Origin of the sequence: Micromonospora lacuserhaii, assembly GCF_036902735.1 — a bacterium.
In the GTDB taxonomy this organism is placed as follows: domain Bacteria; phylum Actinomycetota; class Actinomycetes; order Mycobacteriales; family Micromonosporaceae; genus Micromonospora.
On the sequence record NZ_JBAKHO010000047.1, the window covers coordinates 1 to 42,053 of the forward strand.

The following is a 42,053-nucleotide window of genomic DNA, read 5'->3' on the forward strand; positions in this document are numbered from 1 at the left end:
GCCTGCGCGCTCGGCGGCGCGTCCGCCGGGGCGGGCGCCTCGCCGGCCGACCAGCCGACCGCGGCCGGTGCCGCGGCGGGCGCCGGCTCGGCGGCGTCCTGCCTGGTCAGTGCGACTGTGGCCGCGCCCGCCGTGGTGACCACCAGTGCCGCCGCGATGACGACCCGCCGTCGAATCCGCACGCCGCAACCTCCCCCTGTTGTCCGGCTGTGCCCGACCGGCGCACCGCCCCCGCCGGCCGGTCGACACCGGCCGCCGGCCGGAGCCGATCGACGAGCGGCAGTCTAGCGGGATCGGCGCCGCGCGTCGGTCCCCTGGCGACGGGTCAGCGCCCCGCCCCGGCGGCCGCTCCGCCGGACGATCGCCGACGGGTTCGCCGCCGGACCGGTGTCGCACCCGGTGAGCGCCCGTGCGGTGACCGGCTAGACCAGGGAGTCGCGCCACTGCCGGTGCAGGGCGGCGTACCGGCCGCCGGACCCGGCGAGCCGGGCCGGCGGGCCGTCCTCCACGATCCGGCCACCGTCGAGGACGAGCACCCGGTCGGCCGTCTCGACGGTGGAGAGCCGGTGCGCGATCACCAGCGCGGTGCGGTCCCGCAGCACGGTGGCCAGCGCCCGCTGCACCAGGCGCTCGGTCGGCACGTCCAGCGACGAGGTCGCCTCGTCCAGGATCAGCACCCGGGGGTCGGCCAGGAACGCCCGGGCGAACGCCACCAGCTGCCGCTGTCCGGCGGAGAGCCGGCCGCCACGCCGGTGCACCTCGGTGGCGTACCCGTCGGGGAGGGCGGCGATGAAGTCGTGCGCGCCGATCGCCCGGGCGGCCGCCTCCACCGCCGCGTCGTCGGCGTCCGGCCGGCCGAACCGGACGTTCTCCGCCACGGTGCCGCTGAACAGGTGGTTCTCCTGGGTCACCAGCACCACCGCCCGGCGCAGTTCGGCGTCGGCGAGGTCGCGCAGGTCCACCCCGTCCAGCTCGACCACGCCGGCGTCCGGGTCGTGGAAGCGGGCCAGCAGCTTCGCCACGGTCGACTTGCCCGCGCCGGTCGGACCGAGCAGCGCCACCGTCTGCCCGGCCGGTACGACCAGGTCCAGCGCGGCGAGGATCGGCGTCTGCGGCCGGTAGGAGAAGGTGACCGCCCGGAACGTCACCGCCCCCCGCCCCGGGCCGGCCGGCAGCGGCGCCGGGCAGGCCGGCTCGGGCACCCCCGGCCGCTCGTCGAGCACCCCGGCCAGCTTCTCCAGCGCTGCGGTCGCCGACTGGAGCGAGTTGTAGAACTGGCTGAGCTCCTGCATCGGCTCGAAGAATCGGCGCAGGTAGAGCAGGAAGGCGGCGAGCACACCCACCTCCATGCCGCCGCCGACCACCCGCCAGCCGCCGTACCCGAGCACCACCGCGACGGTGACGTTGCCGATCACCTTGATGCCGGGGGAGAACGTCGCGATCAGCCGGAACGCCCGGACGTTGGCCCGCCGGTGCTCGTCGTTGACGGCCGCGAAGATCTGCTGGTTGCGCGGCTCCCGCCGGTACGCCTGCACGGCGCGGATGCCCCGCAGCGACTCGACGAAGTGGACGATGACCAGCGCCACCGCCTCCCGGCTGCGCCGGTACGCGTCGGCCGAGGCGTGGGTGAACCAGCGGGACAGCCAGTACAGGAACGGGAACGCCAGCAGCGTCACCGCGGCCAGGGGCAGGTCGAGCCAGAGCAGGATGCCGGCGACCGAGAGCACCGACAGCGCGGCGAGCACCAGGCTGTCGATGCCGCCGTCGACCAGCTCGGCGATCGAGTCGAGGTCGCTGGTGAGCCGGGAGACCACCCGGCCGGAGGTGTAGCGCTCGTGGAAGCCGACCGACAGGGTCAGGAAGTGGCCGTACACCCGCCGGCGCAGCTCCAGCAGCACGGCCTGGCCGATCCGCGCGGAGCGGGTGAGGAAGCCGCGGCGGGCCGCGTACTCGGTGCCGGCGGCGACGGTGAAGGCGGCGGCCACGGCGGCCAGCGGCGCCGGGTCGCCGGCCCGCAGCGGCGCGATCCCCCGGTCGATGCCGAGCATGACCAGGTACGGCCCGGACATCGCGGCGGCGTTCTGGGCGAGCAGCAGGGCGACCGCCAGCGCGAGCCCGCGCCGGTGTGGGCGGAGCAGTTGGCGCAGCAGGTCCCGGCTCCGGCCGCGCAGCCGGGCCACCGCCTCCGGCGAGGTGTCCTCGGCGCGGCTGCGGTCGGCGTCCGGGTCGGTGGCCACCCCGCGCCACCGGGACAGGTCCTCCGGGCCGTCGCCCGGCCCGCCCCCGTCGGGCACGCGGGGGCGCGGCACGCGCGGGCTCACGAGCGCACCAGGCCGTGGTCGGACGGCTCGGCGGAGAGCAACTCCCGGTACGCGGGCACGGTGGCGAGCAGTTCGGAGTGCCGGCCGACGGCGGTGATCCGGCCCCCGTCCAGCAGCGCCACCCGGTCGGCGAGCGCGACCGTCGACGGCCGGTGCACCACCAGCAGCGCGGTGCTGTCCCGCAGCACCCGCTTCAGCGCCGCCTCGACCAGCGCCTCGGTGTGCACGTCGAGGGCGGAGAGCGGATCGTCGAGCACCAGCAGCGCGGGCCGGCCCAGCACCGCCCGGGCCAGCGCGAGGCGCTGCCGCTGCCCGCCGGAGAGGGAGAGCCCCTGTTCGCCGACCCGGGTGGCCAACCCCCACGGCAGGTCGTACGCGAAGTCGGCCTGGGCCAGCGCCAGCGCGGCCCGTACCTCGTCCTCGTCGGCGTCCGGCCGGCCCAGGGTGAGGTTCTCCCAGACCGACATGGAGAAGAGCGTCGGTTCCTCGAAGGCCACCCCGACCAGCCGGCGCAGCGAGGCCAGCCGCAGGTCCCGGATGTCGTGCCCGTCCAGGGTGATCCGCCCGCCGGTGACGTCGTGCAGCCGGGGCACCAGGGAGAGCAGGGTGCTCTTGCCGGCGCCGGTGGCGCCGACCAGGGCCAGCGTCTCGCCCGGCTCGACGGTCAGCGCGATCTCCCGCAGCACCGGTTCCGGGCTGGTCGGGTAGCGGAACGAGACGTCCTCGAAGCGCAGCCGCCCGCGGACCGCCTCCCGGGCCAGCGGGACGGCGTGCGGAGCGTCCACGATCGACGGTGGAGTGTCCAGGACCTCCTGGATCCGGTCGGCGGCGGTCGCCGCCTCCTGCCCGTTGGCGATGATCCAGCCGAGCGACTGCACCGGCCAGGTCAGCATGAGCTGGAGGCTGACGAAGGCGACCAGCTCGCCGATGGTGAGGGTGGCCCGGGCGACCAGCGCCGCCCCGCAGACCAGCACCGCGCCGAGGGTCAGGTTGGGCACCAGGTCGAACAGGGCCGAGGTGCGGGCCAGCAACCGGGCCTTGCCGATCCCGGTGTCGTGCAGCGCGCGGGCCCGCCCGGCGAACCGCTCGGCCAGCTCCGGGCCCCGCCCGTACGCCTTCATGGTGCGCAGCCCCTGCGCGGTCTCCTCGACCAGCGTGGCCACGTCGCCCTGCTGGTCCTGCATTCGCCGCGACGCCGCGTGGTAGTGCCGGGCGAACCGGCGGCTGATCAGGAACAGCGGGACCGCGCTCGCCGCCACCAGCAGCCCCAGCGGTGGGTGCAGCCGGATCAGCAGCACCACCACGGCGCCGTAGGTGACCAGGTTGAGCACCAGGAAGAACAGCCCGAAGGAGAGGAAGCGGCGGATCACCGAGAGGTCGGTGACGGCGCGGGAGAGGAGCTGGCCGGACTGCCACCGGTCGTGGAAGCTGGCCGGCAGGCGTTGCAGGTGGGCGTAGATGTCGGCGCGGATGGCCGCCTCCATGCCGACGGAGGAGGAGGACTGGGCCCACCGCCGGATGAAGATCAGCACGCCCTCGGCGAGCCCGAGCAGCAGGGCCAGCCCGCCGAGCCGGAGCAGGCCGCCGACGTCGTGCCGGGCGACCGGCCCGTCGACGACCCGCTGCACGACCAGTGGCACCGCCAGGCTCGCCGCGGTGGCCGCCAGCCCGAGGAGCAGCAGCCAGCAGAACTCCGCCGCGTACGGGCGCAGGTAGCGGCGCAGCCGCCAGAGGTTCTCCAGCGGGCGCGCGCTGGCGTGGCCCCGCGTGTCGGGGTCGTCGCGCTGCGCAGGCACTACCCGACGGTAGCGTCAAATAGGAGTCGTGCCGCTGTCAGTTTGCCGTCAACGGCCGTTCATGACCCAGTAGCCACCTCTTCACGTCCAGCCCCCACCGGTAGCCGCCGAGCGTGCCGTCGGTGCGCAGCACCCGGTGGCAGGGGACGAAGAGGGCCGCGCCGTTGCGGGCGCAGGCGGCCGCCGCCGCCCGGACTGCGGCGGGCCGCCCGGCCAGCGCGGCGAACCCGGTGTACGTCACCGGCTCGCCGGGCTTGACGTCGCGCAGCACCCGCCAGGCGTGGCCCATGAACGCGCCGCCGGTGTGCTGGGTGACCGGCACCGCGTCGATCGCGGTGAGGTCGCCGTCGAGGTAGGCGGTGACCGCGGCGGTGACCGGGCCGAGGTCGGCGCGGTGCCGGATCTCCCCGCGCAGGCTCGGGTGCACCAGCGGGAGCAATGTGGCCGGGTCCGGGGTGAAACCGGCGGCGCGGACCGCGCCGTCCGGGCCGGCCAGGACGCTCAGCGGGCCGGCGGGGGTGTCGATGACGGTGCTGTCGATGGTCATGCCGCTCTCCAGAGTCGGATCACCGCGTACGACCGCCAGGGGCGCCAGCGGTCGGCGTACGCGTCGAGGGTCTTGGGGTCGTCGGGCAGGCCGAGGGCGGTGGCACCCCGGCGTACGGCGAGGTCGGTGGGGAGCAGGACGTCGGGGTCGCCGAGGGCGCGCATGGCCACATAGCCGGCCGTCCACGCCCCGATCCCGGGCAGCGCCCGCAACCGCCGCACGGTCTCCTCCCGATCCCCACCGGGCTCCAGGTCCAGCTCCCCGGCGGCCACCGCCCGCGCCACCGCCCGAACCGTCTCCCGCCGCGCCCCCGGCATCGGAAACGCCGAATCCGGCAACCCCACCACCTCCCCCGCACTGGGAAACCCCCGCAACCCCTGCCCCTCTCCTCGTTGATCATGAGGTTGGCGGCACTCTTGGAGATCCACATCGCCGTCAACCTCATGATCAACGGGGGTGGTGGACTGGAGAAGGCGGGTGAGGGTGGTGCGGGCGGAACGGACCGAGACCTGCTGGCCGATGATCGCGCGGAGGGCCATCTCGAAGCCGTCGACGGCGCGGGGGAGGCGGACGCCAGGCTCCGCGGCGACCGCTCCGGCCAGTGCGGGGTCGGCCGCCAGGGTCTGGTCGACGGCCTGGGGGTCGGCGTCCAGGTCGAGCAGGCGGCGGCAGCGCGCCACCGCCGGCGCCAGGTCGCGCATGTCGGCCAGCCGCAGCGTCGCCGAGACGTGGCCGTCCGCCGGGGTCAGCGCCGCCTCACCGGCGCCGTGCGGCAGCCGCAACCCCCGGCGGTACGTCCCGTCGTGCACCTCCTCCACGCCGGGCAGCGCCCGGTGGGCGAGGAAGTCCAGCAGCGCGGCGGCGTGCAGCGGCGGCCGGTACGCCAGCCGCAGCGTGATCGTCCCCGCCCCGCCGGTCGCCGGGGGCCGTCGGGTGGCACGCAGTCCGCTCGGGGCGATCCCGTACACCTCGCGGACCGTGTCGTTGAACTGTCGGACGCTGCCGAAGCCGGCCGCGAACGCGATCTCGGCCATGCCCAGCCCGGTCGTCTCGATCAGCGTCCGGGCGGTCTGCGCGCGTTGCGCCCGCGCCAGCGCCAGCGGGCCGGCACCCAGTTCGGCCCGGAGCATCCGGTGCAGGTGCCGCTCGGTGTAGCCCAGCCGGGTGGCCAGCCCCGGGACGCCGTCCCGGTCGACCACCCCGTCGGCGATCAGCCGGACCGCCCGCCCCACCACGTCGGCGCGGACGTCCCAGTGCGGCGAGCCCGGCGCGGCGTCCGGCCGGCAGCGCCGGCAGGCCCGCAACCCGGCGCCCTGCGCGGCGGCGGCGGACGGGAAGAACCGGACGTTCTGCCGCTTCGGCGTCATCGCCGGGCAGGACGGCCGGCAGTAGATCCCGGTCGACGTGACGCCGGTGTAGAACCAGCCGTCGAACCGCTGGTCCCGGCTGTCCACTGCGCGGTAGCACCGCTCGAAGTCCAACTCCACGCCACCGATGATGCCCGCAGCTCAGGGCCGGTGGCTCGCGGGAATCGGACCTGGCCGTGTCGGGCTTTTCCGCCGGCCCGTCGACGGCGGCCGGTGACCGCCGGTCGACCTCGGCCGGTCCGCGCCCGCCCGGCCTGCCCGTTCCGGTCGTCACCGGCGCGGACGTCGCAGGTCAGCCCGCTTGTCCGTTGCGCCGCAACGGATCCGGCCGGAGAAAGTGTCGGTAGTGGTCGGTAGCGTCCCGCCACCAACTCCAGAAGGGTGCGGGCTATGGCGAGCGTGGCCGGGCGTGGATCCCCCCGGTCGGGGCGGGCGCGACTCGACCGGGCGGTGGAGCAGGGCCTCTACGACCGGATGCGGGTGGTGGCCTCGTCGGCTTTCGGCGCGATCGAGCGGGACCGCGCCGACGACCCGGCCCGGCCGTTCGCCGAGACCGCCTGCGGGCGGCTGGTCGCGTCCCTGGACGCAGCCGGCCTGCGGGCACTCGGCATGTGGGCGCACCACTGGTGCATGCGCCACTACGACGACGACACCCGGGTCGGCCTGCGGCTGGTACGCGAGGTCGCCGGGCGGGCCGGGCTCGGCTGGACGGTCGACGAGGTGCGCTGGATGCTCGCCGAGTCGGAGCTGGCCGGGTCCGGCGCCGCGCAGCGGTTCACCCTGCCGCTCGCCGCCGCGGCCGAGCTGCCCTCCGGCACGCTGCCCGAGCTCGGGCAGCCCGGCGCGGGCTGGCGCCTCGCCGGCTGAGCCGCGCCGGGCGCGACGAGGCTGGCCGACCGAACCGCGTCGGGTGCGACCAGCCTGGCCGGCTGAGCCGCGTCGGGCGCGACCAGGCTTGCCGGCTGAGCCGCCCCGGGTGAGGCCAGGCTGGCCGGGGCGGGACGCGGCGGGAGTTGGCCGACCACCATCGCCGTCACCGCGAGCAAGAAGCCGGCGAGCTGCACCGGGGTCAACGCCTGGTCCACCACGAGCCAGCCGAGCGCGGCGGCGGTCAGCGGGCTCAGCGCGCCCAGCACGGAGACCTGGGTCAGCGGGAGCCGGCCCGCGCCCCGGAACCAGAGCGCGTACGCCAGCGCGGTGCCGACCAGCCCGAGCCAGGCGTACCCGAGCAGGGCCGGGGCGTCCGGTGCCGGCGGCGCACCCTCCGCGACGAGCGCGACCGGCGTGACCAGCAGGCCGCCGGCGGTGAGCTGCCAGCCGGTGGCGGCGAGGGTGCCGACTCCGGGCGGGCGACCCCAGCGGCGGGTGAGCACCAGGCCGGTGGCCATCGCGGCGGTCGCGGTGAGGCCGGCGGCCACGCCGAGCGGGTCGACCCCGGCGTCGGGGCGGAGCACGACCAGGCCCACGCCGAGCGGTGCGGCGAGCGCGGCCAGCAGTGCGGCGCGGTGCGGGCGCTGGCCGAGTGCCAGCACGGAAAGGCCGGCCACCAGCAGTGGCTGGGCGGCGCCCAGCACGGCGGCGGTGCCGCCGGGCAGGCGGTACGCCGCGAGGAAGAGCAGCGGGAAGAACGCGCCGATGTTCAGGGCGCCGAGCAGCGTGGCGCGCCACCACCAGGCGCCGTGCGGCCGTCGCCGGGTGAGGGCGAGCAGGAGCAGGCCGGCGGGGAGGGCTCGGAGGGCCCCGGACCAGAGCGGCCGGTCGGGCGGCAGCAGCTCGGAGGTGACCAGGTAGGTGGTGCCCCAGGTGGCGGGGGCGAGGGCGGTCGTGACGACGTCGGTGCCGCGGCTGCTCATCGGATGCCCTTTCGCTCGATGCTAAGTAGCTTAGCGCTAAGCTAATTGCCGGCGAGGGAAAGGGGAAGGGCGACGTGGGGCACAATCCGGGAGTGACCGAGCGGGACGACGTGGACGTGATCGTCGAGCAGTGGCGGCGGGAGCGGGCCGGGATGCGCCCCGAGCCGATGGCCGTCTTCGGCCGCATCTACCGGCTGGCCCGGATCGTCGGCGACGCCCAGGAGCAGGTGTACGCGAACTGGGGCCTCGGCCGCGGCGAGTTCGACGTGCTGGCCGCGCTGCGGCGCAGCGGCGAGCCGTACGCGCTCGCACCGAAGGCGCTGACCGCCGCCCTGATGCTCACCTCCGGCGGGATGACCGGGCGACTGGACCGGCTGGAGCGGCAGGGGCTGGTCCGGCGTACCCCCGATCCCGCCGACCGGCGTGGGTTGCGGGTGACCCTGACCGAGGCGGGCCGCCGGGTGGTCGAGGAGGCCGCCGAGGCGGGTCTGGAGGTGCAACGCCGTACCCTCGACGCCCTGTCCCCGGCGGACCAGGCGCGCCTTGGTGACCTCCTGCGCGAGCTGCTCGCCGCCGCCGGCTCCGAGCCCTGAGCGGGGCGGCGCCCGGCGCGGCGATGACGCAGGATGGGGACGCCACCGTCACCGAGGGAAGGACGTCCCGTGCCCGCCAGCGAACCCACCATCGTCGCCACCAGCATGGGTTTCTCCCGCCGCGGCCGCGGCCCCTGGGACGCGGACGTCGGCCCGGTGTTCGAGCTGGCGGCCGAGCTGGCGCAGGCCGGTGACGCGCCGCGGATCTGCTACCTCAACCAGGCGGTCGGGGACCAGCCCACCTCGTTCACCGTGTTCTACGGCGCGTTCGCGGGCACCCGGTTCCGCCCGTCGCACCTGACGCTCTTCCCGATGCCGAACGTCGAGGACGTCCGCGCGCACCTGCTCGCCCAGGACATCATCTGGGTCGGCGGGGGCAGCGTGGCCAACCTCTGCGCGGTGTGGCGGGTGCACGGCCTGCCGGAGATCCTGCGCGAGTGCTGGGAGGCCGGCGTGGTGCTCGGCGGGGTCTCCGCCGGCTCGATCTGCTGGCACGTCGGCGGCACCACCGACAGCTTCGGCCCGAAGCTGCGGGTCTTCACCGACGGCCTGGGCTGGCTGCCGTACGGCAACGGGGTGCACTACGACAGCGAGGCGGAGCGCCGCCCGCTGCTGCACCGGCTGGTGGGGGACGGGACCCTGCCGGTGAGCCACTGCACCGACGACGGGGTGGGGCTGGTCTACCGGGGCACCCGGCTGGCCGAGGCGGTCTCCGACACCGACGGCGTCTACGCGTACGAGGTCCGGCCGGACGGCGCCGGGGGCGTCACGGAGACCCGCATCCAGCCTCGGCTGCTGCCCCCGGTCAAGGCCTGAACGGCCCCCCGGCTCCTATTCTGCGGTACCCGGCGGGCCTGCCTGCCCGGTGCCGGTGGCCGGGCGCGTAAGCTGGCCGGTCGTGAGTCTTACCATCGGCATCGTCGGCCTGCCCAACGTCGGCAAGAGCACCCTGTTCAACGCGCTGACCAAGAACGACGTGCTCGCGGCGAACTACCCGTTCGCCACCATCGAGCCCAACGTCGGGGTCGTCGGGCTGCCGGACGAGCGGCTGGGCAAGCTCGCCGAGATCTTCTCCTCGCAGAAGGTGCTGCCCGCGCCGGTGTCGTTCGTCGACATCGCCGGGCTGGTCCGGGGCGCCTCCAAGGGGCAGGGCCGGGGCAACGCGTTCCTGGCGAACATCCGCGACGCCTCGGCGATCTGCCAGGTCGTGCGCGCCTTCTCCGACCCGAACGTGGTGCACGTCGACGGCAAGGTCTCCCCGGCCGACGACATCGAGACGATCAACACCGAGCTGATTCTCGCCGACCTCCAGACCCTGGAGAAGGCGCTGCCGCGGCTGGAGAAGGAGGCCAAGCTCCGCAAGGACCGGGCCGCCGCGGTCGAGGCAGCGAAGCGGGCGGTCGACGTGCTCGACGGCGGCACCACGCTGTACGCCGGGGCCGCCGCCGCGAAGGTCGAGCTGGAGCACCTGCGCGAGCTGCACCTGCTCACCACCAAGCCCTTCCTCTACGTCTTCAACGTCGACGAGGCCGAGCTGGCCAACGCCGAGTTCCTCGACGAGCTGCGGGCGCTGGTCGCCCCCGCCGAGGCGGTCTTCATGGACGCCAAGATCGAGTCGGAGCTGGTGGACCTTCCCGAGGAGGAGGCCCGTGAGCTGCTGGAGTCGATCGGGCAGAACGAGCCCGGCCTCAACCAGCTCGTCCGGGTCGGCTTCCGCACGCTCGGGCTCCAGACGTACCTGACGGCAGGCCCCAAGGAGGCGCGCGCCTGGACCGTGCCGGTCGGCGCGACCGCGCCGGAGGCCGCGGGCGTCATCCACAGCGACTTCCAGCGCGGCTTCATCAAGGCCGAGGTGGTCTCCTACAACGACCTGGTCGCGGCCGGATCGATGGCGGCGGCGAAGGCCGCCGGCAAGGTCCGGATCGAGGGCAAGGAGTACGTCATGCAGGACGGCGACGTGGTGGAGTTTCGCTTCAACGTCTGAAACCGGCCTCTTCTCGCAGGTCAGGCGGTTGGGCTGTTGCCCTGGGGCACAACCCCATGCGTCATCGACGGCGCGGCGGGTGCGTTCCTCCGAGTCCGGCATCAGGTGGCCGTAGGTCGACAGGACCAGCGTCGCGTTCTCGTGCCCCAGCCGCTCGGCGACCACGATGACCGACTCGCCCCACATCAGCAGGACCGAGGCGTAGTGGTGCCGCAGGTCATGGCTGGTGGTGCTCGTCGGCAGTCCGGCCCGCTCGACGGCCGCCGAGAAGATCAGCGAGCCGTAGTAGTCGTGCCGGTACGGGCGCTAGACCTGGCGGATGGGCGCTCCGCCTGAGGTGGCAGGCTGCGGTGGTGTTTGCGGAGCCGGTGGGCGACTATTCCTGGCTGTTCGACCTGGTTGCGGCTGATCACGTTGTGCGCCGACAGGCGCTTGCCCGCCATCAGGCATTACTAGCAGCGGCCCGGGGTGCGTTACGACGGTGGAATGCCCTGTGGGCCGTGGCCGACCCGGCGACGCGGACCCAGCCTCAGCTCGTCGCCGCGCTGGACCAGGTTCACGCGGAGCGGCGCTGGCACGAGGAACAGACACTTCGCGCCCCTGTTGATGCCTTCCTACGCTCTGCACCCGACGATGGCGTTGCACAAGCGCTGTGGGCACCGTTCGCGGTGCTCTACCTGCGATGGGAGGCGGACTATCCCGACGAGTGGAGAGCGCCCGGCTCGTGGGGGTGGTCCCCGTGGACAACCAAGGCGGTACTGCTCCGCCGGCTGGATCGCCGCGGTCTTCCGGAAGAGATCCGGCCTCAGATCGCTGAGCTGGTCCTCTCAGCACTGGAACGACCGTATCGGTGCAAGGACTGGATGTACGCCTGCCTGGTCCGCCACCTCGACGAGCCGTTGTTCCTCAACAGGGTCGAGATGCTGGTTTCCGCCGACGACCCGTTGGTCCGGCTCCGGGCGCAATTCGTCCTAGACGCGGCCGAGCACTGCGAGCAACGGGTTACCCGCACCAGTTGGCGGCGTTGGCTCAGTGCAGACACGTGACTCCCCGCCCTCGGCTTCGCCATGAGCCAGCCCCGCCGGCAGCGCGAAGGCAGACAGCAGGAGGCCCCGGGCCGCCTGAACAACAGGTAGCACCGAGGCTTGCGGAAGGAGACCGTTCGGCACCTGTCCTCGCCGGACGGGCAGACAGCAGGATGCCCCGTCATCCCACCACCTGCCCACAGGGAATCCAGACCGGCCCGGCCTTGCAGAGCACAGGCGGCGGTATGACTCGAAGACGCCGACGCAGGCTCGCTTCACATGACGCAGCGCTATGGGAGCTTGGCGCCGATAACTGCGCAGAGGTCGGCCAGCCGGTTCGAGTATCCCCATTCGTTGTCGTACCAGCCGAACACCTTTACCAGATTTCCGCTTACCAGAGTGAGCGGCGCATCGAACGTGCACGAGGCCTCGGATCCGACGATGTCGGTGGACACAACGGGGCCTTCGGAATAGTTCAATACCGTGCTCAACGGCCCGGACTCCGCCGCGGCCCTGAACGCCTCGTTCACGTCCGCGACAGTTACATCGTGTGAGACGAGTGCGGTCAGGTCGGTGATCGAACCGTCCGGAACCGGAACCCGAAGCGAGGTTCCGTCAAGGCGGCCGGCCATCGCCGTCATGACAAGACTCGTGGCACGCGCGGCTCCGGTCGACGTGGGGACGATGTTGACGGCAGCGGCGCGAGCCCGACGTAGATCCTTATGAGGCCCATCCACAAGGGACTGCTCGCTGGTATAGGCATGAACGGTCGTCATGAGCCCACGATCGACCCCGAACGCATCATCGAGCACCTTGACCATCGGCACGAAGCAGTTCGTGGTACACGAAGCGTTAGAGACAACGCGATGCGCCTGCGGGTCGAAGTCGCTGTCGTTGACGCCCACCACGAATGTGGCGTCGGCACCTTTGGACGGCGCAGAGACAACGACGACCTTCGCCCCAGCGTCGAGGTGAGCGGCAGCCTTCTCACGGTCAGTGAAGAAGCGCGTGGACTCGATCACCACGTCGACGCCGAGGTCGGCCCAGGGCAGCTTGCCAGGCTCACGTTCACTCAGGATCCTGAGTTCGCGATCTCCGACCCGAAGTCCATCAGCGGTAATGGACACCGACTGGTCCAAGCGGCCAGCGACAGAGTCGAACGCCAGCAGGTGCGCCATCTCCTCGCGCGACCCGAGGTCATTGGCGGCAACGACGTCGATATCTGCATCACTACGAAGCACGGCCCGAAAGAACATACGGCCGATTCGGCCGAAACCATTGATCGCGACACGCACTGGCACACTGCCTCCAAGGTTGACCAAAGGGCTGAATCGCACACCAGAACGGGACGCTACCAGACGTCTCGCGCAAACGGAGTCCCGTGAACACGTCGCCCGGGCATCGCCAATTGACAGCCTCCGGTTGGCTCGTCTGCCACGGCCTGGGAGGTCGAGCACTACGACCAGACGGCGATACAGCAGCAAAGCACAGCAACCGCCCGTACCGCGTCGGCCGGCAGGATTCCCGAGGAAGTGCCGCCATTCGGCAAAAGCTCTCCTCGTTCTGCCTCATGGAGACTAGGGAATTAGTGTCAGGGATGAATCCGGGAACCCCGACCTCAAGGAGCTTTCGGAGTTGAAGCATCCTTGAGTCCTTTAATGGTGATTGACCACTGCTCAGCGCGACATTCAATATTGCTTCTTCGGCCTTCGACCGCAGCAGGCGATGAACCCTGCCAGGCCAGCTCTTTAGTGCTGTCGAGCACGAGCCCAAGCAGACGGCGTGACCGGGGACCGCAGGCCGAGCCACTGCTCGGCGTCCCAGGCATGGAACCGCTCTACCTCGGTGAACCCCAGCTTTGCCGCGAGGTGCATCGAGCCGACGTTGGCGGTTTGGGTGGTGAGCACCACCGGCTCGCCGGGAAGTACGCCGTCGAACCAGTCGAGTGCCGCCGCGCACGCCTCGGCGGCGTACCCGAATCCCCACGCCCGCGGCAGGAACAGGTAGCCGAGATCGGCCTTCCCCGCGGCAGCCGGGCGACGGTGCCCCGTTGCTCTCCTGAGCAGGATCTGGCCGATCATCGCCCCGTCGAGATCAACGACGAAACTCCCGGGCCATCGCTCGGGCACCCCGGGCATCTCGCGCTCAAGCTCGTCACGCAGCCGGGGGCCGCCGAGGTAGGTGTGCACCTCTGGCGACGCCAGCAATTCGATGAACGTCGAACGGTCCCGGGCCTCGGACTCACGGAGGACGAGCCTCTCGGTCCGGATCGGCTCAGGCGGCCAGGCGACGGGTCCGAGCTCAATCATGTCGGCCAGCCAATCAGCAGACTCGGCAGCGATCAAGACTCGCGGACCGATCCACCCACCGGCCCGGGCCCCAGCGCCGCTGGCCTGGAGTTGGCAAAGGTCGCGAAGGAGTCCGCCGACCTGGACATGAGCAGCCATGGCAAGGCGGACATGACCCAGGCCGAGGCCCGGATCGCCGACGCTCAGCAGAAGCTGATGACGGCTTGCCGGGAGCTGCTGGGTGAGCCGCCCTGGTCGTGACCCCCGGCGGCACGCCGACTCGATGCGGAGGAGCAAGCCGCCGAACACCAACATTGCACCGACGACCAGATCGGTGGGGCGCGACCGGTGTGAGCTTCGCGGACAAGGGGGCGAGTCAGCTTCTCCGTACCGTGGTCCCGGCTCGAATCGCCCGCGGGATCTCGGCGACATCGTCGACACGATCCAGCAGCACGGCAAGTTCCTCGACGGACGCGGGTGAGCTCAGCTCGACCTGGTAGGTGATGCCGCTCGATACCCACGTCTGCGTGTCGAAACCTCCCTCAGCCGATACACGTACCCCGTCGATGCGGATGCCGAGTTCGCCTGCCTCCCGGTATATGTCGTTCAGGACGCATCCAGCCGCAGCGAGGTGCAACAGGTGGGCCCCGGTGAAGTCCGCCTCGACCGTGACGCCCTCAGGGGTCCACCGGTGTGGGAACCGGATCGCACCATCATCGTCCGATCTGAACGAGCCGGCGCCGACCACGACTGCAAATTGCCCCACCGGTTGCCCCTGTCCGCTTGCCTCACCAGACCGGCTCATTGTTGTCCGTCACCAGCATCCCCACCAGATACCGACGCCGGGCGCGCCTAATACCAGAAAGCTTTGATCACGGCATGGCCCGCTAACGCTGCCCGCCCGTAGAAGGTGCGCAGGTCGGTGTGGTAGCCGAGGAAGGTGTCCTGGTCCTCGTCCTCCCACCCGTTCCCCGCGATCTGCCAGCGTTCGTCGAACGAAACGGTCCGGAGGAAGTCGGCTGCACCCCGCACCTCGGCCGGGTTGAGGATGACGAACGGCGGTTGGTCCTTTGTCGGGCTGTGTACGTGACGACCACCGAAGATCGGCAGACTGCTGGCGGCACTCGTAGCGTCGCCCTGGTCCACGCCCTTGGTGTAAAGCTCCTCGACGCGGCCGAAATCCTTGCAGATGGAATCGGCGATGCCAGCCGCGTACTCCTCCTGGTGCGCCTCCCAGGCACCCCACATGAAGTCACGCAGCGACGAGAAGTCCTCTGGGACCTCGTGGGAGGTCGTGGCGCGCAGGTGCATGTGGAAGCTCATCGGTTGCTACTCCTTGCCTTGGCCACGGGGACGGGCGAGCGGAGCGACTGCGCGGTCCGCTGCCCCTCGCGGGGGATCTGGTTCGCGGGCTCTGAATCTAGTGATGGTCTTGGTGACGGATTGCGCGGCGACCAGCCAAGGCAGACGAGACGCTGTGCGAGCAGGCGTCAGACGCTGTTACCGCTGTAGGTACGCCAGGGCCGCGAATGAATCGGAGAACGTCGGTGCGGTTGCGGCTCGCCTCGACGGGGACGCCGTGGGTGTCGGTACGCGTTATCGTCCTCGGATGCCCGAGCTGATCGCCCCCACCGTCCGCCTGCATGCCGCCTGGCTCGAGGCGCACGCGGAGTGGGGTCCCGGGCCGCACGAGGATGGTTTCGGGCTGGGCCCGTCCGACGAGGTGGACTCGCCGGCCGGTTTCGCGGCCTGGGTGGCGCGGCTGGCAGACCAGTCGGACCCGGCGAAGCCGAACGATGCCGGCAAGCACCGTTGCACGTACCGATGGATCGTCGAGAACGATCGGGTACTCGGTGGGATCGCGCTGCGGCACGGTAGCAGCGACTACGTGCGGTGGGCCGGCCACATCGGTTACGGCATCCGGCCGTCCGAGCGCCGACGCGGGCTGGCCACCTGGGCGTTGGGCCTGATGCTCGACGAGGCGCGGAGGCTCGGCCTGGATCGGGTGCTGATCGTCTGCGCGGTCGGCAATGCCGCCTCGGTGAAGACGATCGAGCGGTGCGGCGGCGTCTTCGAGGGCATCGGGGACACCAGATGCGGCCCCGTCCGGCGTTACTGGATCGAGATTGCCTGACGGGCGTCAGGCGGGCTTCTCCCAGACCGAGACGTGCTGCCGGCTGTCGTGGTGGAACGGCTGCCGGGACCACCCGTCCCACCGGTCGCGCAGGCGCAGCCCGGCCAGCTGAGCCATCAGGTCGAGCTCCGACGGCCACACGTACCGGAAGGGGATCGACCGGTACGACCCGCGGCCGTCGGCGACCCGGACGTAGTTCGAGGTGGTGTTCTGGGTGGCCACGTCGTAGACGTCGTACGCCCAGCCGGTCGGGCTGACCTGGTAGGGCAGCACGGTTTGGCCGTACGGGAGTCGGCGCAGCTCGGGGACCAGCACCTCGATCACGAACCGGCCACCGGGCGCCAGGTGGTCGGCGACGTTGCGGAAGCAGGCCACCTGGGCTTCCTGGCTGGTCAGGTTCATGATCGTGTTGTAGACCAGGTACGCCAGCGAGTACGTCCCGTCGACCCTCGTGGTGGCGAAGTCGCCGATCGTCACGCCGACCGTGTCGCCGCCCGGCTTGGCCCGGAGTCGATCGACCATCGCCCGCGACAGTTCGATGCCGTGCACCGGTACGCCTCGGGCGGCGAGCGGCAGCGCGATGCGCCCGGTGCCAATGCCCAGTTCGAGGGCGCGACCCTCGCCGGCCAGTTCCGCCAGCACGTCGACCGCCACCGCCACGACGTCGGGGTCGAACATCTCCGACGTCGAATCGTCGTAGGTGGCCGCCACGTCCGCGCCGAAGTATCCGTCCGTGTCCCGCATCGCCGGACCGTACCGTGGCATTCCCCGCCGGCACCCCCGATCTACCGCTCGGTGCCCCACCTCGCGCGCCGGTATCTCAGGCGACGCGGTGCGGTGGTGTGGAATACCGTACCGGCGTGGTGACCCTGAGGCTCGAGCCGATGACCGACCAGCAGTACCTCCGGTACCGGGAGCGGGCCGAGGCGGAGTACGCACGGAACATCGCCGACTCGGGCGCGATGCCGCTGCCGGAGGCCGAGGCCAAGGCGCGCAAGGACTACGAGCGGCTGCTCCCCGATGGCCTGGCCACGCCGGGTCAGGAACTGTGGACGGCGTACGACGGCGACGACGAGGTCGGCATGCTCTGGCTCCAGATCGAGCAGAAGTCCGAGGGCCCGCACGCTTTCGGCTACGACTTCGAGGTGCGCGAGGAACTGCGCCGCAAGGGCTACGGCCGGGCGATCGCGCAGGCCGCCGTGGAGCTGTGCCGGGAGCGGGGCGTGCGTTCCATCGGGCTGAACGTCTTCGGCTTCAACCACGGGGCCCGCGCCCTCTACGAGGAGCTGGGCTTCGAGGTCACCACCATCCAGATGACCAAGCGGCTGTAGCCGGGGTTCGGGTGCAGTTCTTGTCGCCGGGGCGGCAACAGATGCACCCGCAAGCCCGCGCGGTGGCTACTGGCCGAAGGTGCGGCGCAGGTTGCCGTTGATCAGTTGGTTGAGGCGCTTGCGCAGGTGGCCGAGGAGCGAGGCGTCGGGCATCGGCTCCGCGACGAAGAGAGTCCAGCGCAGGTCGGTGCCGTAGGTGCCGTCGGAGGGCAGGTCGAACCGGACGAGCGCGTCCGGCCGCTTCGGCCAGAGGGACGACCAGACGACGAGGTGCGGCTGCTCCGCGCGGACCGTCCGCGGGTGTTGCTCGTCGTCCAGGAGCAGCAGCCAGGGGCGGGCCGGATCGCGGTTCGGCTGGGTGAGCGCCTCGAAGAGCACGTGCGGTGGCGCGGGCTGGTTCCGCTTCCGGCTGCCGGCTTCGATCACGCCTCAGGCTAGCGCCGGCCTCGGGAGATCTGAGGTTCGGCGTTTGTGGAGAGTTGTCGTCGCCCGGACAGCAACAACTCTCCACGATCGACATGCTCACCGCTGCGGGCGGGTCAGCTCCACCTCGTCGCCGGGCAGGACCTCGACGTCGCCCTTCGCGTCGCGGACCTCCAGCACCGGTACGCCCTCATCGAGCTGCATCTCCCGGCGCTCCCTGCCGCTCGGCATCCGGGCGACGACCGACGCGCCCGGCCCCAGTTCCACCTGCCGCCGCTGCGGCGTCTGCCGGACATGGCTGCCGTGTCCGCGCACCGTGTTCACGAGCCCCTCAGAGCGCAGGAGCGAGATCGACATTCGGACCGCCTCCCGTCCGACGCCGTGCTCCTGGGTCATTCGCGCCTCGCTGGGGAGGGCTGAGCCCGGTGGGAGCTCTCCTGACTCGATCTGCTGCCGAAGAATGTCGGCGAGCTGCACATAGACCGGGGTGTGCGAGCGCGGATCGATGGTCATGGCGTGCAGCCTTGTTTCCCCGTGACCCCTGACTGGTTGTGCCCCTGAGCCCCTGCACGTATAGTTGCAGTCACGGTCGGTGCGCGGGCGGAAACGCTGATCTGCGTCGGCCGGCCCGAGCTGCCCTGCTGCCGTACCGCTGATCGGAGCTGCGGTGGCAGGGCGGGGTGGTCGGCCCGCACGCGGCGGGCGGGCGTGGCCACCCCTTCCAATCCGTACGCAGAGAGGTGGAGCGTGGCGTGCGTGCCTTCTTCCGTCGGTCGGGCGGCAACCAGCGACCAGCCCGGACTGGCCCGGCCGGAGCCAACTACCGCTCCTCGGCGTACCTCCCGTTGTTGCCCTGGCAGGTGCGGGAGCGCCGGTTCCGGCAGGCCCGGCGCGGCTTGGACCCGGCGGAGGTGCAGGCGTTCCTCGACCGGGTGGCCGGCGACCTCGACGTCGCCTACCGGGCGCTGCGCGAGAGCCGGACGGAGACGGCGCGGATCAAGGACGCGTTGCGGCGCTGGCAGTCCGAGCAGGCGGCCCGGCGGTGAGGGCGGACCGGGAGCGGTACGTCGTCCACCTGCCGGTCCTCGCCACCGACCTCGCCGGCGCGACCCGGCTCGCCCGGGTGGTGGCCCGCTGGGCGAGCCTCCTGGCCGCCACCGACGCCGGGGAGACCACCGTGTCGGCCGAGGACGAGCAAAGCGTACGCCATCGGGTCTTCTGCGACCTTCGGATGCCCGGCGGCCGGCGCTGCCTGCTCCGGGCCGACCACGACGGCCCGTGTGCCCGCCGGTGACCCGGGGGCGTCGCTCAGCCGGCGGCGGGCCGGCGGGCGAGCAGGTACCCGCGTCGGGTCTCCGCCTCCGTCGGGTAGGGGGCCCGTTCCAGCTTCGCCTCCACCGGCAGGCCCGCCGCCCGCAACGCCGCCTCGACGACGTCGATGGAGTGGAAGTGGAAGTCCACGTCGACCGGGTGCCCCCACCACTCGGTCAGGGTGCGCACCTCCGCGCCCAGGTGGAACGCGACCAGCAGCGGGCCACCTGGCCGCAGCACCCGGCGCATCTCGGCGAACGCCGCCGGCAACTCGTCGCCCCGCAGGTGGATGACCGAGTAGAGCGCCACCGCCGCCCCGAACTCGCCGTCCGCCGCCGGCAGCGCCAGCAGGTCGCCCTCCCGGAACTTCAGCCCTGGGTACGCCCGCCGCCCCGCCGCCACCATCGCGGGGGAGAGGTCGATTCCGACCACCTGTGCCCCTCGGTCGGACAACCAGGCGGCGACGTGTCCCGGCCCGCACCCCAGGTCGACGACGGGCGCACCCGGCGCGACCTGCTCGAACAGCGCGGCGAGCAGCGCCCGGTCCAGCGGCTTGTGGTCCAGCTCGTCGCCGATCCGGTCCCGGTACTCGCCGGCGACCGTGTCGTAGCTGCGTCTGACCCGGTCGCGTTCTCCCGCCGCGGACATGGCGCCCAGCCTGCCACCGCCGGGCCGGCCGCGGGTGCCGGGGCCGGCGGACGGCTCAGGAGATGTGGTGGAGGATCACGTTGTGCACGTGGTGGCTCTTCTGCGCGCCCCGGAACTCCACCTCGTAGGTGTGTGTCCCGACGTGAATGGCGATCGCGCCGGTGGAGAAGAACGACCCGCCCGACGACTTGTTGCTGACCACACTCACGCTGGTGATTCTCGCGTACGGGATGCTGGTGATGGCGTGCCGCTTGCCGACGAAGGACCGGTCCTGAATGATCACCCGGCGGTCGGTGAGGCCGATGAAGCCGGTGCCGGTGCCCACGGCGTCGTAGACGGCGATGATCTGCTCGCCGTCGAGCAGTCCGGTCTGGATCTGCTGGAACTGCTCCTTGCGGTCGTACGTCGCATTGGCCATGCGCCTCACGGTAGGAAGCGCCCGCCAGTCCGGACGGTGCCCCAGCGGTCGCTCGGGTGGACTAGTCTCCCGTTGCCCGTCGAAAAGTGGGCAACGGGGGAGGAACGCGGCGTGACCAGGGACCGGGCCGATTCGCAGCCGACCGAGCGGGCGCGGCGGGACGTACCGCCGCCTCCGCCGGGTGTGATGGAGGTCGCCTCGGACGGGTGGGAGCCGTGGGCGGGGTCCGGGTCGCCGCGCGGCCGGATGAGCCGGCTCGCGGTCGCCACGTTCCTGCTCGGCCTGCTCGGTGGCGTGCTGGCGCCCCTCGTCGGTGTCGTCGCGCTGGTCCGGATCCGGCGGACCGGGGGGCGCGGCCGGGGCCTCGTCGTAGCCGGCCTGGTCCTCTTCGGAGTGTGGGTGCTCGCCGCGGTGCTGGTCCTGACCGTCGTGGCGCCCCGGCCCGACCCGGAGGGGGGTCTCCGGGGGCTGCGGGTGGGTGAATGCTTCCGCACCCCCTCGGCCCCTCCGGGTACGCAGACCGCGCCGGAGCGGGTCACCGAGGTGCCCTGCGCCGGGCCGCACGACGGGGAGCTGGTGGACGACTTCCCGGCCTACGAGCGCTACCCGGACGAGCGGTACCCGGGCAGCGCCGCGCTCTCCCGGCGGGCGGAGACGCGGTGCGCCCAGCGGCAGCGCGGGTACGTCCTCGACCCGCTGGCCCTCCCCACCGACGTCCGGCTGCGTTGGTACGTCCCGAGCCGGATCGGGTGGCGGACGGATCCCCGGATCACCTGCTACCTGACCGGTGGGGCCACCCCGCTGACCCGACCGCTGCGGGCGGACGCCACGGTCCTCCGCCCCGAGCAGCTCGCCTACCTGACCGCCGTGCGGGACTACACCGAGGCGCGGGCGGACCTCGTCGGCCAGGCTCAGACGGCCACGCCGGAGGCGCTGCGGGACGCGTTGAAGCGGACGGAGGAGGCGCACACCCGGATGTGGTTCCGGTTGCGCGGCGAGACCTGGCCGGCGTCGGCGCGGCCGGCGATCGACGGGCTGCTCGCGGAGATGGAGCAGGCCGAGCCGTCCTGGCGGGACGCCGACCGGGCGACCGACCGGGCCGCCCTGCTGAAGTTGGTGGCACAGATCGAACGGCACCCGGAGGCACGGACCGAGCTGGCCGTACGCCAGGCCCTCGGCCTGCCCACCGCGCAGGGTGAACCGGTCCGGTGACACGGCGGAGCCCCGCCACCCGGGGCGGGCGGCGGGGCTCGGTGGTGCTGCGGGTCAGCGGCTGGTGCGCGGGTCGTTGTCCCGGCTGCGGCTGCCGGCCTTGGCCAGGCCGCGGCTGATCAGGTAACCGATGGTCAGCAGGGTGATGAACCACCAAGCCTTGTCGGCCGCGAAGTAGTCGCCGCCGTTGTTGGCCGCGCCGTCACCGACGGCGTTCGAGGCGATCAGCACGCCGATGACGGAGAGCAGGTAGACGGCCAGCTCGGTGGTCTTCCACGAGGGCTTGGTCTCGTCGCCGTGGTGGTGCACCGGCCGGACGTCGTGGCCCACGTGGTCGTGGCCCACGTGGTCGACGTGGTCGGTCACGTGGCTGGTGGCGTTGCTGGTCGACGCGGTCATCTTCAGCTCCAAAAAGATACGACTTCGTGTGGTTAGTTCGTGTGCGGGTTGTTTTTCCCTTCCGCGTCGTAACTACTACCCTGGCGCTGATCGCGAAAAACCAAGATTCTCAGAAAACTGGCAGGAAAGCGCACCCCGCGTGGCGGGCTGACCACTCAGTCGGTGCGGGCGAGGATGATCAGGGGAGCGCGCCGCGCGTCGCGCGGTCCTAGGCTGGGGCGACGGAGGCGGTCCACCGAGTGCAACGGGGGTGACGATGGGCCCGCACACGCTCGATGCGACCCCGGCGGGACAAGCCCGGACCGGCTGTGGCCGGGCTCAGACCCCGGTGACCGCGCGGTACGCGTCCTCGATGCGGGCGGCCAGCAGGACCTCGCCCTCGGTGAGTGGCTCACCGTCGTCGTGGCCGAGCCGGATCTGGGTCTCCGAGTCCCGGCGGCTGATCTCCGGGCGGAGCCGCAGCGCGTCGGCGACCACCGCCACCCGCTCGGTCAGTGCCGCGTGCTGGGTGTCGTCAATGACCATGGTGCGACGGATCTGCTCACCCTCCCGGGTCCAGCCCGTGAGAAGAGTGAGCGCATCGCTGAGGTAGTCGTGCTTCGCCCGACTGTTGAACAGCGCGCGCATCACCGCACCTCCCAGGCGCCGTTGCCGGCTTGTGGCCAAATCGTCGCCGTCCCGTGTCCTCGTGGTGTTACCCAGTCTGTCGGCCGAGGGGCGATGTGTCCACGCCCACACTTCCCGGTCTTCCTGACCTAGCGGCCGGGTCAGGTACCCAAACCGACGATTGATCTGGCACGCTGGACGCCCGTGCGGACCGAACGGGTAAGCGGTAACGGGCAGGCCGAACGGCGGGAGCCGAAGGTCGTTGTCGGCGCGGCGATCATCAGCGACGGGCGCGTGCTGGCCTGCGCGCGCGCCGCCCCGCCCGAGGTGGCCGGGATGTTCGAGTTCCCCGGCGGCAAGGTCGAGCCGGGGGAGAGCGAGACCGCCGCGTTGGCCCGCGAGTGCGTCGAGGAACTCGCCGTACGCGTCGAGATCGGCGACCGGGTCGGCCGGGACGTCCGGATGGCGCACGGCCGCTCGGTGCTCAGGGTGTACGCGGCCCGGCTGCTGCACGGCGACCAGCCGCGGGCGCTGGAACACTCCGCGATGCGCTGGCTCGCCGCCGCCGAACTCGACACGGTGACCTGGCTCCCCGCCGACGCTCCCATCGTGGCCGCCCTCCGCCCCCTGCTCCAGACGCCCGTCCGCTGACCCTCGCCGCCACGCCCCGCCGACGCGGTGCGCGGCAATCTCATGAGCAACGAGTGGGACCCGGCCGGGGAAGCGGATGCGGGGGTGGAAAGGGGACGGGGGCCGGCGGCTTGCGCCGCGGCCCCCGTCAACATCGTCGTACCGCTCAGTGCTTCTCGTCCTGGCTCGGGTGAGCGAAGTTGAGGTGCTCCGGCGGCAGCGGGAAGGTGACGTCGTCGCCGAACGGGGACGGGGCCGCCGCCCGGTCGAAGGTGAGCTCCGTGAGCGGGAGCTTGCCGCGGTCGTCGACCGCCGGGGCGGTCGGGTGCGGCACCTCGCGGTGCCAGTTCACGCCCTGCTGCGCCTGGGTCTCCGCGCGCGGGTCGTGCGAACCACCGGCGTGCGAGTGAACCCCAGCCTGACGAGCGCCGCTGTGCACCACGGACTCCTTCCCCGCGCTGCCCGCGGTGCTCTGGGGCGTGTCACCCCGACGGAAGATCTTGCTACCAAGCCACACGAGGGGATCGTACCTGCGGTCGACGACCCGCTCCTTCATGGGGATGATCCCATTGTCAGTGATCTTGATGTGCTCGGGACAGACCTCCGTGCAGCACTTGGTGATGTTGCAGAAGCCGAGCCCCTGCTCCTGCTGCGCGTACTCCTTGCGGTCGGTCTTCGCGTCCAGCGGGTGCATGTCGAGCTCGGCGGCCCGGATGAAGAAGCGTGGCCCGGAGAAGGCCTGCTTGTTCTCCTCGTGATCGCGGATCACGTGGCAGACGTTCTGGCACAGGAAGCACTCGATGCACTTGCGGAACTCCTGCGAGCGCTCCACGTCGACCTGCTGCATCCGGTACTCGCCCGGTGCCACCCCCGGCGGGGGCGCGAACGCCGGCGTCTCCCGGGCCTTCTCGTAGTTGAACGAGACGTCGGTGACCAGGTCCCGGATCACCGGGAAGGTACGCAGCGGGGTGACCGTGACGGTCTCGGCCTCCTCGAAGGTCGACATCCGGGTCATGCAGCTCAGCCGCGGCTTGCCGTTGATCTCCATCGAGCAGGAGCCGCACTTGCCGGCCTTGCAGTTCCATCGGCAGGCCAGGTCCGGCGCGTCGGTGGCCTGGAGCCGGTGGATGACGTCGAGGACCACCTCGCCCTCGTTCACCTCGACGGTGTAGTCCTGCAGGTCGCCGCCGGTCTCGTCGCCCCGCCAGATGCGAAACTCACGCTTGGTTCCCATTACTTGCCCGCCTCCTCAGCGAGGGCGTCGAACTCCGCGAGCTCCTCGTCGGTCAGGTACTTGGCCAGCTCGGTGCGGTCGAAGAGCCCGATCAGCTCCGCCCGCATCCGCGGCAGCGGCTTGTGCTCCAGGCGTACGGTGTCGCCGTCCAGCGCGCAGACCAGGTTCACCCGGCGCCACTTCGGGTCCATCGCCGGGAAGTCCTCCCGGGTGTGCCCGCCGCGCGACTCCTGCCGCTCCAGCGCCGCCTTCGCGGTGCACTCCGAGACCACCAGCATGTTGCGCAGGTCCAGGGCCAGGTGCCAGCCCGGGTTGTAGCGTCGCCCGCCGGCCGCGCTCACCTTCGCCACCCGCTCGCGCAGCTCCGCCAGCCGGCTCAGGGCGCTCACAAGCTCGCCCTCCCGGCGGATGATTCCTACCAGATCTCCCATCACCGCCTGGAGGTCCTGCTGGAGGGTGTACGGGCTCTCGCCGGTGTCGCGCTGCAACGGCGCCAGCGCCATCTCCACCGCGGTCTCCACCGCGCCGACCGGCACCTTCGGGCGCGAGGTCAACTGATCGGCGTACGTCGCCGCGTGGCCGCCGGCCCGCTTGCCGAAGACCAGCAGGTCCGACAGGGAGTTGCCGCCGAGCCGGTTGGAGCCGTGCATGCCGCCGGAGACCTCACCGGCGGCGAAGAGCCCGCGCACGGTGCCGTACGCGGCGCCCGAGTCCGGGTCCACCTCCACGCCACCCATCACGTAGTGGCAGGTCGGCCCGACCTCCATCGGCTCGGCGGTGATGTCGACGTCGGCCAGCTCCTTGAACTGGTGGTACATCGACGGCAGCCGGCGGCGGATCTCCTCGGCCGAACGCCGGGAGGCGATGTCCAGGTAGACGCCGCCCGCGGGCGTACCCCGGCCGGCCTTGACCTCGCTGTTGATCGCGCGGGCGACCTCGTCGCGGGGGAGCAGCTCCGGCGGGCGCCGGTTGTTGTCCGGGTCGGTGTACCAGCGGTCCGCCTCCTCCTCGGTCTCCGCGTACTGCTTGCGGAAGACGTCGGGGACGTAGTCGAACATGAACCGCTTGCCCTCGGAGTTCTTCAGCACGCCGCCGTCACCGCGGACCGACTCGGTGACCAGGATGCCCTTCACCGAGGGCGGCCAGACCATGCCGGTCGGGTGGAACTGGAGGAACTCCATGTTGATCAGCGTCGCCCCGGCGCGCAGCGCGAGGGCGTGACCGTCACCCGTGTACTCCCAGGAGTTCGAGGTGACCTTGTAGGACCGGCCGACCCCGCCGGTGGCCAGCACCACCGCCGGCGCCTCGAAGAGGACGAACTCCCCGGACTCCCGGTAGTAGCCGAACGCGCCGGCGACCCGGTCCCCGTCGAGCAGCAGCTCGGTGACGGTGGTCTCGGCGAAGACCTTGATCCGGGCCTCGTAGTCGCCGTGGTCGCGCTTGTCCTCCTGCTGCAGGGAGACGATCTTCTGCTGGAGGGTGCGGATCAGCTCCAGGCCGGTCCGGTCGCCCACGTGCGCCAGCCGCGGGTACTCGTGGCCGCCGAAGTTGCGCTGGGAGATCTTGCCGTCCTTGGTGCGGTCGAAGAGCGCCCCGTACGTCTCCAGCTCCCAGATCCGGTGCGGCGACTCCTTCGCGTGCAGCTCGGCCATCCGGAAGTTGTTGAGGAACTTGCCGCCGCGCATGGTGTCCCGGAAGTGCACCTGCCAGCTGTCCCGGCTGTTCGCGTTCCCCATGGCGGCCGCCGCGCCGCCCTCGGCCATCACGGTGTGTGCCTTGCCGAAGAGCGACTTGGAGATGATCGCGGTCTTCTTGCCGGCGAGCCGGGCCTCGATCGCCGCGCGCAGGCCGGCGCCGCCGGCCCCGATCACGACGACGTCGTAGTGGTGTCGTTCGATGCGAGTGGTAGTCGTCATGTCCGGGCGCCCTCTAGTTGATGAACCGCAGGTCGTTGAACCAGCCGGCGGCGACGGCCATCACGTAGAAGTCCGTGAGGGCCAGGGTGCCGAGGGTGATCCAGGCGAGCTGCATGTGTCGGACGTTCAACCAGGACACCCCCGTCCACGCCTTGTAGCGCACCGGGTGCTTCGAGAAGTGCTTCAGGCGGCCGCCGATGATGTGCCGGCAGGAGTGGCAGGAGATGGTGTACGCCCAGAGCATCACCACGTTGACGAGCAGGACGATGTTGCCCAGCCCGAACCCGAAGCCCTTGGGCGAGTGGAACGCGTAGATCGCGTCGTACGTGTTGATCAGCGAGATGATGGCGGCGGCGTAGAAGAAGTAGCGGTGCAGGTTCTGCCCGAGCAGCGGGAACCGGGTCTCGCCCGAGTACGCCTGGTGCCCGTCCGGAACGGCGCAGGCCGGCGGCGAGAGCCAGAACGACCGGTAGTACGCCTTGCGGTAGTAATAGCAGGTCAGCCGGAACAGCAGCAGGAACGGCAGGGTCAGCGCCGCGTCCGGGACGATCCACCAGCCGGGCAGGAAGCTGCCGAAGTGCGAGGAGCCCTCGGTGCACCGCTCGGTCACGCAGGGGGAGTAGAACGGGGTCAGGTAGTGGTACGCGTCGACCCAGTACCACTTGTGCATGAAGACCCGGACCGTCGCGTACGCCACCCAGGCGCTGAGTCCGATGACGGTGATCAGCGGGGCGAACCACCACCGGTCCGTACGCAACGTCTTCGCCGCGATCGCGGCGCGCGCCCGCGCCCCCCGCGGCTTCGTTGCCGTTGATGTCATTCCAGTCGTCTCCCTGACGGGGCCCTCGCGGGCGGCGGATCACGTTCCGGTCGGTCAGCGGACCGGTGGGACTGAGGTCCACTGCCACGTCTTTGCGCACACCAACGACCGCGCCGGCGAGACGGCGCAGCTAAGTGACACACGTTACGCCGATCTTCACGGCCAGGCCGCGCAACGCAGTGTCCCGTGTGTCCCGCAGGTTGGAAAGACCCGAACCATGATCAATATTCGGGAGCGATGAGTCGGGCGGCGGACGGCGGACGGCGACGGCGCGGCATGTGGTCGCGCGGCGCTACGAACTTGATGGCGAGAACGAATCACGCTTCCGGTGAGCGTGGCGCGGCGGCCGCTGATGCGGTCGGCGTTATCAAGTTCGTAGCGCCGCTGACCGTTGTGCCGGGCCCGGAGGCGCGGCCGGCCGAAAGAGGCCGGGCCGGCAAGGGGAGGAGTCGGGGCCGGCCGGGGGAGGTGGGGCCGGCCGGGAAAGGCGCGGCCGGCCGGGGGGAGGTGGGGGCCGGCTCAGCCGGACGCACCGCCGGTGAAGTTCCACGCCGCCAGCCGCAGCGCCGGGGCCTCCCACCACACGCCGTCCATCCGGTCCGGCTGGCGGACCGCCCGTCGGCCCAGGCCACGCACCGCGCCCGGTGCCAGCGCCCGGGGGTACGACTCGGTGAAGCGAAAGTCCCGGACCGCCCGGGTCGGCACGCCGTCCTCCACCAGCCACACCCCGTTGCGGGTCAGGCCGGTGATCACCAGGCTCTTCGGATCCAGCACCCGGGTGTACCAGAAGTCGCTGACCAGCAGGCCACGCTCCATCCCGGCGACCAGCGCGGCGGTGTCCGAGTCGGCCACCGCGCCGGCCACCCCGGTGCCGCTGCCGACTACCGCCCCGGCCCCGTCGTCCCTACCGGCGCCGCTCTCGTGGTCGGTCCCGGCGCCGGTCGCGCGGTCGGTCCCGGTGTCGGGCCGACCGTCGGCGGCGAGCAGCCGCAGGTTGTGCGGGATCGGGCCGAACGTGGACGCGCCGAGCATCCCGTGCCCGGTGGACGCAGCCCCCACCTCGGCGCCGCTGCGCCGGTCGTGGGCCACCGCCCGGGTGGTGCCCGCCGCCACCAGGGTCAGCGGCGCCCGGGCGGTGCCCTCCAGGTCGTACGGCAGGGTCGAGCCGTGCCGCGGATCGTCGACCAGGGTCACCGCCGGGTCGAACTGGGCCTCGCCCGGCGCGGCGAAGCTCTGCCGCTCGGCGTACCGCTTGCCGTTGAAGCCGAACCAGGCGAGATTCTGCAACAGGTCGGCCACGGCGGCCGGTTCGAGCACCACCTCGTAGCGACCAGGGGGCAGCTCGACCGGATCGGTCGCGGCTCGCGCCTTCGCCGCCGCCCGGGCGCCGAGAGCGGCGCCGTCGAGGTCGGCGAGCCGGTCGGCGCAGAAGCGGGCCACCCCGTCTGCGCCACCGGTCCGCGCGATGCCGTCCATCGCCGCCTCGACCGCCCGCCCGTGCGCCGAGTGCCCGGCCGAGTTGGCGAACGCCCCCGACCGGTACGACGTGCGGCAGTAGCCGGCCGTCTCCAGGCCGCCGGCCGCGTCCACGAAGGCGCGTACCCGGTCGGCCCGGGCGTCGGGCTCGGCGTACGCGGTGGCCTCGTCGAGGACGCCGTTGGACGGCACCGGCGACGGCGGGGTGAGGCCGGGCCAGGCCGGGTCGGGTGGGCAGAGCCGGGCCGCGGTGAGCGTCCGCTCGACCAGGGCGCGCAGCCCGTCCGGGTCGACCAGGCTGCTGCCGCCGGCGGCCGTCCGCCCGTCGACGTGCAGCCGCAGCCGGACACCCACGCCGGTCTCGGCGACGTTCTGGTGGATGGCCGAGTTGGCGAACCGGGTCAGCGCCAGGTCGTGCCGGGTCACCACCACCTCGGCCTGCGCCCCCGCCCCGGCGAGCCGGTGGACCAGCTCCACCACCCGGCCGGCGATCTCCAGCTCGGTCACGGCCCTTCCCCTCACATCGCTCATGCCGGCACTCCGCTGCGCTCCGTGCCGTCATGAGGCACCACCGCGCCGGGCCTGATGATTCGCTCGCTCCGCTCGCTCATGCCCGCACCCCCACCCGGACGTTGCGGAAGCGGGCCGGCGCGGACGGGTGGCCGGTGTGCCCGACCTGGCCGGGCTGGCCCTTGCCGCAGTTCGGCGTGCCCCAGGGGACGATCTCGGACGAGAGCATGTCCATCGAGCGCCAGAAGAGCGGGCCGATCCCGGTGTAGGTGGGGTTGCGCAGCATCCGGCCGCGCCTGCCGTTCTTCACCTCCCAGCCGATCTCGCAGCCGAACTGGAAGTTGAGCCGCTTGTCGTCGATCGACCAGGAACGGTTGACGTCCATCAGCACCCCGTCGTCCGTCGCGGCGACGATCTCGTCCAGGGTGTGCGGCCCGGGCTCCAGGCCGACGTTGGTCATCCGCACCATCGGCAGGCGCGCCCAGCCGTCGGCCCGTACGCTGCCGCCGTGGTCCAGGCCCGCGACGGCGGCCGAGTCCCGGCCGGCGAGCACGCCCACCCAGCGCCCCTCGCGGACCGCGTCCCGCTTCACCGCGGGGGAGCCCTCGTCGTCGAAGCCGAAGCTGCCGAGCGCGCCGGGGATGGTCGGGTCGATGGTGACGTTCATCAGCTCGGAGCCGTACCGCAGCGACCCGAGCTGGGTCAGGTCCAGCCAGGACGTGCCGGCGAAGGCGGCCTCCCAGCCGAGGATCCGGTCGAGCTCGATGGCGTGCCCGACCGACTCGTGGATCTGGAGGGCGAGTTGCTCGCCGCCGAGGATCAGGTCGGTCTCGCCGGCGGGGCACTCGGGCGCCGTCAGCAGCGCCCGCGACTCCTCGGCGATCCGGGCCGCGTGCGCGGCCAGGTCCAGCGACTCGACCAGCTCCCAGCCGGTGGTGCCGTACTGGCCGCGGTAGCTGGGCCAGGACCGGCGCTGGGTCTCGCCGTCGCCGATCGAGGTGGCCGAGATGCCGCCGCCGCACTCGCGGATCCGCTGGTCGATCCGGTGCCCCTCGCTGGAGACGAACCACTTGCCGGTGTCCCAGATCTGGTAGAGCCCCTCGGCCAGGTCCGCGCCGTGCTCCCGCATCGTGCCGGTGGCCCGGACCAGCAGGTCGCCCTTGTCGGACAGGGCCACGCCGAGCGGGTCGATCTCGCAGCCGGAGGCCCAGCTCGCCACGGCCGGCTCGACCGGCACCAGGTCGATCGGCGGGCCGGGGACCCGCGCGCTCGCGGTGGCGATCGCCGCAGCGCGCCGGCCGGCGTCGCGGGCCGCGGCGTCCGACAGCTCGGGTACGGCGTGGAAGCCCCAGCTCGACCCGACCAGCGCCCGCACACCCAGCCCGATGCTCTCGTTCTGGGCCAGCTCCTCGATCGCGCCGTTGCGCGCCGACATCGACTCGTAGCGGCGGTGCATCACCCGAGCGTCCGCGTACCGGGCGCCCGCGTCGAGCGCGGCCTGTACGGCGGCGGACGCCGCGTCGAACTCCGTCATGCGCCCGACCCTAGGCGAGCCGACCGACATCCGTCAGGGGACGAGATCCTCCGGCCGGATCGTGGCCCGGACGGGCTCGGTCAGCTCCAACGTCTCGCCGCGCTTGGTGGTGGACTGTTCCGCGTAGTTGCGACCCCGCCGGCGGTAGAGGCGCAGGGTGCCGGTCTCCTGCTCCACCAACAGGTACCACTCGATGCCGGCAGCCGCGTAGTAGTGCATCTTGAGCACTTTGTCGGTGGCCGCGTTGCTCGGCGAGATGATCTCGCAGATGAGAAGGACGTCAGCGGCCTCGATCATGAGTTCATCCAGGTCGACCGGTGCGGTGATGACGAGGTCGGGAACAGGGACGCGGCCCGGCCTGAGCCGGACGTTCACCGCCTCCAGGAGCTCCACTCCGGCGGTCTCCGCCGAGGCTTCGAGGATGTTGCCCAACTTGCGCGAGATGCGCTGGTGCCGTGGGGTGAGGGCTGGGGTCACGTGGAGGCTCCCGTCGAAGAGTTCGACGCGTTGCTGCGTCGCGCCGAGGGCGAGGTACTCCTCTTCGGTCCACGGTCCGTCGTGGTCGAACACCGCTGCGGTCATGGTCACCTCCACCTCGTCCGGCGGGAATGCTCCCGTGGTCGCCGGTCACATGGTCGCACCTGACGTGCGACAGGGTGGGAAGGCGGCCGTCAAGTTTTCGCGGTGAACGTCCAGGTGAGGACTGTTCATGGCCGATGCCGACTCGTTACGCTGTGGCCCGCTGACAGCTCCCGCCTTGTAGCTTATTTTCACCCTCGTGGGTTTGTTGTAGGTTCTCTACAACCCGAGGGAGGCGGTCGTGGACAGTCCGGAACCAGCGCCGTCCGGGCCGTCGGACGACCGTCCCGACGTGCCGGAGCAGCGCCCCGCCGACAGCCCGTACCTGCGGGTGCGTGACCTGCGGGTGCGCTTCGACACCGAGGATGGCGTGGTGCGCGCGGTCGACGGGGTCTCCTTCACGGTGGAGCGAGGCCGCACCCTCGGCATCGTCGGCGAGTCCGGCTCAGGCAAGAGCGTCACCTCGCTAGCCATCCTCGGCCTGCACAACGCCCAGCGGACCACCATTACCGGGGAGATCTCCCTCGGCGGCCGCCAGCTGGTCGGCCTCCCCGAGGAGGAGGTACGCCGGCTGCGGGGCCGGGACATGGCGATGATCTTTCAGGACCCGCTGTCTGCGCTGCACCCGTACTACACCGTCGGGAAGCAGATCGCCGAGGCGTACCGGGTGCACCATCCGCGGGCCGGGAGACGGGAGGCCCGTACCCGGGCGGTAAACATGCTGGGTCGGGTCGGCATCCCGCAGCCGGCGAAGCGGTTCGACCAGTACCCGCACGAGTTCTCCGGTGGCATGCGGCAGCGGGCGATGATCGCGATGGCCCTGGTCAACGACCCGGACCTGCTGATCGCCGACGAGCCGACCACCGCGCTGGACGTGACGGTGCAGGCGCAGATCCTGGATCTGCTCGCCGACCTCCAGGCCGAGTTCCACTCGGCGATCATCCTGATTACCCACGACCTGGGCGTGGTCTCCCAGGTGGCCGACGACGTGCTGGTGATGTACGGGGGCCGGGCGGTGGAGCGGGGGAGTGTGCAGGAGGTGCTGCGGCGGCCGCAGCATCCGTACACCTGGGGGTTGCTCTCCAGCGTGCCGTCGTTGCACGGCGACGCGGATGCGGACCTGCTGCCGATCCCCGGCAACCCGCCCTCGCTGATCAACCTGCCGTCGGGCTGCGCGTTCCATCCGCGTTGCCGGTACGCCGACCGCAACGGTGACCGGTCGTCCATCGAGGTTCCGGAGCTGCGGAAGGGGGGCGGCCCCGGTCACCTGGTCGCCTGTCATCTCTCCGCCGACGAGCGGACCCTGCTCTACGCGGAGGACGTCGCACAGGTGGGGGTGGCTCGGTGAGCGTTGAGGTCGAGACCGCGCCGACGGGCGCCGACGAGCCGCTGCTGCGGGTGCGGGGGCTGACCAAGCACTTCCCGGTGCGCAGCGGGTTCCGCGCCAAGGGGCTGGTGCGGGCGGTCGACGGGCTGGACTTCGAGGTGCGGCCGGGGGAGACCCTGGGCCTGGTCGGGGAGTCCGGCTGCGGCAAGACCACCACCGGGCGGATGCTGGTGCGGCTGCTGGAACCCACCGCCGGGTCGATCGAGTTCGCGGGGCGGGACATCACCCACGCGGGGCGGCGGGAGCTGCGCCCGCTGCGGCAGGACCTCCAGATCATCTTCCAGGACCCGTACGCGTCGTTGAACCCGCGCCACACGGTCGGTCGAATCGTGGCGATGCCGTTGCAGGTCAACGGGATCACCCCGCCCGGCGGGGTGAAGAAGCGGGTGCAGGAGCTCCTCGAACTGGTCGGGCTCAACCCGGAGCACTACAACCGGTACCCGCACGAGTTCTCCGGCGGGCAGCGGCAGCGCATCGGCATCGCGCGGGCGCTGGCGCTGCGGCCGAAGCTGATCGTCGCCGACGAGCCGGTCTCGGCGTTGGACGTCTCCATCCAGGCGCAGGTGGTGAACCTGCTGCGGGACCTACAACGCGAGCTCGACCTGGCGTTCGTGTTCATCGCCCACGACCTGGCCGTGGTGCGGCACTTCTGTCAGCGCGTCGCGGTGATGTACCTCGGCAAGATCGTGGAGATCGGCGACCGGGCGGACATCTACGAGCGGCCGCAGCACCCGTACACCCGGGCCCTGCTCTCGGCGATCCCGGACGTGACGGCGTTCGGGCCGGGCGGGCGGATCCGGCTCACCGGGGACGTCCCGACGCCGCTGGACCCGCCCTCGGGCTGCCGGTTCCGGACCCGCTGCTGGAAGGCGCAGGACGTCTGCGCCGCTGAGGAGCCGGCGCTGGTACCCCGCGACGGCGGCAACCCGGCCACGGCGTGCCACTTCCCGGAGTCGGGTCCCGTGGGCGCGAGCCCGGCCGTCGACCCGGTGGTCGAGGTCGTGGCCGTCACGCCGGCCGGTACGGGCGGCGAGGCGGGCTCCACGGACGCGGGCGTCGAGGAGGTGTCGAGATGAGCATGTCCCCGGTGGAGGGCGTGGCGCTGGCCGAGATCGAGTCGGGCGGCGGCGCCGACGCGCCGAAGGAGAAGGGCTTCGTCGGCCGGTCGCCCGGGCAGCTCGCCTGGATCCGGCTGCGCCGCGACCGCACGGCGATGGTCAGCGGCGCGATGCTGGTCTTCTTCGTGCTGGTGGCGCTCGCCGCGCCGGTGGTCGAGATGCTGTACGGGATCGGCCCGCGCGAACAGTTCCAGAACATGCTGGACGGCTTCGGCATGCCGCTCGGCTACGCCGGTGGCGTGTCGGGGAACCACTTCTTCGGGCTGGAGCCCGGCCTCGGCCGGGACATCTTCATCCGGCTCGCCTACGGCCTGCGTACCTCGCTGCTCATCGCCTTCGCGGCGGCGGTCATCTCCGCGGCCCTCGGCATCGCGCTCGGGGCGGTGGCCGGCTACCTCGGTGGCTGGATCGACGCGGTGATCAACTGGGTCACCGACCTGACCCTGGCCATGCCCTTCCTGATCATCGCGCTGGCCCTGACCCCCACCCTGACGTTGCGTTTCTACGGCGAGCGGGAGGCGGTCTCGCCGGCCTTCGGGGTCGCGGTGCTGATCGCCGTCTTCGCGATCTTCGGCTGGACGAGCACGGCCCGACTGGTCCGCGGGCAGGTGATCGCGCTGCGCGAGCGGGAGTTCGTGGAGGCGGCCAGGGCCAGCGGCGCCGGTCTCGGGCACATGCTCTTCCGGCAGCTGCTGCCGAACATCTGGGCACCGATCCTGGTGTCGTTCTCCCTCGCGGTGCCGCAGTTCATCACCAGCGAGGCGGCACTGTCGTTCATCGGTGTCGGCCTGACCGAGGAGACGCCGAGCTTCGGCCGGATGATCTACGAGAGCCTGGACTACCTCCAGACCGATCCCGCGTTCGTCTTCTTCCCCGGCATCACGATCTTCGCGCTCGTGCTCGCGTTCAACCTCTTCGGCGACGCGCTGCGCGACGCGCTCGACCCGAAGTCGTCCCGGTAGGGGGTTCGGATGGCGCGCTTCCTGATCAAGCGGATCTTCTCCGCGTTGCTCACCCTGTTCGCGGTGAGCGTGCTGACCTTCCTGATGTTCTTCGCGCTGCCCCGGGACCCGGTCAGCGGCATGTGCCCGAAGAACTGCAATCCCGAGCGGCTGGAGCGCGTGCGTCAGGAGCTGGGCCTGCGGGACCCGCTGGTCACCCAGTACGCCGGCTACATGAAGGGCATCGTCACCGGCCGGGACCTGGGCAGCGCCCAGGGCGGCCGGTGCGACGCGCCCTGCCTCGGCTGGTCGTACGTCAACAACGAGGCGGTGCTGGACACCATCACCCGGGTGCTGCCGGTGACGCTGAGCATCGTGATCCCGGCGGCGATCCTCTGGCTGCTGCTCGGCGTCGGCCTCGGCATGGTCTCCGCGCTGCGCCGCGGCACCTGGCTGGACCGGGCCGCCATCGGCTTCTCGCTGACCGGGGCCTCCCTCCAGCTCTACTTCGTCGGCGCGGTGCTGCTGCTGCTCTTCGTCTACAACCTGCGCTGGCTGCCGGTGCCCAGCTACACCTCGGTCTTCGACGATCCGGTGCGCTGGGCCAGCGGTCTCGTCCTCGCCTGGCTGGCGCTCGCCTTCCTCTTCTCCGCGATCTACGCCCGACTGTCGAGGGCGCAGATGCTGGAGACGCTCTCGGAGGACTTCGTCCGCACCGCCCGCGCCAAGGGCCTGGCCAAACCGAAGGTGTACGGGCGGCACGCGCTGCGCGCGGCGATCACCCCGGTGGTCACCATCGCGGGCCTGGACGTCGGCGCGGCCCTGGGCGGCACGGTGATCACCGAGACCACCTTCGGTATCCAGGGGCTGGGGCGGACCGCGGTCGAGGCGGTCCGCGCTGGTGACCTGCCCATGATCATGGCGACCGTGCTGATCTCGGCGGTCTTCGTGGTGCTGGCCAACGTCCTGGTGGATCTGCTCTACGCCGCCATCGACCCCCGGGTCCGCCTGGGCTGACGCCGCACTCCGGCCGCCCGGCCGGAGTGCGGCGTCAGTCGGTCGGACGACGGTGAAATTTATCGACAACTGTTACACAACTCGTAGGTTTTCTTCTTTACGATCCTCGGGACGCCGGCGGTTTCCGCCCGGCGGACCGGGTGGAGGAGGTAGGAGATGCGACCACGCGTGGCGGCCGCCGCAGGCGGCGCGATCGCACTGGTTGTGGCACTGGGTGCCTGCTCGAAGAACACGGGCGAGGGCACCACGGTGGACACGAACCGGCAGCAGACCGGGGTCATCGCAACCGACCCGAAGGACTCGATGGGTCCGGCGGCCGAGGTGGACGGCGCCCAGAAGGGTGGCACCTTCACCATCATCCGGGAGACCCCCATCTCCCACCTGGACCCGCAGCGGACGTACTCGTTCGCCGGCCTGATGGCCTCGCCACTCTTCGCCCGCTACCTGACCACGTGGAAGGACGACGGCAAGGGCGGCCTGGTCCTCGTCGGTGACCTGGCGGAGACGCCGGGCACCAACGTGAACAACGACTGCAAGGTCTGGGAATTCAAGATCAAGGACGGGGTCAAGTTCGAGGACGGCAGCCCGATCACCTCCAAGGAGATCGCGTACGGCATCGCCCGCTCGTTCGACCCGGACCTCTCCGGCGGCCCGACCTACATCCAGGAGTGGCTCGCCGACAGTGCGCAGTTCGACACCAAGTGGAACTTCAAGGCCAACAAGACCTCGCTCCCGCCGGGCTTGACCACTCCGGACCCGAAGACCCTGCGCTTCGAGTTCGCCAAGCCCCGCTGTGACCTGCCGTTCGCGGTCTCGCTGCCGACCACCGCGCCGCTGAGGGCCGACAAGGACACCGGCGTCAACCTGGACAACCAGCCGTTCTCATCCGGGCCGTACAAGATCGCCAAGAACCAGGTGGGCGTCCAGATCACCCTGGACCGCAACTCGAACTGGGACCCGAAGACCGACCCGGTACGCCACCAGTACCCGGACCAGTTCGTCTGGAGCTTCGGCCCGACCGCCGATGCCGCGAACAACCGGGTGATCGCCGACAACGGCGCCGACCAGAGCGCCATCGCCTGGAACTATGTGCCCGCCTCGCTGGTCGCCAAGGTCGCCAACGACCCGGCGCTCAAGCAGCGCAGCATCCTCTCCCCGACGCCGAGCGCCAACCAGCTCGTCATCAACACCCAGCGGGTCAAGGACCTGAAGGTCCGCCAGGCGCTCAACTACGCCATCGACCGGGACGGCCTGATCAAGGCGCTCGGTGGACAGACGGTCGCCTCGCCGCTGACCACGCTGATGCCGCCGGCCACCATCGGCTACAAGGCGTACGAGGCGTACCCGGCGGGCGCGAACGGCAACGTCGACAAGGCCAAGGAACTGCTCGGCGGCCAGACCCCGGAGCTGGTTCTCGGCGCCGCCGACAGCTCGACCGAGCAGCAGATGGCCACCCAGCTCAAGGGCAACCTGGAGCGGGCCGGCTTCAAGATCACAATCCGGAACATCCCGGACGATGCCAAGCTCGACGAGGTCAAGAAGAAGAACAACCCCTGGGACCTGTACATCGGAAACTGGGCGGCGGACTGGCCGAGTGGCGCCTCGATCCTGCCGGTGCTCTACGACGGCCGTACCATCAAGGCCGAGGGCAACAGCAACAGCTCGTACCTCAACGACCCCGCGATCAACGCCGAGTTCGACCGGGTCCTGGCACTACCCCCGGCCGAGCAGGGCCCGGAGTGGGCCAAGCTCGATGAGCGGATCATGAAGGACCTGGCGCCCGTCGTGCCGCTCTTCGTCGACGTGGCCTACGCCGTGCACGGCTCCAAGGCCGGTGGGGTCTTCATCTCCAGCGTCTTCGGGTACCCGTCCTTCGTGAACGCGCACGTCAAGCAGTAGACCCGCGCCACGGACAGGCCCCCGGTCGACAGCGTCGTCGGCCGGGGGCCTCCGTGTGTCAGAGGTGCCGGCGGAGAAAGTCCAGCTCCAGCCGGAGCAGCCGCTCCGAGAGCCCGCCGGCGGCCATGTGGCTGGCCCCGGTCAACGGCAGCACCGCGTGCGGGCGCCCGGTGGACAGCAGCGCCGCCGAGAGCCGCAGGGTGTGCGCGGCCACCACGTTGTCGTCCGCCAGCCCGTGCACCAGCAGCAACGGCCGGGCCTGCTCCGGGCCCACCACCGGCTCGGCGGCCAGCTCCACCAGCGAATGGTGGCCGTAGACGTCGATCCCGTCGTCCGGCATGCCCAGGTAGCGCTCGCTGTAGGCGGTGTCGTAGAGGTGCCAGTCGGTGACCGGGGCGCCGGCGATCCCGCACCGGAACAGCTCCGGGTGGCGCAGCACCGCCAGCCCGGCCAGCCAGCCGCCGAACGACCAGCCCCGGATCGCCACCCGGTTCAGGTCCAGGTCCGGGTGCTTGCCGGCCAGGGCGGTCAGCGCGTCCACCTGGTCGGCCAGGATCACGTCCGCCAGCCGCCGGTGGATCGCCTTCTCGAACGACGGGGCGATCCCCGGGGTGCCCCGGTTGTCGATCGTCACCACCGCGAAGCCCGACTCGGCCCACCACTGCCGCTCCAGCCACGCCGACCGGGCCGCCACCACCTCCTGGTGCCCCGGGCCGCCGTAGACGTCGAGCAGCACCGGCAACCGGGTGCCCTTGACGTGGTCGGTCGGGTAGAGCACCGCGGTCGGCAGCCGCCGGTCGGTCACCCGCACCATCATCGGCCGCGGGGCGTACGGCGGCACGGCGGCCAGCGTTCGGAGCTGGCCCACCTCGCGGTCGCCCCGCCACACCGACCAGCGGATGCCCGGATCGTCCAGCGACGCGGTGCCGACCACCAGCACGTCCCCGCCCACGGCGGCCGTGTGCCAGCCGGGGGTGCTGCTCATCCGCCGGGCGTCCACGCCGCCGCCGATCGCCGTCCGCACCCGGTACAGGTGGCGCTGGCTCGGCTCGCCCTCGCTCGCCTCGACCAGCAGGTCGGCCGGCCCGCCGCCGGTGGGCAGCCGGCCCACCACCCGGCGTACGTAGAGCGACGGCGGGGTGAGCAGCGTCCCGTCCGCGAAGAGGCATCGGGCGTCGTACCCGTCGTGGGCCAGCTCCCCGCCGACCAGCACCCGGCCGTCCGGCAGGTGCGCCGGCGTACCCGGGATCGGTTCCACCCAGCGGGGATCGGCCAGCTCGGCGTGCACCTGGGTCTCGCCGGTGCGCGGGTCGATGGCCAGCACCAGGCCGTGCTGCTGCGAGCGGCGCAACACGGTGATCAGCGGGCCGCCGTCGGCCCAGTCCACCGACGCCAGGTACGGGTAGGTCTCGCGGTCCCAGTGCACGTCGACCCAGCCGTCGTCGAGGTCGAGCAGGTGCAGGCTGACCTCCGCGTTCGGGCCACCGGCCCGGGGGTACGCGACGCTGGTCGGCGGGCTCGCCGGGTCGGCCGGGTCGTGCAGGTGCCAGCGCGGGACCCGCGACTCGTCCACCCGCGCCGCCAGCACCGTCCGGCCGTCCGGCGCCCACCAGTAGCCGCGGAAGCGGTCGAACTCCTCGGCCGCGACGTGCTCGGCCAGCCCCCAGGTCACCCCCGCCTCCTCGCCGGCCAGCAGGGTGTCGGTGCCGTCGGCCTCGACCACCCGCAGCTGGCCCCGGCGGACCCCCTCGGCCGCGTCGGTGACGTACGCCAGCCGCTCCCCGGTCGGGTCGGGTCGCGGGTCGACCACCGGCCCGACGGTGGCCACCTCGACCACGTCGCCGTGCACCAGGTCGGCCCGGAACAGCCGCCCGGCCAGCGGGAAGACCGCCACCCGGCCGGCCGCGTCCAACGCGTACGAGCCGATGCCGGCGGCGCTCAGTCGCAGTCGCTCGCGCAGCGCCCGCTCGCCCGGGGCGAGCGCCGCCGAATCGGCGTCCGCGCCGAGCAGCACCGCCGGGTCGGCGATCAACCGCTCCTCGCCGGTGGCGACCTCCAGCGACCAGAGCGCGTCCGCCGGGTCGTCCGGTCCGCCCGAGCGGAGGAAGACCACCCGGGAACCGTCGTCGGCCACGGAAACGGCGCGCGGCGCCCCGTGGCTGAACCGACGGGTACGGGCGGCCAGCTCGGGAAAGTCCACAGCTCGGATCGTAGAGCGGCGTCGGGCGTGATGTGGCCGACCTGGGCGGACGCGTCAGGCTCGGGGAAAGGGACCGCCGGTTAGAGTGACGGTCGTGACGACCCTGCCCGATCGACGCCTTCTGCTGGTCCACGCGCACCCGGACGACGAGTCCATCGGCACCGGTTCGACGATGGCCCACTACGCCGCCGACGGCGCGCACGTCACGCTGGTGACCTGCACCCTCGGCGAGGAGGGCGAGATCCACGTGCCGGAGCTGGCGCAGCTCGCCGCGGCGGAGGCCGACCAGCTCGGCGGCTTCCGGATCGGGGAGCTGGCCACCGCCTGCGCCGCGCTCGGCGTCACCGACCACCGCTTCCTCGGCGGCGCCGGCCGCTACCGCGACTCCGGCATGATGGGGCTGGCCACCAACGAGCACCCCCGCGCCTTCTGGCAGGCCGACCTCGACGAGGCCGCCGGGCACCTGGTGGAGATCATGCGCGAGGTGCGCCCCCAGGTCCTGATCACGTACGACCCGAACGGCTTCTACGGCCACCCGGACCACATCCAGGCCCACCGGGTGGCGATGCGGGCGGTCGAGTTGGCCGACGCCGAGGGGTTCGCCCCGGCCAAGGTCTACTGGACGGCCATGCCGCGCAGCGTCCTCGAGGCCGGCATCAGCCACTTCACCGAGTCGTCGGACAACCCCTTCGACGGCATCGACAGCGTCGACGAGCTCCCCTTCGGCACCCCGGACGACGGGATCGCCGCCCGGATCGACGCCACCGATCAGCACGCCGCCAAGGAGGCGGCGATGCGCGCGCACGCCACCCAGATCCCCGCCACCTCCTGGCTCTACTCGATCGCCGGCAACTTCGGCGCCGAGTTCATGGGCGTGGAGTACTTCACCCTGGCGGTGGGGGAGAAGGGCCCGGGCTTCGGCCCGTACGGCTGGGAGGACGACCTGTTCGCCGGGCTGGCCGCGGCCGGGTCGGAGCGCTCCCCGGTCGCTGCGGCCGGGCTGCGGTGACCCTACCCACCGCGCCGATGCCGCTGATCGATGAGGAGACCGTCACGCCGTCCCCGGGCCGGGGCGAGCGGTTGCTCGACCTCGCCCTGCGGGTGGTCGGAGGGCTGGTCTCCGTTCTCGGCGGGGTGCTCGCCGCGCTGCTCGGCCTGCTGCTCTCCACCGTCCGGGTGGGTGGGCAGCTGATCGGGGTGTCCGTGCTGGTCACCATCGGCGCGGCGATCGCGCTGAGCTGGTTCGCGTACGCGACGGTCGGCCGGAAGTGGGCGGTGGCGCTGCCCGCGCTGCCCTGGTTCGCGCTGATGGCGGTGGCGGCGGTCCGGACCGCCGAGGGTGACCTGCTCGTCTCCGGCGACAACTGGGTCGGGCTCGCCATGATCACCACGGGGGCGATGACCTTCGCGGTGATGGCCTTCCGGCAGATCCTCGGCCCGCCGCAACGTCGTCACGACGGGTGATGACGACACACAGGTAACGGTGGTACATATTCCTGCGAGAAGGCCCGCCGCCGGGGCGGGCGGTACGGCAGGAGACGTGCGATGACGAATCGGTGGCGCGCGGTCGGTGTGCTCGCGGGAGCGCTGTTCGCGGTCAACGTGGTGGCCCGGGTGATCGCCAAGCTCGGCTTCGACGGCGACGACACCGCCACCGACCGGGTGTCGTTCGGCATGTTCCTGGTGGTCGGGCTGATCCTCGCGGTGGTCGTCTTCCGGGAGGGGCGGACCCGCCCGGTCGGGCGCTGGGCCGCCGACGTGGCCGCCGCGGTGGCGGTTGCCCTGGCACTGACCGTGCTGGTCGGTCCGCTGCTGGTCGGCGACAACCCGTTCGGTGGCGGCGCCGGCCTCTTCTTCGCCCAGATCTGGCTCTACCTCGCCGCCGCCCTGGCCGGGGTGGCCGTCGGCTACCTGGTGCTCACCGCGCTCGGCCGCGACCACCGCTCGCAGATGCTCAAGCGGTACGCCGAGATCAAGGCGGCCAAGCCGCGCCGCGTCGTCCGCCGCTGACCCGTCCGACCCGGGGCGCGCTCTGCACACCCGTTCCTCAGTGCGGGGCGACCCGGGTCAGGTACGTGTGGTGGGTGGTGAATCCCAGCCCCCGGTAGAGCGCCACCGCGGCGGTGTTGCGCTGCTCGACCTGGAGGAAGGCGTGCGACGCCCCCTCCGCCACCGCCCAGCCGACCAGCGCCCGGATCACCCGACCGGCCAGCCCTCGGCGACGCGCCTGCGGCACCACCTCGATCAGACTGAGCCCGAGCCACCGTCCCTCGCCCGTGACGGTGCCCCGGCCGATCGCGACCAGCGTGCCGTCGACGTACACGTGGGCGAAGCGGACCCGGTCCACGGCGGTGAGCACGTGACGGGCGGCCTCCGGGAGACCGCCCTTGCGGCCCGCGGCCACCGCGAGCCAGTCCTCGGACGGCGCGGCGGCCAGCCCGACCGGCGGCGCGCCGGCGGGCGTCGGTGGCGCCGCGGTGGCGCTGCTCGCCGGTTTCCTGCCGCTGTCGGCCCTGGCCGACCTGGTCAGCATCGG

General features: G+C 71.9%; 42 protein-coding genes and 5 pseudogenes. 20 read left to right on the forward strand and 27 right to left on the reverse strand.

The features are described from left to right. From V6U81_RS23160 to V6U81_RS23180, 6 genes and pseudogenes are all read right to left on the reverse strand, one after another. Positions 1 to 182: pseudogene (locus tag V6U81_RS23160) on the reverse strand (hypothetical protein); the annotation flags it as partial. A 240-nt stretch (positions 183 to 422) separates the two neighbouring features. Beyond that, positions 423 to 2,309 (reverse strand): ABC transporter ATP-binding protein, encoded by a 1,887-nt coding sequence (locus V6U81_RS23165; RefSeq protein WP_420884066.1) that lies wholly within the window; start codon positions 2,307 to 2,309, stop codon positions 423 to 425. Between the two features lie 8 nt (positions 2,310 to 2,317). Next, on the reverse strand, positions 2,318 to 4,117 hold the full coding sequence (locus V6U81_RS23170) for an ABC transporter ATP-binding protein (RefSeq protein ID WP_334492059.1): 1,800 nt from the start codon (positions 4,115 to 4,117) through the stop codon (positions 2,318 to 2,320). Positions 4,118 to 4,154: 37 nt separating this feature from the next. Continuing rightward, positions 4,155 to 4,664 (reverse strand): methylated-DNA--[protein]-cysteine S-methyltransferase, encoded by a 510-nt coding sequence (locus V6U81_RS23175; protein WP_334492061.1) that lies wholly within the window; start codon positions 4,662 to 4,664, stop codon positions 4,155 to 4,157. After that, a pseudogene (locus V6U81_RS29230) lies at positions 4,661 to 5,041 on the reverse strand (DNA-3-methyladenine glycosylase family protein); the annotation flags it as partial. The pseudogene V6U81_RS29230 and the gene V6U81_RS23175, both read right to left, overlap by 4 nt. Before the next feature lie 89 nt (positions 5,042 to 5,130). Beyond that, positions 5,131 to 6,151, reverse strand: a pseudogene (locus tag V6U81_RS23180) (bifunctional transcriptional activator/DNA repair enzyme AdaA); the annotation flags it as partial. Positions 6,152 to 6,421: 270 nt separating this feature from the next. Here V6U81_RS23180 and V6U81_RS23185 point away from each other — a divergent pair. Continuing rightward, complete coding sequence (locus V6U81_RS23185; RefSeq protein WP_334492064.1) at positions 6,422 to 6,898, forward strand: hypothetical protein; 477 nt, start codon at positions 6,422 to 6,424, stop codon at positions 6,896 to 6,898. Positions 6,899 to 7,065: 167 nt separating this feature from the next. Here V6U81_RS23185 and V6U81_RS23190 read toward each other — a convergent pair. Further along, a pseudogene (locus tag V6U81_RS23190) lies at positions 7,066 to 7,884 on the reverse strand (EamA family transporter); the annotation flags it as partial. Positions 7,885 to 7,976: 92 nt separating this feature from the next. On the opposite strand from V6U81_RS23190, the gene V6U81_RS23195 reads away from it, so the two are divergent. The 3 genes from V6U81_RS23195 to ychF all read left to right on the forward strand — a co-directional run bounded on the left by V6U81_RS23195 (position 7,977) and on the right by ychF (position 10,461). Continuing rightward, positions 7,977 to 8,477: a MarR family winged helix-turn-helix transcriptional regulator gene (locus V6U81_RS23195; protein WP_334492065.1), complete on the forward strand. Its 501-nt coding sequence runs from the start codon at positions 7,977 to 7,979 to the stop codon at positions 8,475 to 8,477. Between the two features lie 69 nt (positions 8,478 to 8,546). Then, complete coding sequence (locus tag V6U81_RS23200; RefSeq protein WP_334492066.1) at positions 8,547 to 9,293, forward strand: Type 1 glutamine amidotransferase-like domain-containing protein; 747 nt, start codon at positions 8,547 to 8,549, stop codon at positions 9,291 to 9,293. Between the two features lie 82 nt (positions 9,294 to 9,375). Further along, positions 9,376 to 10,461: a redox-regulated ATPase YchF gene (gene ychF / locus V6U81_RS23205; RefSeq protein ID WP_334492068.1), complete on the forward strand. Its 1,086-nt coding sequence runs from the start codon at positions 9,376 to 9,378 to the stop codon at positions 10,459 to 10,461. A 162-nt stretch (positions 10,462 to 10,623) separates the two neighbouring features. Here the strand turns inward: ychF and V6U81_RS23210 are convergent. Further along, a pseudogene (locus tag V6U81_RS23210) lies at positions 10,624 to 10,737 on the reverse strand (tyrosine-type recombinase/integrase); the annotation flags it as partial. A gap of 74 nt (positions 10,738 to 10,811) precedes the next feature. Between V6U81_RS23210 and V6U81_RS23215 the strand changes: the two are divergent. After that, the gene (locus tag V6U81_RS23215) at positions 10,812 to 11,507 is read left to right on the forward strand and encodes a hypothetical protein (RefSeq protein ID WP_334492069.1); all 696 of its coding nucleotides are present in this window, start codon (positions 10,812 to 10,814) and stop codon (positions 11,505 to 11,507) included. Positions 11,508 to 11,776: 269 nt separating this feature from the next. Here the strand turns inward: V6U81_RS23215 and gap are convergent, their stop codons facing one another. Together gap and V6U81_RS23225 are read right to left on the reverse strand one after the other, a co-directional pair. Beyond that, entirely contained in the window at positions 11,777 to 12,787 is a 1,011-nt protein-coding gene (gene gap / locus V6U81_RS23220) for a type I glyceraldehyde-3-phosphate dehydrogenase (RefSeq protein WP_334492073.1), read from the reverse strand. Between the two features lie 447 nt (positions 12,788 to 13,234). Then, positions 13,235 to 13,795: a GNAT family N-acetyltransferase gene (locus V6U81_RS23225; protein WP_334492075.1), complete on the reverse strand. Its 561-nt coding sequence runs from the start codon at positions 13,793 to 13,795 to the stop codon at positions 13,235 to 13,237. A gap of 90 nt (positions 13,796 to 13,885) precedes the next feature. Here V6U81_RS23225 and V6U81_RS23230 point away from each other — a divergent pair, with 90 nt between their 5' ends. Further along, the gene (locus tag V6U81_RS23230; RefSeq protein WP_334492077.1) at positions 13,886 to 14,035 is read left to right on the forward strand and encodes a hypothetical protein; all 150 of its coding nucleotides are present in this window, start codon (positions 13,886 to 13,888) and stop codon (positions 14,033 to 14,035) included. Positions 14,036 to 14,150: 115 nt separating this feature from the next. Here the strand turns inward: V6U81_RS23230 and V6U81_RS23235 are convergent, their stop codons facing one another. Both V6U81_RS23235 and V6U81_RS23240 read right to left on the reverse strand, forming a co-directional pair. Next, complete coding sequence (locus tag V6U81_RS23235; RefSeq protein WP_334492079.1) at positions 14,151 to 14,522, reverse strand: OsmC family protein; 372 nt, start codon at positions 14,520 to 14,522, stop codon at positions 14,151 to 14,153. 104 nt (positions 14,523 to 14,626) lie between these two features. Beyond that, on the reverse strand, positions 14,627 to 15,097 hold the full coding sequence (locus V6U81_RS23240; RefSeq protein ID WP_334492081.1) for a DUF1877 family protein: 471 nt from the start codon (positions 15,095 to 15,097) through the stop codon (positions 14,627 to 14,629). Between the two features lie 286 nt (positions 15,098 to 15,383). On the opposite strand from V6U81_RS23240, the gene V6U81_RS23245 reads away from it, so the two are divergent. Further along, positions 15,384 to 15,908, forward strand: coding sequence for a GNAT family N-acetyltransferase (locus V6U81_RS23245; protein WP_334492083.1), 525 nt, complete (start codon positions 15,384 to 15,386; stop codon positions 15,906 to 15,908). 6 nt (positions 15,909 to 15,914) lie between these two features. Here the strand turns inward: V6U81_RS23245 and V6U81_RS23250 are convergent, their stop codons facing one another. Then, complete coding sequence (locus V6U81_RS23250) at positions 15,915 to 16,652, reverse strand: class I SAM-dependent DNA methyltransferase (protein WP_334492085.1); 738 nt, start codon at positions 16,650 to 16,652, stop codon at positions 15,915 to 15,917. 116 nt (positions 16,653 to 16,768) lie between these two features. Between V6U81_RS23250 and V6U81_RS23255 the strand changes: the two genes are divergently transcribed. Further along, entirely contained in the window at positions 16,769 to 17,239 is a 471-nt protein-coding gene (locus tag V6U81_RS23255; RefSeq protein ID WP_334492087.1) for a GNAT family N-acetyltransferase, read from the forward strand. Positions 17,240 to 17,305: 66 nt separating this feature from the next. Here the strand turns inward: V6U81_RS23255 and V6U81_RS23260 are convergent, their stop codons facing one another. Both V6U81_RS23260 and V6U81_RS23265 read right to left on the reverse strand, forming a co-directional pair. Further along, positions 17,306 to 17,665 carry a hypothetical protein gene (locus V6U81_RS23260; protein ID WP_334492089.1) on the reverse strand — a complete coding sequence of 120 codons (360 nt, stop codon included), beginning with the start codon at positions 17,663 to 17,665 and terminating at the stop codon, positions 17,306 to 17,308. Positions 17,666 to 17,761: 96 nt separating this feature from the next. Further along, positions 17,762 to 18,175 carry a GntR family transcriptional regulator gene (locus tag V6U81_RS23265; RefSeq protein ID WP_334492091.1) on the reverse strand — a complete coding sequence of 138 codons (414 nt, stop codon included), beginning with the start codon at positions 18,173 to 18,175 and terminating at the stop codon, positions 17,762 to 17,764. Between the two features lie 239 nt (positions 18,176 to 18,414). Between V6U81_RS23265 and V6U81_RS23270 the strand changes: the two genes are divergently transcribed. Then, on the forward strand, positions 18,415 to 18,708 hold the full coding sequence (locus tag V6U81_RS23270) for a DivIVA domain-containing protein (protein ID WP_334492093.1): 294 nt from the start codon (positions 18,415 to 18,417) through the stop codon (positions 18,706 to 18,708). Continuing rightward, positions 18,705 to 18,956, forward strand: coding sequence for a hypothetical protein (locus tag V6U81_RS23275; protein WP_334492095.1), 252 nt, complete (start codon positions 18,705 to 18,707; stop codon positions 18,954 to 18,956). Before V6U81_RS23270 ends, V6U81_RS23275 begins: the two co-directional genes overlap by 4 nt. Before the next feature lie 14 nt (positions 18,957 to 18,970). Here V6U81_RS23275 and V6U81_RS23280 read toward each other — a convergent pair whose 3' ends face one another. Then, positions 18,971 to 19,621: a class I SAM-dependent methyltransferase gene (locus V6U81_RS23280; RefSeq protein ID WP_334492097.1), complete on the reverse strand. Its 651-nt coding sequence runs from the start codon at positions 19,619 to 19,621 to the stop codon at positions 18,971 to 18,973. 55 nt (positions 19,622 to 19,676) lie between these two features. Next, entirely contained in the window at positions 19,677 to 20,039 is a 363-nt protein-coding gene (locus tag V6U81_RS23285) for a PH domain-containing protein (protein WP_334492099.1), read from the reverse strand. Between the two features lie 111 nt (positions 20,040 to 20,150). Between V6U81_RS23285 and V6U81_RS23290 the strand changes: the two genes are divergently transcribed. Next, on the forward strand, positions 20,151 to 21,251 hold the full coding sequence (locus V6U81_RS23290) for a septum formation family protein (RefSeq protein ID WP_334492101.1): 1,101 nt from the start codon (positions 20,151 to 20,153) through the stop codon (positions 21,249 to 21,251). A gap of 54 nt (positions 21,252 to 21,305) precedes the next feature. Here the strand turns inward: V6U81_RS23290 and V6U81_RS23295 are convergent, their stop codons facing one another. Together V6U81_RS23295 and V6U81_RS23300 are read right to left on the reverse strand one after the other, a co-directional pair. Continuing rightward, positions 21,306 to 21,650: a hypothetical protein gene (locus V6U81_RS23295; protein ID WP_334492103.1), complete on the reverse strand. Its 345-nt coding sequence runs from the start codon at positions 21,648 to 21,650 to the stop codon at positions 21,306 to 21,308. A 318-nt stretch (positions 21,651 to 21,968) separates the two neighbouring features. Next, on the reverse strand, positions 21,969 to 22,277 hold the full coding sequence (locus V6U81_RS23300; protein ID WP_334492105.1) for a 4a-hydroxytetrahydrobiopterin dehydratase: 309 nt from the start codon (positions 22,275 to 22,277) through the stop codon (positions 21,969 to 21,971). 183 nt (positions 22,278 to 22,460) lie between these two features. Here V6U81_RS23300 and V6U81_RS23305 point away from each other — a divergent pair, with 183 nt between their 5' ends. Next, entirely contained in the window at positions 22,461 to 22,907 is a 447-nt protein-coding gene (locus V6U81_RS23305; RefSeq protein ID WP_334492107.1) for a (deoxy)nucleoside triphosphate pyrophosphohydrolase, read from the forward strand. Between the two features lie 145 nt (positions 22,908 to 23,052). Here the strand turns inward: V6U81_RS23305 and V6U81_RS23310 are convergent, their stop codons facing one another. From V6U81_RS23310 to V6U81_RS23335, 6 genes are all read right to left on the reverse strand, one after another. Beyond that, a complete protein-coding gene (locus V6U81_RS23310) occupies positions 23,053 to 24,120 on the reverse strand; it encodes a succinate dehydrogenase/fumarate reductase iron-sulfur subunit (RefSeq protein WP_334492110.1) in 1,068 nt (355 codons plus the stop codon). Further along, on the reverse strand, positions 24,120 to 26,036 hold the full coding sequence (locus V6U81_RS23315) for a fumarate reductase/succinate dehydrogenase flavoprotein subunit (RefSeq protein WP_334492112.1): 1,917 nt from the start codon (positions 26,034 to 26,036) through the stop codon (positions 24,120 to 24,122). The genes V6U81_RS23310 and V6U81_RS23315 overlap by 1 nt, the downstream gene beginning before the upstream one ends. Before the next feature lie 13 nt (positions 26,037 to 26,049). Then, positions 26,050 to 26,856 carry a hypothetical protein gene (locus tag V6U81_RS23320; RefSeq protein WP_334492114.1) on the reverse strand — a complete coding sequence of 269 codons (807 nt, stop codon included), beginning with the start codon at positions 26,854 to 26,856 and terminating at the stop codon, positions 26,050 to 26,052. A 519-nt stretch (positions 26,857 to 27,375) separates the two neighbouring features. Beyond that, positions 27,376 to 28,863: a TldD/PmbA family protein gene (locus tag V6U81_RS23325; protein WP_334492116.1), complete on the reverse strand. Its 1,488-nt coding sequence runs from the start codon at positions 28,861 to 28,863 to the stop codon at positions 27,376 to 27,378. 76 nt (positions 28,864 to 28,939) lie between these two features. Further along, the gene (locus tag V6U81_RS23330) at positions 28,940 to 30,376 is read right to left on the reverse strand and encodes a TldD/PmbA family protein (protein ID WP_334492118.1); all 1,437 of its coding nucleotides are present in this window, start codon (positions 30,374 to 30,376) and stop codon (positions 28,940 to 28,942) included. Between the two features lie 33 nt (positions 30,377 to 30,409). After that, positions 30,410 to 30,958: a Uma2 family endonuclease gene (locus V6U81_RS23335; RefSeq protein ID WP_334492120.1), complete on the reverse strand. Its 549-nt coding sequence runs from the start codon at positions 30,956 to 30,958 to the stop codon at positions 30,410 to 30,412. Positions 30,959 to 31,247: 289 nt separating this feature from the next. On the opposite strand from V6U81_RS23335, the gene V6U81_RS23340 reads away from it, so the two are divergent. The 5 genes from V6U81_RS23340 (at position 31,248) to V6U81_RS23360 (ending at position 37,317) form a co-directional block, all read left to right on the forward strand. Beyond that, positions 31,248 to 32,303 carry an ABC transporter ATP-binding protein gene (locus V6U81_RS23340; protein ID WP_334492142.1) on the forward strand — a complete coding sequence of 352 codons (1,056 nt, stop codon included), beginning with the start codon at positions 31,248 to 31,250 and terminating at the stop codon, positions 32,301 to 32,303. Further along, positions 32,300 to 33,418 (forward strand): ABC transporter ATP-binding protein, encoded by a 1,119-nt coding sequence (locus V6U81_RS23345; RefSeq protein WP_334492122.1) that lies wholly within the window; start codon positions 32,300 to 32,302, stop codon positions 33,416 to 33,418. The genes V6U81_RS23340 and V6U81_RS23345 overlap by 4 nt, the downstream gene beginning before the upstream one ends. After that, positions 33,415 to 34,422, forward strand: a complete 1,008-nt coding sequence (locus tag V6U81_RS23350) for an ABC transporter permease (RefSeq protein WP_334492124.1) — start codon at positions 33,415 to 33,417, stop codon at positions 34,420 to 34,422. Before V6U81_RS23345 ends, V6U81_RS23350 begins: the two co-directional genes overlap by 4 nt. 9 nt (positions 34,423 to 34,431) lie before the next feature. Next, the gene (locus tag V6U81_RS23355; protein ID WP_334492126.1) at positions 34,432 to 35,418 is read left to right on the forward strand and encodes an ABC transporter permease; all 987 of its coding nucleotides are present in this window, start codon (positions 34,432 to 34,434) and stop codon (positions 35,416 to 35,418) included. 156 nt (positions 35,419 to 35,574) lie between these two features. Beyond that, positions 35,575 to 37,317, forward strand: a complete 1,743-nt coding sequence (locus V6U81_RS23360) for an ABC transporter substrate-binding protein (protein ID WP_334492128.1) — start codon at positions 35,575 to 35,577, stop codon at positions 37,315 to 37,317. Positions 37,318 to 37,375: 58 nt separating this feature from the next. Here the strand turns inward: V6U81_RS23360 and V6U81_RS23365 are convergent, their stop codons facing one another. Next, positions 37,376 to 39,517, reverse strand: a complete 2,142-nt coding sequence (locus V6U81_RS23365; RefSeq protein ID WP_334492130.1) for a prolyl oligopeptidase family serine peptidase — start codon at positions 39,515 to 39,517, stop codon at positions 37,376 to 37,378. A gap of 85 nt (positions 39,518 to 39,602) precedes the next feature. Between V6U81_RS23365 and mshB the strand changes: the two genes are divergently transcribed. The 3 genes from mshB (at position 39,603) to V6U81_RS23380 (ending at position 41,527) form a co-directional block, all read left to right on the forward strand. Next, entirely contained in the window at positions 39,603 to 40,526 is a 924-nt protein-coding gene (gene mshB / locus V6U81_RS23370) for an N-acetyl-1-D-myo-inositol-2-amino-2-deoxy-alpha-D-glucopyranoside deacetylase (protein ID WP_334492132.1), read from the forward strand. A gap of 17 nt (positions 40,527 to 40,543) precedes the next feature. Further along, a complete protein-coding gene (locus V6U81_RS23375) occupies positions 40,544 to 40,981 on the forward strand; it encodes a hypothetical protein (protein WP_334492134.1) in 438 nt (145 codons plus the stop codon). Positions 40,982 to 41,062: 81 nt separating this feature from the next. Next, on the forward strand, positions 41,063 to 41,527 hold the full coding sequence (locus V6U81_RS23380; RefSeq protein ID WP_334492136.1) for a hypothetical protein: 465 nt from the start codon (positions 41,063 to 41,065) through the stop codon (positions 41,525 to 41,527). Between the two features lie 37 nt (positions 41,528 to 41,564). Here V6U81_RS23380 and V6U81_RS23385 read toward each other — a convergent pair. Beyond that, the coding region (locus V6U81_RS23385; RefSeq protein ID WP_334492138.1) for a GNAT family N-acetyltransferase at positions 41,565 to 42,053 on the reverse strand (489 nt) is incomplete at its 5' end.

Excerpts from the sequence above, each read along its gene's own strand:
- V6U81_RS23320 (WP_334492114.1), bottom strand. The coding sequence starts at position 26,856 with ATGACATCAACGGCAACGAAGCCGCGGGGGGCGCGGGCGCGCGCCGCG.
- V6U81_RS23280 (WP_334492097.1), bottom strand. The coding sequence starts at position 19,621 with ATGTCCGCGGCGGGAGAACGCGACCGGGTCAGACGCAGCTACGACACG.
- V6U81_RS23175 (WP_334492061.1), bottom strand. The coding sequence starts at position 4,664 with ATGACCATCGACAGCACCGTCATCGACACCCCCGCCGGCCCGCTGAGC.
- V6U81_RS23300 (WP_334492105.1), bottom strand. The coding sequence starts at position 22,277 with ATGCGCGCGCTGTTCAACAGTCGGGCGAAGCACGACTACCTCAGCGAT.
- V6U81_RS23315 (WP_334492112.1), bottom strand. The coding sequence starts at position 26,036 with ATGACGACTACCACTCGCATCGAACGACACCACTACGACGTCGTCGTG.
- V6U81_RS23265 (WP_334492091.1), bottom strand. The coding sequence starts at position 18,175 with ATGACCATCGATCCGCGCTCGCACACCCCGGTCTATGTGCAGCTCGCC.
- V6U81_RS23250 (WP_334492085.1), bottom strand. The coding sequence starts at position 16,652 with ATGCGGGACACGGACGGATACTTCGGCGCGGACGTGGCGGCCACCTAC.
- V6U81_RS23245 (WP_334492083.1), top strand. The coding sequence starts at position 15,384 with ATGCCCGAGCTGATCGCCCCCACCGTCCGCCTGCATGCCGCCTGGCTC.
- V6U81_RS23350 (WP_334492124.1), top strand. The coding sequence starts at position 33,415 with ATGAGCATGTCCCCGGTGGAGGGCGTGGCGCTGGCCGAGATCGAGTCG.
- V6U81_RS23285 (WP_334492099.1), bottom strand. The coding sequence starts at position 20,039 with ATGGCCAATGCGACGTACGACCGCAAGGAGCAGTTCCAGCAGATCCAG.
- V6U81_RS23310 (WP_334492110.1), bottom strand. The coding sequence starts at position 24,120 with ATGGGAACCAAGCGTGAGTTTCGCATCTGGCGGGGCGACGAGACCGGC.
- V6U81_RS23335 (WP_334492120.1), bottom strand. The coding sequence starts at position 30,958 with ATGACCGCAGCGGTGTTCGACCACGACGGACCGTGGACCGAAGAGGAG.
- V6U81_RS23375 (WP_334492134.1), top strand. The coding sequence starts at position 40,544 with ATGCCGCTGATCGATGAGGAGACCGTCACGCCGTCCCCGGGCCGGGGC.
- V6U81_RS23355 (WP_334492126.1), top strand. The coding sequence starts at position 34,432 with ATGGCGCGCTTCCTGATCAAGCGGATCTTCTCCGCGTTGCTCACCCTG.
- V6U81_RS23325 (WP_334492116.1), bottom strand. The coding sequence starts at position 28,863 with ATGAGCGATGTGAGGGGAAGGGCCGTGACCGAGCTGGAGATCGCCGGC.
- V6U81_RS23360 (WP_334492128.1), top strand. The coding sequence starts at position 35,575 with ATGCGACCACGCGTGGCGGCCGCCGCAGGCGGCGCGATCGCACTGGTT.
- V6U81_RS23380 (WP_334492136.1), top strand. The coding sequence starts at position 41,063 with ATGACGAATCGGTGGCGCGCGGTCGGTGTGCTCGCGGGAGCGCTGTTC.
- V6U81_RS23330 (WP_334492118.1), bottom strand. The coding sequence starts at position 30,376 with ATGACGGAGTTCGACGCGGCGTCCGCCGCCGTACAGGCCGCGCTCGAC.
- V6U81_RS23295 (WP_334492103.1), bottom strand. The coding sequence starts at position 21,650 with ATGACCGCGTCGACCAGCAACGCCACCAGCCACGTGACCGACCACGTC.
- V6U81_RS23240 (WP_334492081.1), bottom strand. The coding sequence starts at position 15,097 with ATGAGCTTCCACATGCACCTGCGCGCCACGACCTCCCACGAGGTCCCA.
- V6U81_RS23225 (WP_334492075.1), bottom strand. The coding sequence starts at position 13,795 with ATGATTGAGCTCGGACCCGTCGCCTGGCCGCCTGAGCCGATCCGGACC.
- V6U81_RS23185 (WP_334492064.1), top strand. The coding sequence starts at position 6,422 with ATGGCGAGCGTGGCCGGGCGTGGATCCCCCCGGTCGGGGCGGGCGCGA.